Here is a 54,052-nt window from a genome sequence, read left to right as displayed (position 1 = left end):
TCCCCTCAACGGCGATCCGAACACGAGCTGTCCGAGCGAGGTCACACTCCTCGACGAACTCGATAGCGGTGACATCGAGAGCATAGTCCAGGGTCTGCAGCCGCAAGGATCCACCTATCACGACATCGGAATGATCTGGGGAGCCAGGCTGATCTCCGGCGGCGGGGTATTCGGATCCGGAAATCCCTCGACCTACAACGGTCGCCCGGTCAATCGACACATCATCTACATGACCGATGGCGAGATGAGCGCTCCTGTGGATTCATGCGCCCGGGTCTTCTTCGGTTACTGCCTGAACAGCACCGCGAACCACTCGGCCGCCTATTCCGGATACGGTATCGAGGCCTTCGACAGGAGGGTCGGCGGCATCAGCAACAACGACAACAACGCTCGTCATACGAAGCGCTTCATGATGGCATGCAACGCCGTCAAGTCCAAGAACATCAGCGTGTGGACGATCGCCTTCGGAACCGGAAATGTGGATTCGCTGACCAAGTGCGCCAGCAACTCCGACCAGGCCTACACCGTGGACGACTCGTCCGACCTGATCGAGCGATTCGCCGAGATCGGTCGCAATATCGGCGCCCTGCGCCTGTCGCGCTGATCAATCGAGCATAGATGAGAGCAAAGACCATGAGGAAATTCATACGCGATGATCGCGGCATAGCCGCAGTCGAATTCGCCATCCTGGCCATCCCCCTGTTCATGCTGATCATGGGGTCGCTCGAATTCGGACTTAAGATGTACTACAAGGCCCGGGCAGAGGGAGTCCTCAGGGATGCGGCACGGATGTCCGTCACAGGGGATACCACGCGTATCGGCGAGAAGGGGGAGCTGATCGACGCATATGTCGAGAAGGAGCTGAAATTCTCGTCCAGTGCCGAGGTCGACATCGACAAGGTGTTCTACGACGAATTCAGCCAGGTGAGGCAGCCCGAGAAACGTCTCAGCAACGCCACATCCGCACCATACTGCTTCATCGACACCAACGGGAATCAGACCTGGGACGCCGATCCCTCGCAGACAGGGATCGGCGGAGCGGACGACATCATCGACTACCGTGTCGTGGTCACATACGACGCCTACTTCCCGCTCGTCACGAACGTCATCACGGGCGAGAAGAAGATGACCGTCTCCGCGCAGACCACTGTCAGGAACGAGCCGTTCGCCGGGAACAACGACCAGCAGCCGCAGACCTGCTGCGTATCCGCTGCGGCCGGCAATCCGGTCACATGCGAGGGGTGAGCACATGATCAGAAGAATGCGAGAATGCCAGTCCGGCGTGGCCCTGATCGAGTTCGCGATCACGCTGCCCATCTTCCTCTTCGCCGTAATGGGCGGGATGGAGCTGGCCTGGGAGGCGATAACCCGTCAGCGCATACAGAAAATCGCCGCGACCACCGCGGACAACGCCGCACGCGTGAGGGGAGTCATCGACGAGACCGACATCCACGAGATCATGACCGCGGCGCGACTCAACGGCAAGGACCTCAAGTTGGAGGAGCGCGGACGACTGGTGATCTCATCCTTCCAGAGGAATCCTTCCGACAAGGGGGACTGGATACGCTGGCAACGATGCATCGGGCAGGCCGACGGAGGATCATCCTACGGAAGCCAGGGCAAGGGGAAGAACGATTCCTCCCTCCAAGGTCTCAAGGGTGATGCAGACATGCGTCCTCCCCCGGGAGTGGCCCTGATGGTCGCGGAGGTCGTCTACGAACACGAACCCCTCGTCACCGACGCCTACTTCGGGAGACGGACCTTCCGATACGAAACCGCCTTCATCGTCAGGGACAGGAACGATCTGGGCATCGGAAACGTCACGAATCTCCCTTCGGCCAAGATCCTGAACTGTTAGAAAGAAGCAGAAAGGAAAAGGCATGGCCCGACTCACAGCCAAGCTGGTCACACGGGGCGGACGCCCCGACATCACACGCGAATGCGCCACGGATCCCGGATACGGAATGGCAAACCGTCCGGTCATCCGCAAGATACTCGCCGAGATGAAGGACATGCAGGAATACGATCCACGCTTCGACTACCGCGAGACGGGCCAGGACAATCTGGAGCCCTGGCAGAGACGCCGCAATCTGACGGGATAAGAACGATACGGCGAATTGGATGGCGGCAGGCCGCCTCCTCACGAAGGAGCACGAACAAGATGAGCATCAAGAGACGCGGCGTCCTCGTCGATACGTTCGCCGGGTTCGGCGGGCTATCCCTGGGAATGGAGCAGGCCGGCTTCGATGTCCAGGTCGCGGCAGACGTGGAGCCCGTCAATGCGGCCGTGCACCATCATAACTTCAGCTATGGGAAATCGCTCTGCATCGATCTCCACGAGGATCAGAGCGAGGCCATTCGCAGAGCGCTTCCCGGGGGAACAGACGTCGATGCACTCACGATGGGGCGCCCCATCGACGCGATCGTCGGAGGGCCGCCCTGCCAAGGGATATCGGCGATCGGGAAAAAGCGCGGAGACGACAAACGCAATAGGCTCATGGAGAGCTTCATCGATCACGGCGTCAGGCTTGAAGCGAAGTATCTGGTCATGGAACAGGTCCCCACCCTCCTCCAGAAGCAGAACGAGGGCATAATCGACTCGATCAGAGAGAGGCTCCATCGCGCCGGCTATGCCATGGTCGACCCACAGGTTCTGAGAGCCATCGACTTCGGCGTCCCGCAACGGCGAGAAAGGGTGTTCCTCCTCATACATAGAGGGGACATGCCGGCTCCCTCCTATCCATTGCCGACGCATGGCGTTGACGGCGACATGTTCTCGAAAACCACTCCGACCGTCTCTGACGCGTTCGACGGCCTGCCCGATTGCGACGACTACCCTGAATTGTGGGATCGCGACTGGGTCGAGATCGGCGCCACGATCCCGACCGGTCACTACGGCCGGCTGATGCGCGGACTCGAGAACGATGCGGATGACCTCTCCTACAGGCGTGACTGGAATCCGGGTGTCCTGACCTGCTCGCAGAGGACCCGCCACGAGGACAAGTCCATCGAGAGGTTTCTCGCCACGGCGCCGGGGAAGAACGAGCCCGTGAGCCGTCGTCATCGTCTCGATCCCGATGGTCAGAGTCTGACATTGCGGGCAGGCAGCAATGCGGAGCACGGCTCCTTCACCGCAGTCGTCCCGATACACACCAAGGGGACGAGAGTCATCACCGTTCGCGAGGGATGCCGCCTGCATAGCCTGCCGGACTGGGTGCGGCTCAGCACGAGCAAGATCGCAGCGTATCGCCAGTTGGGCAACAGCGTCCCGAGCCGTCTCGGGCAGGCAGTCGGACGACAGATCATGAAGGCCCTGGACCTCGCACCGGAAGCGCCTTCGGAAGTCATTCCATACGGGCCGGACGAACTCCTGTCCAGCACGTCCATCCGGTCCGTATCCCAGGCTGCCTGACGCCACCAATCCATCCAGCAAGAAGGACAATCGCATGACCATCGTAAAGAACATCACGCTCTACTGCACCGAAGGGTCGAGCGACAAGGAATACCAGGCGTCGATCGAGGAGACGAATGGCGGCTTCCTCGTGAACTTCGCCTACGGGCGCCGCGGCAGCGCTCTCAAGACCGGCACCAAGACCAATGCCCCGGTCCCTTTCGAGAAGGCGCAGAAGGTCTACGACAGCCTCGTCAAGTCGAAGACGGCCAAGGGGTACACCGAGGCCGAGAGCGGCGCGCGGTATGTCGGCACCGATCTCGAGGAACGCGACAGCGGCCTCTCCCCGATGCTTCCGAGCCCCATCGACCGTGACCAGCTCGAAGCCCTCATCGAAGACGACAGCTGGGCATTCTCCGAAAAAATGGATGGCGAAAACCGCATCATCATCGTCGACGCAGAAGGCATCCGTGGCGTCAATCGCCGTGGCCTCCTGTGCTCTCTGCGTCAGGAATGGACCGGTGAATTCATGATCCCCGGAGACGAGCGCATGGTCTTCGCCGGCGAAGACATGGGCGACCATTTCGCCGTCTTCGATCTCGTCGAATCCGAGATGACAGACAAGGCCAGCGATCTCGTCGTCCGCCACAAGGCGGCAACCTATCTCGTCGGAACAAGCGACTGGACGCGCATCGTGCCTCTCGCCGTCGGCTCCGAGGAGAAGCGCAAACTCCTCGCGAAGGTCGAAGCAGAAGGCGGCGAAGGCATCGTGGCGAAGCGCATCAGCACTGCATACACTGGTGGGCGCAGCCTCGACCACCTCAAGTTCAAGTTCCAGGAATCCGCAACCTTCGAGGTGATCCGCATCAACGATCAGCGTTCGGTCGGACTGGGCCTCTATGCTGCCGACGGGAGCATAGAGGATCTCGGCAACGTCACGATCCCGGCCAATCACACCATCCCTGCCGCAGGCGATCTGGTCGAGGTCGAATACATGATGCGCTACGAAGGCGGAGCCCTGATGCAACCGAAATACAAGGGCGCGCGGACGGACATCGACGGGAAACCGTCCACCGACCAGATCAGCCGGATCAAGCCCAAGAAGGCAGCATAGCCCGACAGGGCATCGGGAATTCAGGATTACAAGGAGAACGGAAAAATGACGAAGTCACTGTTCCTCGTGCGCGGGCACGAGGTCGACGGCGAAAACCAGGACGTGTTCGTGGTGGCCGACAATCCGGACGAGGCCGTCGCCCTCTGGAACGGCTGGTGCGTGTCCTACGAGTTCCCCAGAAACTACGGCGATGACGACAGCGACCCCAACAAGACATTCGACCCGGAGAACGTGCGCTGCATCGTGAAGGATGTCACAGGCACGGAATACGACGGAAAACCGTCCTACGCAGTCGAATGGGACGAAATGACCGTCGTGGCGTGAGAAAATGCAAAAGGGGGGGTGGATTCCCACCCCCCCTTTTTTTTTAACGTTTCATTCCCGTGAACATCATCTCACGGGCACCGATAGACGCCACCCGAATCGCATCCGAGACCCGATATGGTCGACGCATAGGTCACCGTCCCGTTCTTGCATTCACTCGTGCGCCTCGAAAGATCCCTGGCACCGGCCGTGCACCACTTCATACCGTGCTGACGCTCTTCTCCGCATTCGTCACGGCAGCTATTGGTTCCCGAACCGGTCCCCGACCCGCTGCCGGCATCGCAGCTGGCTGCCGAGGATTCGAACCCACGGACCGCGCAGTTGTCACCCGAGAAGGTGGTGATCCTCGACACGCAGGTTCCTGCGCCCGGATCGCCCTGGGTCGTGCCGGTCGGGCAGGAGGGCATGCCCGCCGCAAAGGCCTGGCAGTCCTGCATGACGTTCTCGGTCGTCAGGATCTTCTCGGTTCCGTAGCACTGATCGTTCGGGCAACCCGAAGTGACGTTGGTCGTCTCCGATGTCGTGGGCTTGGTGTTCGCAGTACAGTGCGTTTCAGGCACCTGAGTCCCGTCGGACCTCAGGCACGTCACGGAACGGGTGCGCGTGCCCACTCCGCAGGTGTTCGACCACGAGCTCCATGCCTCGCTCTGCCACGCATGCGAGCAGCCGCTGAAGTTCGCCTCCTGAATGGTTTCCGATACCGGAATCCCTGCGTCCGTGCAGACCGAGGAGGGGGCGTTCTGACCCTGCACCTGACAGGTCCCCGTGCGGGTCTTCGTGGCGGTCGCCGAACAGGTCCTGTCATAGGACCATGCGCCCCAGCGGACCGTCGGCGTGCTCGCCGGATCGCTACCGGTGCAACCCGAATAGTCAGCCACCGTGCGCAACGTCGTGGGCTTCGCATCCGTGCAGAAGCGGTCTTCCACCGCAACGCCGTCCTGATTCTGACAGCGGACCGAACGCATCTGGGTCTCACTCGTCGTGCATCGTGCCGTTCCCTCGTTCCACGCTCCGACAATCCATGAGAAGGAGCAGGCCGAACCCGCATAGTCCTCCTCGATGGCCCGCGGACGATCGGCCACGCCGCAGTAGCTGTCGCCGACCCGCTGCCCCGTTGCATTGGCGACGCAGATGGAAGTGTTGCGCCTCTGGATCGGACCACAGTAGTTGCTCTCATCGACGGGATTGCCGTTCAGATCGGTAACCGTCGTCGTGGTCTCCCAGCGGAATCCCTGCGTCGTCGTCGTCGGATGCAGCGGCAGGGGGCGACGCATGTAGATGTTCTCCGCATCCTGAGCGGAGGCGGACATCGGCAACGCCATCGCGATCGCCACCAGCGAGAGAGGGAAGATGCGAGTGAGTTTCATGGCTGTCCTCAGGCTATGAATTTCCATGCCCGACACGGCATGCGGATTTTCGTATGGTGCGTCTTTTAGGATGGAATGAACATAACCCGCAACCCACAAGAAGCCGCAAACAGGTTTCCAATGCGGAAACGTATGACGGAGTACTCCAACATGGAACTATGGCACAGCTCGGAGGGCCCCTTGACCAGATCCGACATATACCCGGGGATGCACGCCGGAACACGCGAGCAGGCGGCGATGAGGCGACCGGGAGGCATGCTCCACCGTATCGTCATCGCCAGTCCATTCAGGTCGACGACCATGAGAGACAGGGGATCATGGTCGAAGGACCGCGTGGGCCGCGCGTCTTGGCGAGCGGACATGGCCCGTTACCTGAACCGCTACGAAGGCGTCGCTCTCGAAGATCTAGAGATGGCCACCAAGCACGCCGAGGCACCGGATCGGACATTCTCACGATTCGTCCCCTCCTCGGACTACAGCTGGATCATCCTGAGGCCGGAAATCGTCCTTTCCATCGAAACCGTCTCCTGAAGCCGGGGAGCAAAAGCGCATTCCGTTCATTGTGAGGATGACATCCAACAGAAAGGAAATCCGGACAATGGACAAGGATAAAGAGATCTCGACCCTCAACGAACTCATCGGGCATACCCTCGATAGCGCCGATGGCTATCAGGAAGGCGTCAAGACCCAGGAGGAACATCGCTACGGCACCTATTTCTCCCAGATGGCCGAGGACCGCCGCAAGGTCGTCGACCGTCTCCAGGCCCGGGTCAAGGAACTCGGCGGTGAAGCCGAGGACGACTCCACCATCCTGGGAGGCATGCATCGTCAGTGGACCTTCATCAAGGCCGTCTCGACCAAGGGGGACAAGGCCCTCCTCGATTCCATCGAAGACGGTGAAGCCTACCTGCGAGATCGCTATGACGAGGCGCTGAAGCTGGATCTCGATCCGCAGACCAGGGTAATGGTGGAGGAGGGACGCGCGCATGCCGTTCTCGGGCACGAGAAGGCCACGGCCCTCAAGATCGCCGAATAGAACCGTAATCCACCAGGAATGAAAGGGGGCGGCGCAAGTCGCCCCCCTTTTCGTGCCCGACACCGAGTCCGTGACTGTGATCAGTCAGACAGGGAAAAAAGGAAGAAGGCCATGACCGACTGGAATGACGACGAATACGAATACAAGGACGCCCCCTCATCGCAGTGTGACGGTATCATCGACGAGTCCACCGAAGACGTTCACCATCTCATGGAATGGGGAGAGAATCTCGGTCTGGCCAAGCTAATCACCACAAGGGAGGGCGCCAATTTCGTAAGGATCGGCAATCTCTGGATCGTCCCCTTGATGGGAGGACAACCGATCCACCACGATCGGCACATCCTCGCAGAGGATGGTGGAAGCAGCCACACCTGGAACATCGTCTGCAATGGAGAAGGTGACCAGATGCTGATCACCGAGGTCACTCAGGACATCTTCAACCACATCCCGCTCGAGCGGGGATCGACGATCTACCTGAACACCCTCAACCGTCACCTCGTGAGCAGAAACGACGGCAAGGAGGTCTGCGTCCTCATACAGCACTCATTTCCGGAAAGACCGGATCCCGAGGAAGCTCTTGCAACTATCATCCGCGAGTGGCGAAGGGTCACATCACCCGGATTCGAGCAGTAACCGATCAGTTCCTGATGCAGCAGGGTTCCCTGGACGACAGCTTGCCGCCGGGGGAATCCGAACCGTCACACTGGAGGACATCCTCCGGGCTGGGCATCTTCAGCTGACGGCGGGCCGTGCGGCAGATGTCCATCGCATCCTCGTCGCTCGACGGACCGACGGTCGCACGAATATGGCCTTCGTCGTAATCGACGATCCATTCACCCGTGATGTATTCGGCGCCTCGCGGAGCATGGGTCAGATAGGAGGTGTCCATCAGCTCCTGCATCGGGTTGCCCTCATCCGGGAACTGACCCTTGTTGCGGTAATAGAGCTCAACCGCCGCTTCGATCTGAGCACCCTCGGAAACGAGGCGGCCGGCCTCGGCCTCCTCCTTGTATTTCGAGAAGGCGTCGTTTCCGTAATAGATGGTCATGATCGCCGCAGCACCGGCAATAAGCACACCCATGATGACCAGGAAGATATTGCTCACGAGACTGATTCCTTGAGGACGATTGTGATTCGTTCAGGTCATCATAGAAACATGGAAGCGCATTATGCAAGCCGAAATTCATCCTGAAAACCGTTTCCGTTGGGCAGGATGCAGGATCATCCTAGAAGAGAGCGGCCTATGAACCAGGAAAAACACCTCTCCATGTCCTATGCCGCGGCATCATTCGCCAGCGCGTTCCTCCTGTTCCTGGTGCAGCCCATGATGGCAAAGGCGGTGACCCCGACATACGGCGGGACGGCCTCGGTCTGGAATTCGGCTCTTCTGGTGGGTCAGGTCCTCCTTCTTCTGGGAAGCCTCTACGCCTACCGGATGATCGACAGGAGAGGAAGATACCTCCCCAGGCACGCGAACATGGCCGTCACGATCGGCGCCGTCGCGCTACTGCTACTGCTCCCTGCCTATGCGATCCAGAATCCCCTGCCTGAATTCTTCACGGGCATGATTCCCGAGATCGGAGTCCCCCTCCTGATGCTGGCCACCGTAGGACCAGCCATGCTGCTATTGGGCTCTCAAAGCCCCGTTCTGCAGCGTTCCTACGCGATGACGACCGGAGCAGCCAATCCCTACCCTCTCTATGCCGCGTCCAACGCCGGAAGCCTCATGGGTCTTCTGGCCTACCCCCTCATCCTCGAACCGCTCGCCGGGACGGGTGCACAGGTCGTCTCATGGGAGATCGCAGCGATCGTGGTGCTGCTGGTCAACGCCCATCTGGTGATGCGCGGGAGACCACTGGGACAATCCGCTTCCCTCGTCGAGGAAGCTCCTGCGCCAACAGGTATCCGGATGGAATGGGCAACCCCGGCATTTCTCGCCACTGCGATCATGATGTCGGCCGGCCAGGCCATATCGTCGGACATCATGGCCATGCCCCTCATATGGATCCTGCCGCTCGGGGCGTTCCTGGTCGGATACATGACGGCATTCTCCTCGGCCGAGACGACCGACTTCAAGAGAAGCCTGAAGATCCCGCAGGCGGGGCTTCTGATCCTGGCAGCCTCGACAGCCAATCCACTCGTCGTCGTCAATCCCGTCATAGGCGTCTTCGCCATAGTGTCGATCGGACTCGTCACGCACGGACTGATGAGGGACGCCTATCAACACAGGCCTCCGGCCGGGCGTCTGGGTTCGTTCTACCTCTCCCTCGCCTGCGGAGGCGCGGCTGCGGGTGTCCTCGTGGGAATCGTGTCCCCACTCGTCTTCGACTGGAGATGGGAACTCCCGATATGCCTGATAGTCGGCGCGTATCTGCTGAATCCCACGACTTCGACCGCATTGCGCGGCAGAACCTTCAACGTCATCATCGGACGGGTCATGACGGTCATCGCCATCATGGCGGGTGCGCTGTCCATCCTGTTCCAGGTCCTGGACGTGGACACGGCGAGACAGACGGCCGGAATCCTGCTCGTGTGTCTCGCGATCGCGATCCATTCGACCGCGAGCAGGACGCGTTTCGCGCTCTGGACCCTCTGGCTGATGCTGGCTCTGGGACTCGTCGCTCAAGGCGCCAGGTCCATCCAGGGAGAGCTGAGACGCAGCTATTACGGTGTCATGTCGGTGGAGGAGACCAAGTTTGACGGGAGACCGGCCATGGTCCTCACGCACGGCTCCACCATTCACGGCCTCCAGATGATGGATCACCAGGAGGAGCCGACGACCTACTACACACCCGAAGGCGGTCTCGGCGACGCCATGGAATCCATCTCGCGGAGACCTTCCCCGAGGATGGAGGTCGCCGGTCTCGGAGCAGGCACCATCGCATGCCTCGTGCCCGATGACGCCCGACTGACATTCCACGAGATCGATCCGGAGGTGGTGACCGCCGCGACGCAAGACTTCAGCTTCATCAGGAAGTGCCTGCCATCGACCAGGATCATGATCGGGGACGCACGCATGCTGATAGAGCAAGGTGCCGGCGAGGTCGATGCCATCATACTGGACGCCTTCACCTCTGATGCCATTCCCATGCATCTCATGACGGAAGAGGCGCTCGACTCCTACGTCGCCCGCCTGGCCGATGACGGCTGGCTCATCCTGCATGTGTCGAACAGATACCTCGACGTCTCCTCCCCGGTCGCGGCATGGGGCCGCAAGAGAGGATACCAGGCGATGGTCCTCGATAACGATATCGAGAAAGAGGGAAGGGTCAGCAGGTCCGTATGGATGGCGATACGACCCGACGGATGGAAGGCGGAGGAAAAGGGTTGGAAGGCCGATCCCCGTTGGCGCCCGACCGAAGGAAGAGTCAGCTGGACCGATGACCGGTCGAGCATAATGGACATCATCAAGAGTCTCTAGAAAGGACTGACGACATGATACTGAGTGACAGGTGGATCCGCGACAAGGCCCTCAACGAGGGGATGATCGAACCGTTCGAGGAAGCGCAGCGCCGGGAGGGATGCATCTCCTACGGTCTCTCCTCGTTCGGATACGACGCCCGGGTCGCCGACGAGTTCAAGATCTTCACCAACATCGACAGCACTGTCGTCGATCCCAAGAACTTCGACGATTCCTGCTTCGTCGATCGACAGACGGACTGCGTCGTCATTCCTCCGAACTCCTTCGTCCTGGGGCGGACCGTGGAATACTTCCGCATCCCCCGCGACGTCCTGGTCATCTGCCTCGGCAAGAGCACGTACGCCCGCACCGGGATCGTGGTGAACGTCACGCCGCTGGAGCCGGAATGGGAAGGCCACGTGACGCTCGAGTTCTCGAACACCACGCCCCTGCCCGCGAAGCTCTACGCGAACGAAGGGGCATGCCAGTTCCTGTTCTACCAGGGGAACGAACCCTGCGAGACCAGTTACCGCGACAGGAGCGGCAAGTACATGGGACAACGCGGTGTGACCTTGCCACGCCTCTGACGGCGATGATACCATTCGCGGTCGAACAGGGAACGATGAAATGAGGACAAGCGCAGCACTCTCCATCATGGCGCTCTCGCTGGCGGTCGCCGCATGCCGGAACGAGGCTCCGGCTCACGATGACGCGGCAGGGGACGATCCGCTCACCGCATCCGTTCCCGACTCAATGGAGGCTGATTCCTTGACCATTCCCCCTTCTTCCGGAGGGGATGCCGGTCCCGCACGGAACTCATCGCAGCCGCGTATGGGAAGCAGTCCCGCCGAGGGAGCGCTGAGATATCAGGACAAGGCAAGGGAAGTCACCCGGCAGATGCAGGAACAGACCGCACATACCGAAGAATACCTTGATCGCTGAGGAGGGAAGCAATGCAGCAGGCACTACTCATAATGGCCGCCGGAGTATGCATCATAGGCATCGCCTTCCTCATGCACGTCCTGCGCAAGGAGAGCCAGAGGGAAAGAGGCCATTCGGGGCCGCAACCGCTCGCCAGAATCGAGGCTCGACTGGAATACGATCGGAGCAGCGGTGGCCTCTTCTATGTCATCGAGAACCTCGGACAGACCCTGGCACATGACGTGAGGGTCTATCTGCCCCGGTGCCACGAGATCGCGTCGGGACGGAACGGGCAACAGTCCCACAGGATCGCCGCCGGCATATCCAAGGTGACCCTCCAGACCTACGATCTCATCGGCCCCAACGACTGCGTGGAGATCCCGATCGTCCAGTTACCGCCGGTCGAGGAAAGCGCAAGAGACGTATACGGACTCGGGCTCGACGCCGAACTGCGATGGTCGAACGCGCACGGCGACGTCACCATGCTCGAGCATATCCTTCCCGTGGGAAGCCGCATCTCCAGGCGAGAACGGCTTCCCGTGCACGCCTGATCAGAACCCGTTCGACATGCCCCTCTGACGTTGCGCGAGTTCGGCCTGCTTCTTCGCATAGGCGGTCTGCGGAAATTCCACACCTTCCGGTAGTTCGTGTCTGAGACGATCCGGGGATAGCGGAACGTCTATCTGGAATTCGACGGAGGATCGCCAGTTCTGACGTTGATCCTTCCATCGCCGTGTCTCTTCGTGTCCATGCGCGATGAACTCGTCACCCTCCTTGAGCCCTGCAATGCGAGCGACGAACCCGCGCTCGTCCTCACCCCATACCGGCTTCGTCACGGACGAGTAGGCGGCGCCCTCCCTCTCGGAACGCAGCAACGCGAAAGGCAGCCCGTCACGACCATACCTGATCTCCGGATCATCGGTCATCACGAGCCGTCTCATCTCGGTGGCGGCACCGGCGCGGGCGGTCAGGTCATCCTGCATCGCGCGTCGCTCATATTCACGATTGCGTGCCTCGCGCTCCTCGGGAGACGTCTCCATCAGCTTCTTGAAGTCGACCATGTCAGATTCCCATTCCCTGTTCGGCAGGACCGTTCCGCATGGGGACGGGCTCCCTGCCCGCAGCAGGTGCTTCCATGCCTTCGATCCTCTCGGCGGACAGCCGGATGAAGCGGCCCATGTCCCCGGGAAGGTTGGCCCCTGACTCCATGTCGGAACGAAGCTCGATCATCGATCCCCGCGACATCTCATGGAAGCGTCCCTTCGCCTCGTGAGACAGGTCGTCGGCGATGCGCGGATCTCGGGCGGCCGCCTCGTGGATGCGGAACGCCTCCTCGCTCGTCTCGTCCATGCCGAGGTCACCGGCGAGACGCTCGGCCCGCGCCTGCGCGGCGACGTCAGATGCCATCCGGACCGCAATATCAGGGACAGAGGCTTCCATCGCCGTCCGATCTCCCGCCAGCCTTGCGAGAGCGGACGGCAGTCTTGCCGCGTCGGGCCCAGACACATCAATGTCCAGTGCCTCGATCGCCATCGACGCCTTCATTGCGAGAGGGTCTTCGGAAAGAGAAGCGCGATCCGAAGAAAGCACCTTCGATGCGAACATCTCATCCTCCACGGAGGGAGCGGAAAAGAGAGGATGACCCGACAGGGCGGCAAGACTCTCATCCGGCACGTGGGTCGCGTCGAACACGGAATCCCGAACGGCCTCGGCCCGATCAGCAGGAATGCCACCGGACTGGGCGGCCGTTTTCAGGTCGAACGGTGAACCATCTGACTCCCTGTGGGAAGCCAGGGCGAGGACGTGCCTCGCCAAGAGGGCATCACCGAGATCCTCCCGCTCCTGCGCTTCGGTCCCCGCCAGGACGAACGAGGAAGCATAGACGAGCGACGAATTCGTCACCCCCTCGGGAGCAATGCGCCTGAGAAGGGCAAGGGACCCCCTCATCGACCCCGCGTCATCCGACGCATCCATCTCGTCGCCGCCCGAGGCCACGAAGGTCGCCTTCGCGGCAGCAGCATGCTCGGGCTCCGGCTTGGCCACGGAGATGCGATGGGCTAGTTCATAGGCGGAAAGTTCAGGCATGCGTTACTCCATGAGCGCGAAAAACGCCGCATTATCCTACAAACGTCCTGAACCATCAAGAGACGAGACGCATGGCATTCACAGATACCGCCTCCTGTCAGGCGGAACCAACCCAGTCACCAACCCTTGACACGAAGAAAGGCATGGAATCATGAGCAACGAAAACGAAGGCACGCTGCAGAAGCTAAAGGCGCTCGCGCTCGGAGACAAGCAGCCCCGAACGGACACGCTCGAGCTGGGGCCGGAGATGATCGCCGCCCAGGATCAGGAGGACATCGACGATCTCGACATGCATGAAGAGGGAATCGAGATCACGGCAGAAGCGCAAATCGAGGCCGAAGTCGAGGAAGCCGAAGAGCTTCCCGCTCCACCGCCCCCACCAATCCCGTCGCCGCGTCCGGAGCCCATAGCTGTGGATAAGCCGGAAACGCCCCGGGAGATCGCGGATACCGAAGAGGACGCGGAAAGGGATACCGAAAACGCGGACGAGACCGTGAGCCTCGATCGCCTCATGAAGGGCGATCTCTATCCGCGTCTGAGCATGCCGCTCAGCATGGCGAGCGACTACGATCTCATGAACGCGGCCCTCCGGGACGGACGCCTGCGGATCGACGCCGTGGAAGGACAGCCGACCCTGGTCATGACGGATCAGAGCATCCGGTCGCTCGTCGAGGACGAGAAGAGGGCGGCCAGTGAGGTCATCAGCCGCATCGACAAGGCCGGCGAGGATATCGCCGAACTCGAAAGACGACTCGCTTCCGCCAAGGCTACCAAGGCGCAGGATCTCGAGACCGCCTCACAGCACTCGGAGCGGATCCGTCAGTTGCAGAAGCACATCGAAGGAAAGTGACCATGGACTCCTCCCTCGTCGGCACATCCGCCACGGCGAGGGAGGTCCTGAAGGCCCTCCTGCACTCGGACCACGTTACGGAAACGCTCGTCAGGGACTTCCATTGCCTCATAAGGAAACATGACTTCTCCCAGCCGCTGGCCCGCGGGAGAGCGCATCTGGCAGGAGAGGAGGTTATCCTGGAGGGGAACCATCTCTCCTACGGAGAAAGGGGTGCGAAGGCGAGCCTCCACATCCTCGCGGACGGCTCGATAATCCAAGAGCAGGAGCACGATCTCTCGATATGGAAGAGGCGCCTCGAGGAAAGGGGCTGGAAGGTCGAATACGGCAACGAGATCGGCCTTCATGATCCCGGAGCCGCCCCGGGGCACGAAGAAGGAAGACGCATCCACCTGCGTGAAGTCCAGGTCCACGGAAACATCCGCAGGGTCTTCGCCTGCCTTCAGGGATGGGAACCGGACGGAAGACAGATAACCATTACCGTGAGGACACGCTCACATGCGGACGGAGGTCATGCCGCCGACCGCATGGCCGAGGGGATCATCATGCGGGAGAGAGGAATACCCGGAAGCCCCGATGCCGCCATCGATCTCGCCAAGGAGCGCCTCACCCGTGAGATCGAGGAGATGCGCGACCTCCATGCGCCACTTCCTCCATACGGTTTCAGATTCCCCTCGTGGCGCGAAGGCCTCATCGAGATCGAGACCCTTGATTCCATGCTGGAGCCGTTCTCCGACTGCATCCTGGCCACCATGGAGGTCCATCCTCATCTGGAAGCGCCACAGCCCAACAAGGAAACCTTGAGCGAGATCGAGACCAAGATAAGGCTCCATGCCAAGCGACACGCTCTCGCAAAGGGGCGCGGAACGATCATCACCAGCCTGGGAAAGGCCATCCTCGAGAACAACGGACGCGACCCCAGGAAGATCACGAAATGGCGCACGCATACCAACGGGGACCTCAGGACACGCGAGAAGCTGGTCATCCGGGATGGCGTCATCGGGGGCGAACTCATCGTGGAGAAGGACAAGAGACGCATCCTGCGCCTTCTCAACGCCACCTTCGAATTGCCGAGGGTCGAGATACCACATGCGACCATGGAGGCCATGGTCGGCAAGCGTCTCCGTGAGTTCGTGGAGCACCCGCGCATAACCGACGACATGATAATCAGATCCGTCAAGCGAGCCCGTCAGGGTATCCGTGGATCGCTCAAGGACGAAGGAAGAATCCGATATGAAGCCGCATGAGAAACTGATCGGGAAGAGCCATCGAGAACTGAAGGACCTTGCACCGGAAGCGACGCATCAGCACCGCAAGGGTGGACTCTACAGGGATCTCGGCATTGCGCAGGACGCCGAGACGAAGCAGCCATACGAGGATCCACGCGGACCGTTGCGCGCCTGGCTCCATGTCCATCCCCATGAAAAGAGCCTCCTTCTGAGGCCCGCCAGCGAAGACGACAGGTTCACCGCTCTGGGAAACGAGTGAAGGCGACGACCGAAGCAGGACTTCGGCAGAGAAGGGAAAAAGGATGAGCAGCACAACCACCGGAGCCGCCTTCGCGGCACGTCTCGCTGCGGCCGGTCTCGAGACCACCGACAGGACCGACGAGAACGAGAGGACCGCCGATGCGCTCAGGCGCCTGGCCGGGAAGGCCAAGATGGCACGCAACAATGCAGCCATCAGCGCAGCGGCCGCAGAAGCGAAGCGCGATCCCAACCAGATTAACATGTTCGTCTGAAGATATTTCAAGTGGAGGAAAATTCATGATCCTGTGCATCTCCAGCGGACGTCTCCTCATCGGTGACCCCTGCTACTTCGATCGGAACGAGATCGACGCGATCGCCTCCGGCAATCCGCCCGACGAGGACTACATCGAGCTCCGCGTTCCCAATACCGCGATCGTCGAGCACACCGAGAAGGAAGGAAGGGTCGCCTCCATCAGCCTCGTCTTCTTCCAGGAGGACGACGGACGACCCGAGGTCATAAAGGAGCTCGGAGTCGACAGCGCGCAGCTCGTATTCGCGGATGCCGCCGAGTTCTGCGCGCGATGGGAGGAAGAGGAATACAAGAACATCCGCGTCTACCGTCACAAGACCGATGGCCGGACGCTCCAATACTGTGTCGACTTCCCGCATTACGAAGCTGCCATCCCCTCCGAGGGAGGGCAGACCATGAACCAGCTCAACGCGAGCGGGGAATGGGAGCCGGTGAAGATCGACGAAGACGATCTCAAGGTCAGCTACAACGGGCTGTGCAAGTGCCATGACGACGGCATCGGCATGATCGGCGATCGCATCCTCGTGACGGATACCGGATGGGGCGACGGCGAATACCAGTTGAAGAAGACAATGACTCCCGATGGCCGCATCGCCCGTCTCACGATGGAGTTCATCGGAGACGAGGACGAGGACGATGAAGACTGGGACCAGGAGGAGGAATGATGGAGACCATCCTCGAGAGCTGGCGCGCGGAACACCGCGACGAGTTGGCAATCATCTACGACAGGCTTGGGGAGATCCTCTCCGCACCCGATCGGGCAATCACTTCCGATGAGGTCCAGGAGATCGCAGGCCTCCTCGGCATCGGTCCGAGACAATGCGAACGCTCGGAGACCGGTCACACGGTCATATTCGACATAATCGATGGAAAGCTGGACATCAGCACGGACAGGACGGGCCATGATCACCAGGTGGCACAGCTGAGGGACTGGACCCGTGACCTTGACCTGCCCGCACGATGGGAGCGCTTCCGGGATGTCGATTCCCATGTCATCCACATGCACATGAAGAAGCTTCATGGCGAACGGCTCGCCGAGTTGATCAGGAAGGCCGGGTTCAAGGGCATGATCCCGTGGCACATCGACATAGTGGAGACCGACACCCTCTCCATCCACCTGATATCCGGTTCGTGCGATCGGATCGATGACAACCTGCAGATAGCCGATGACGCAGACGAACGGACGAGGACGGAGGTCATCAGACGTGCGATCACGACAATCGCAGAAACCGGTCTCGAATGGTCGAAGCTCCCGGGCACGGTCCGACGCGGCATCACGATCACCGCCAATCACAGCACTGATCCGCTCACCATCGACGGGGACGAGATCCGGATCAAGGTCGACAGCCTGCCGGAGGTCCTAAAGCAGGAGAACGTCTACATCGGCAGACCGCTGCACGAGATCGTGGACATCGACGGATACCGGGACGAATCGATGGTCATCCGGGGCATGAGCCGCAGGAACACCGATTCAACCATCACCTTCCTGATCAATCGGGGCAGAGCACCCGTCAGGCGCAGGATAGACATTCCCACCGGACCCTGAAACGAAGAAGGCCCGATGCCGAAGCATCGGGCCTTCCGTTGACCTGACCTGCCGCAGCGAGTGCGACGTGAGCCGTGCCTGGCGCGCGGTCCGCGGGGCAAGCCCTCGGGCCGGAACGTCGGCGGCGGCTACCAGCCTGGCCGACACGGTGGACAGCAGGGGGAAGCGAATCCTCCCATGTCACCGTAAGACCTCGGATCGGCGTCTCCCGAAGGAGACGCTGCCGGAACCTCGCAACTCCCGAAGGAGCGGCGGGGCCCTCCCCGAAGGGAGGAAGGAACCTCTTCCCGGAGGAAGGGGCCTTCCGTGGCCTCAGAAGTGTTTTTAGGATGGTCCGAATCATAACGCAACATAAAAATGACATCCATGTGAATTTTTTTCCATGAAGGGAAAACGGACGGGTGACAGCGGCCTCCGCACCGTCCAGAATCCCCCTTGGAATTCATCGTTCGCGAATACGCGATAGAGAAGGAAAATCATGAGCAAGTTCGAACACGACGTGAGTCGCGAGCAGAAGGCCATCCTGCTGTGGATGCCTCACATGGTCGGCCTGGCCTTCATGCTCCAGCACAAGAAGGCAGGCGCACACCGCGCCGCGCAGATCGCGAACGACCCCGGCATGATCGCCTGCACCGATGGCACGACCGTATGGTACGGGAAGAAGTACGAAGAGATCGAGCAGTCCGGTCGCAACTACATATTCCTCCACGAGATGATGCACGGCATCTTCCGTCACCCAACCCGGACGAAACTGCTCCTCCTGCAGAAGGGCGTGATCATCCAGCCGTTGCCGAACTATGCGGCAGATGCCATCATCAACGAGGCCATCAACGAGGAGACGATGGCCAAGACGAACCAGATCGCGATGCCGAAGGACTTCCCCGGCATCACCATGAAGACCATTCACGGCATCATCAAGGAGGCGATCGACTTCACCGGCGAGAAGCCGCCTGAGGGCTACGACAAGGAAGCGCGTCTCAATCTCCAGATGGAGACCGTCTACGACTGGCTCGTGTGGGCCCACAGCGCGGTGCAGCGCAAGCGCGAGGCGGACAAGGCCCAGCAGGCCCAACAGGGTCAGGGCCAGGGCCAGAAGGGCCAGAGCGGCCAGCGCGGTCAGACGCAGGGCGGTTCCGGATCCGGAGAGGGTGACCCGGGCGAACAGGAAGGACAAGGCTCGGGCCAGTCCGACAAGGAGAACGAGGCCACCGAACAGGATGGCAGCGGATCGGGCTCCGGACAGGAGGATCAGAAGGACGAGGACGGCTCCCAGTGCGGCTGCGAGGCCGACGTCCCTTCGGACGAGACACAGATCGAACGCATCGTGCGGACCGAGGAGGCGTGGGATCTGGCCGATTCGCTCGACGAGATCCGCGAACTGCTGGAGAATGGCGCCAACATCAACGACCTGATCGCCAAGGCGAACGGTGAGATCGACGAGGCGCGCGGGAAGATCCAGGCGATCATCCAGGGTCTCAAGATGCAGGGCATCGGCTCCGGCAACATGCTTCTCGCACTCGAGAACGATCTGCCGGAAGCAGTCATTCCGTGGGATCACTTCCTGCGCAAGACCGTCACGCGTGAACTGGGGACGAAGCTCGATGACAGCTATACGCGCTTCGGTGCGTCGACCCGGGCCTCGCTCGCGATGCGCCGCAGGGCACCCTATCAGCCGGGCACGACGATCTTTTCCGAACGTCCGCGTGTCCTCGTGATCCTGGATGTCTCCGGGAGTCATCTCAGCGAGCTGAACCAGTGCTTCGCCGAGGTCTGGTCAATCGCCAAGATGAAGAACGCCGCGGTCGATGTCGTCACCTTCGATCACAACGTGCAGCAGAAGATCGAGATCAAGTCGAAGAGCGACTTCTCGAAGCTGCTCGAAGACGGCATCACGGGTGGCGGCGGCACCGTCATGGGCAACGTCTTCAAGGAGATCAAGGAGATGCGGACGCCCTATCGCGCCTGCATCATCATGACCGACGGATATCTCAGCCCGCCTGAGAACACCGAGGGTCTCAAGCTGATCTGGATGATCACGCAGGGCGGAACCTCGCAGGGACTCGAAGGCACCGGAGAGATCATCAATCTCCCGGACTACATGGGCGGAGGCATCAAGAAGGCCGCCTGAGCGGCCTGCCTCACGAACGAATAGACACGGATTTCCATCAGGAAGGAAAAAAGAATGACGATCAACGCACGCAACATCGTCCCCGGCAAGGCGATCAACCAGATCACCTACATGTTCCTGGGCAACATGCGCCTGCGCAAGGAGGACAAGTCCGTCCACATCCAGTCGCACTATCTCGAGGGCGAGCCGGGCGTCGGCAAGTCCTCCATCGCGAAGCGCATCGCCAAGGCGCTCAACTACTACATGGAAGACATCCGCGCCAACCAGATGAGCCCGGACGACGCCGGCGGCATCCGCATGCCCAACATGGAAACGCACACGACCGACTGGTTCGCGCCCTACTGGCTTCCCAGTCCGGACGGCAAGGTGCTCGATTCCGAGGGCAACGAACGACTGAACGAGGAAGGCAAGCCCTACGACGGAACGATCCTCTTCTTCGACGAGCTCGCCTCGGCCGACGACCGCGTTCGCAAGCCGCTCTTCGGGGTCTTCCTCGATCGCGAACTCAACGGTCGCCAGTTGCCTGACAACTGCCTGGTCATGGCAGGCGGCAACGAGTCCGAGACCGGAACCATGGTGTTCGAGCTCGACAACGCCACCCGGACCCGCTTCAACACCATGCGGATCGTGGCCGACTTCACCAGCTGGATGCACGACTACGCCCCCGGCGCCAACATCACGCCGACGGTCGTCGCCTACCTGAAGAACAACATGGGCCAGTTCTGCATGACCGAGGAGGCCCTGCAGGCCAAGCAGGACCTCTACGGAAATCCGCGCAGCTGGGAGCACGTCTCGGTGCAGGAGCGCTCCATCATGCAGAACCCGGCGGACTACACCGACGACGCCAAGCGCGACGCGCTCGAGACCATGGTCTCCGGCAAGGTCGGCACCGGCATCGCCAAGCAGTTCATGGCCACCTTCGACATCGTGACGAAGATGACCGCACTGTTCGACATCATCGAGGCCGCGAAGAAGGGCAAGGATCTCAGCCAGCTGTGGCCGAAGGACATCTCGCAGCTCTACGCGCTGACCTATTCGATGATGGCCTATCCCAAGGACGTCGAGACGGGCAAGGACATCACCATGCTGATGGACGCCTTCCCGGAGTCGAAGAACAAGCTTCCCTTCCAGGAGATGAAGCCGGCGATCATCGAGGTCATGCTCAAGCGTCTTCGCGAGCACAACGTGCCGGAGAAGGACATCAGCAAGAACTTCTCCAAGCACTCGGCCGAGATCAGCGACGAGGCCATGGACGGCCCGCTGATCAAGATCGATCTGTGAGCATCACGCGGGGGAGCCGATCGGCTCCCCCGCGATCTCGCATCGACAACGGACATCAAGGCGGTCGCAATGAACAAGAACGCGAAATACATCGAGAAACTCGGCGACGAGGCATACAAGGAAGAGTTCCGGCAACGTCTCAACAGCATATCGAACATCCCGCATCTCTCCGAGGAGACGCGCAAGGAGCTGATCGACGACATCATCGTCCGCTTCGATCGGCGAGACGAACAGGCTGACTTCCTGATCGAGGGCATCGTCACCCGGCGGCAGATCGATGCCGCATACCGCTCGTCGAACGACGAAAAATGATACCCGAGACCGCCCTCAGCGCCTACCTGCGGACGATCATCGAGAACACAGGTCGCAGCATGGAAGACGCGAAGGCCGACTTCTTCGCCGATGGTTGGGGGATCCGATATCGGAACAGCACCTTTCGTCGACACATCCGCATGTCACGAGACCGGATGGCCTGGCAGGAGACAATCTCGGCCTTAGGCATCCAATCGAGTGTCACGATAACCGGTCTCACCATGCCCGATACGTTCTTCGTGGAAGGGAATCTGCATGGCAAACGCATAGCGGATGTCATATCGCTTCCCGATGACGTCGCCCCCTTCCTCTCGGATGCCGTCATCCGGGGAAGCAAGGCGACGACCACGAGATACATCCCCATACCCCTCATCGTCCTCGAATACGAGAAGGGATGAGAAACGGAAAAAGGACGGAGCACCCGATGCGCCGATCCATGATACGGATATCCTCAGGCAAGACAGGAGATGAGCATAGCCACCATGCCTCGACTAGGACATGCGGCACGATTGCGTGCCCACATGCGCCAGATCGGGGAATGCGTGACACGCACGCTCGAACTCGCAAACGAGGGTGGCAGCCTGGAAAGGCTAGTCAGCAGGCTGAATCAGGAGGGGAATGCCTGGCACTACGAAGCCGGATACGCCAGTGACATCAGCCCCGATCCGCAGATCCTCTACTACACCTCCACGGAGGCCCTGATCACCACCCACGAGGAGATCGCCAGGATCCTCTCGAAGTGGGAAGAGGGCGAGACCCCCGACGGCGACTTCGAACGCGCCGCCGGTCAGGTGAAGGAACTGGCCATGATGGCCTGGGCGCTGGAGCGCGAGAAGAGGGGACAGGCCCCAGGTACACGATACCTGACCCTCGACGTCGATCCGATCACCTTGCGTCTGCTCGCCTTCATACATGAAGCCAGGGAGGACCGCGAGGACGAGGGACGCAACGTGATACTGGATGACGCCGTCCTCGCCGGTGCCCTCAGGGGAAACGAGGCCGACAACCTCAAGAAGGCCAGAAGGACCCTCCAGCGCATCGTAACGGAACATGGCGATGGTCCGTTGCTGCGAGAGGAATACCAGATCAACGGGAGCGACATCCCGGATCTCCGCAGCATAGCCATAACGATCGAGAACGGTTCCGCCCGTTCGGTCGTGTCATTCTTCGGCGGATCCCAGATTGACTACATCACCGATGGCACGGTCAAGCTCCGCTTCGAGATGACCAAGACCCAGGCGGCGGGATACACCGACAAACCACTCAGGCAGGCCATCCAGCATCCCATGACAGATGGCCTGGGTCTCATGATCGAGCGCGTGGAGACCTATTCGACATCGCAAGGTAATGTGAGCGGCATCCGGACGGACGCCTGCGGACGCGCCAGGCTGACAGCCATGGTGATGAACATGGAGAATTCCGGATGAACGATATCGATCATCTGCTCCCGGCCGGAAGATACGAGAGATATCACCGTGAACTGGACGAAGTGGTTCTCCTGATCAATCGCTTCCTCCACGGATACTGGCACGACTTTCCGAGCATCGCGCGGATCCGTGAGGATCTGACCAAAGCGATGGGAGGGGTCAGTTCGCACTTCAACAACGGAGAGAAGAGCGCCTACCTCCATGTCCACCTTCCCGACAAGGAGGTGTTCACGTTGAGAATGCCCAAGAGCGAAGCAGGCTGCATCCAGATGCAGCACCGGTTCACGAAGGCGGCCGAGGCGATCGGACGAGGTCGTGTTCCCGTGACGCAGTGGGCTGACGAGAGGAGGCAAGCGGCAGCGGCCACGAGCCTGTGTCTGGCACTCCACGGGATCGCACGGCACCATGAAAGGAACGATGTCTTCCTGGCGGACAGGATGGCCGTCCTCGTCCTGGCGCGCGCAACGGGGCGCAGCGTGAGGAACAGAACCATCCAGATCCTCGTCCGCATGGCCGAGGAGAGGCTGTCCCAGCAGAAGGACAGATGGTCAAGGAGGGCTCTTTCTCTCCTGGGAGTTCAGAGGACCATGAACCTTCTCCATGTCGACAGGGACGGAGACGTTCGCGAGGACATCGTCCCGATAGATGCGCGCATCCCCGACAGCATCACGCTGCGCAGGAACGTAGGCCTAGCCGAGCTCCTGGATTTCGAAGGATGCAGATCCCTCGACATCAACGTCACGAGGATGACGCATCACCAGAGTGGCCTGCTCCATCTCCACACCGATGCCTGGCAACCCCGACAGCTGATCGAACTCAGGCCCCCACCATATCCCAACGGAGAACGACCATGATCCCATGGAGCGAACACGGGCCGTCGGGAAAGGTCGGGCGGAGGACTGACCAGATCGAGAGGGTGTGCAGGGCCGTCATATCCCTATGGGGCGCCTACAAGGGCGACAATGACGGGAGACGCTTCAAAGACATCTCCGAGGAGATGTGGAAGGAACTCGGAAGCATACGTGCGGACACCGGGCTCGCCATCGGCGTAGCCGGACACACCATCGAGGTGAGAGACGGGGTGACACCGCTCCTGAAGCAGGAGGCCGGAGGCATCTCGGACAAGGTCAACATGGAAAGACAGTGCCGCGCTTTGATGGAAGCCTCGGAAAGGAAGAGATGGAATCTCGACGTACTGCGAGGGAGCCTTGACGGTGTGACAACCCCCACGTCCCGGCAGCAGATGGAGAGACTGGCGTTCGATATCGCCGACGCGATCGACAGGCACGAAGCCCGGATAAGGCATTGCCTGCCTGCCCTGCGCGACAGTGCGAGCTACGTGATGCTCGTCGACCCACTCGTCATCGGGGCATGCACAATCGACATGGCGAGCAGGGAACCAACGGATAGGTGCACCTCTTTCGCGAAGCTCATGAAGGGGCGGATCCAGTCCGATACACTGCCCTTCGAAGGTGCCAGGCGCATCGGGAACCTGATCCTCAGCGACATGGGCCGATACGGCGAGCACGAGGGACGCATACATCTCAAGCAGCGCATTCCGGACACGATACGGAGCGCCATGGTCGGAAGACCCATCGAGCACCTCATCGAGAACCACCCCGCCACCGGCCTGGGCGTGAAGATCACCTCCATATCAACGGATGAGGATGAGATCACGATAAGGACCACGGCGGAAGACCACAGAAGCCTCGTCGCCGTGGAAGCATACCACTGAAGGAGGGGAACCTCCTTTTTTTGCGACCGCAATCGCCAGCGAACATCATGAAAGGGGAGGAAAATGACTGGATTCCCGGAGCCCTTCGACCTCTCCGAAGACGAATTCCTCGAAGGGGAGGAAGGACGCCTCGATATTGACGACATCTTCGCCAAGAGCCTCTCACAGCTGCTTGAGGATTTCTCCCGATACGCACCGGAGGACATAATCGCCGATGACGGCGATGCGTCGTATCCTTCGCTCTTCGAGCCCGGATACAGCTTCCGGGACGTCCCGGCCGGCGTCCTGCTGATCTGCCCGCGAGGAGACATCGCGGGAGGCTACCTGTCATGCGATCTCGTCGTGGACGAGCCGCATCGAGGAAGGGGGCTGGGTATGGAGCTCGTCATCGAGAGATGCCTGAGGGACGGAATGAACCCGGTCCTCAACCTGGACGAGAGCGCCTACAGCAATGCCGGTCTCGAATGCCATCGTTCCGCTTGGAGCCACGTCAGGACACATCCGGACGAAGCCTTCCGGCGGCTCCATCGATGGAAGGGAGAGCCCCTATGAGGGCAGGAGGCACGTTCGTGATGACGGGCCTCCTCGATACAATCATCATAGAAGCGGGAATCGACGAGGCCTACATGCTCGCCGCTCTTCACCGACGGGCTCTCGACGTGGCCCGGTTCGGAAGGGGCGGGCGGATATCCCTCGATACCGATACGTCCCTTCTCATCCCCGATGGCGTCCGCTTGCCGCTCGAAGGCACAGTGAGCCTCACGGGCAACAGGGTCGGCATGCCCATCGCGACCTTCGGTAGCGCACTGGGCCGGGCCGTGCTCGGCCCATACAACGCGACCCAGGCAATCACGCTGCTCGCGCAGATCCCCGCGTCTCTCGCTCTGGGCATGACGGGAAGAGGAGTCGAAAGGTGTCTCGGACGGACCATCCTCGGAGAAGGGAAAATCAGGGCAGAGACCGTGGAGCACCTGCCGAACGGCACCAGAATCATACTCGAGCCCACACCGCCGACATGGCGGAAATGGCCGGAACCGCTTCCTGAGGGAAGTGGAAACAGCATTCAGATCGAAGAAGGAAAAAGACGATGAGCCAGGCAGTCCGAAAGACGAACCCAGCCACCGCCACGAAGACCTACACCGGCAAGGTGGAGCGCTACATCTCCGGCCCGACCTCGGACGGTTTCGCGATCCTCTCGCTGCGACTCGCCGACGGATCGAAGATGTCAATCAAGGGCCGCGGTGTCCTCGTCGGCTTCGGCATCGGCGACAAGCTCGAGGTGAAGGGGCGCCTGACCAACCACCCCCGCTTCGGCAGCCAGCTCCAGGCGTTCGACGCGCGCGTCATCAGCGCTCCGCTCGATTCGACCGAGGCTCTCGCGAAATGGATCTCCGAGGCGGGCATCGAAGGCATCGGGAAGGCCCGCGCAGCCGCCATCGCGGACAGGCTCGGAGAGAATGCGGTCGAACGCATCGTGCGCGGGGATCCGCTGGCCAAGGAACTCCTCGCCAAGCGCTACGATGCCGTGCGTGCGGCCCTGACCTCGCGCTACGGCGAAGCGAAGTTCGGGCCCAAGCTCACCGAACTGGGCATCGGGCGACAGACACGTGTCAAGATCTACGAGACCTTCGGAACGGAGACGGGGCGCGTGATCGAGAAGGATCCCTACCGTCTGATCATGGAAGTAGAGGGCATCGCCTTCCGGACTGCGGACCAGATCGCCGCCAACGCCGGAATGAACAAGGAAAGCGACCATCGGATCATGGCGGCGGCCCGCGACGTCCTGAGACAGGCGGAGGACGAGGGTCACAGCTGGATGCCTGTCAACGACATCGTCCAGCAGACGAGTTCACTCACGGATCTGCCTGCCTCCCTGATCGCACGCAGTTTCGATCAGGGTGCATGCGGCGGCGCTGTCATCGTCGACGTCAATGGCCAGAAGGGGTGGGCCCTGCAGAAGCTCTCTTGGAAGGAGACGGATGTCGCACGGGCGATCCTGGCCAAGCTCGCCTGCGAAAAGCTCGCCACCCGAGAGGAGGCGGAGGAGATCGTCGATCGCAAGCAACGCGAAGTCGGCATCGAACTCAACGAACTCCAGCGCGAAGCGGCGATCATGGCCGTGATCGAGCCGCTATGCGTGATCACGGGCGGTCCCGGCCGCGGGAAGACCACGGTGCTCGACATCATCGTGCGGTGCTGGAAGGAGCTCGGGCGCAAGATCGACCTCGGATCTCCGACCGGCAAGGCCGCACAACGCATGCGGGAGAAGACCGGCGTCCGGGCGCAGACCATGCACCGGATGCTTGGCAGCAGCGACGGGCGTTTCACGCACAACGACGAGAACCCGATCGAGGCCGACGCCATTGCCATCGACGAGACCTCCATGCTGGACATCTACCTCGCAGGTGCGTTCAGTCGCGCATGGGGCGAGGCACAGATCCTCTTCATCGGTGATGCCCGCCAGATCGCATCGGTCGGTCCTGGCCGGGTGTTCGGTGATCTCGTCGCGGCAGGCAACGTCCCGACCGTGGAGCTGACCGAGAACAGGCGTCAGACGGAGGGCTCCGCTATCGCTGCCGGTGCCGATGCGATCTGCGAGGGGCGCATGCCCGAATGGGGTCACGATCTCATCTTCATCGAGAAGCGCGACAACGAGGACATCGCCAAGGAGGTCGAACGCATCTTCCTGAAGGAGACCTCGCAGGGCAACAAGGTGCAGATCCTGACGCCCGGTCATGCCTCGGAAGCCGGCACCAGCGCCCTCAACGAACGTCTCGCCATCGAGTCGACGGAAAGCGATCCCCTCGTCCGCCTCGCTGGCGGAGCGCCTGCCCATGTCGGTGACGAAGTGATCCAGCTCGAGAACTGCGACGGCCGCGATGTCTTCAACGGCGACGTCGGCAAGATCGTGGCCATCCGGGGCCGGGGCAAGGACCAGGTCGCCACCGTCGAGATCGAGACCCCCTCGGGTCCGCGACGCCTCGACTACACGAGCGGTCAGATGAGCGAACTCGCTCTCGCATGGGCCCTGACCGTCCACAAGGCACAGGGCTCGGAATACGACGTCGTCGTCATGCCCATGACCACATCGCACTGGAAGCTGCTGCGTCGCACCCTGCTGAACACGGGTATCACCCGGGCGAAGCTGCGCTGCTACGTGATCGGCCAGAAGCGCGCCATACGACAGGCTGTCTCCTTCGACGACGGAAATCTGCGCAATACGCGGCTCAAGGAGCTGATCGAACAAGGATGAAGGAAAACACCATGGCAGACATGGACAGACTGCGCACCCTGCTGACGAACATGGATGTCCCGAACGAGAAGGCGAAGATCGCCGACGAAAGGGACATCCAGTGGCTCGGTCGGAATCTCGGACTGCGCAATTCGGATCACCCCGACATCGAGGAGGCACGGGGAATACTCGAGTCCCTCGGCGCGCGTCTCGTCATGTAGAAGGACAACCCATGGAACAACCGCGCGACACCCATGAGATGGACGCCCTGCTCCTTGAGCAGGAGACACGCGCCATCGCCGTCGGGATGATCGCGCGGATGCGGTCCTTCACGCAGCGATGGCAGGACAGGCGTGACAATCGGACGAGCCCGGCCGCATCGTTGACCGCCATCAAGTGGATGCTCGACGCCATAGGCGGGAAGGTAATCGTAATACCCGGCGCCAACGAGGGAACCGCTCAGAAGAGGATTCCACGCTATCTCTTCACGCTCGAATCTCCGCTCGGATGGCAGAGTCTCCGCATGTTGGAGACCAATGAAGCGCTCTATGCGAAGATCCATCTGCGGCTCGACGCGCTGGAAGAGCAGGTGGTCCTCTACCCGGCGCGCATGGACACCGCCCCCTGGGGCGACCTCATCGACGGTTCCGAGATATTAGAGCAGACCGAAGGACTCCTGGAGCACGCCGTCAACACCCGCATCGCACTCGAGTTCGGAGCCGGGAGGGAACGCAGCATCCCCGTGGGATTCTCCCCCGTTTCCGCGCGGGCACTGGTCGCGGTCCTGAGGAACAGGACCCACCATGACTGGAGTGAGGCGACGGCCTTCGATGATTTCTGGGAATGCAGCAGAGAGGAATACGAAAAGGCGTCTCCCGATGATCTCGCCGGAGCTCTTGCCGCATGGGGCATGTGGACGGACGCCGAGACGATCGGATACGTCCTCGACTGGAAACCGACGATAAAGATCACCGGTAAGGGCAACCGGATCGATCTAAACATCAGATCCATAGGACACAGGGTCTTCGCCAATGCCGCAATCATACCCGATGACCAATCCGTCGAGAGGATCCAATGGGACGACCATTCCGTGGTCCTCACCGGACACCGCCTCCCGGAAACCCTACGCACTGCAATGCCGAGAATGGCAGGCCGGCGGCTGGACTCCCTGATGGATCACTGGCTCCTGCGGGGAAGCGAGGCGATTATCGATCGCGCCCATGAGGGCAGTTCCGGATTCGGATGGGGAAGGGAGATAGGATGCGATCTCCGCCCTGGACCGGGACCGGTGCTTTCCGTTCCCCTTCCAGCAGAATCGGAGCGGAGGACGGGGCTTTTGCGGCGTCCCGATGCCCTGCGTCTCATGAAAGATCGCAGTTCATCCTGAAAATATCTTTCATCGAATCGAAAATGCATCCTATAAGGATCGTCTGTATCAAAGGTAGAGGCGAGGCGCTCGATGAAATCCTCCAGGACACAATGGCTCATGAGGGCCTCGGCATTCACGCTCGCGATCGGTCTTCCGTCGCTGGCGCACGCGCAGGCATTGCCGATGCCGACCGACGAGGAGTGCGCCCAGATCATGTCGGACATGGGCATCGACCCTCCGGCGTCGAGCAATCCCGGAACCGATGCTGGTGGCGGGTCAGGAGGCCCTGCACAGCCTGGAACCCCCGGAGAACCGGGAACAGGTGATCCGGATCAGCCGGATCCGGTCTTCACCGGAAATCCCGTGGTGCAGCCCGTCCCGCCCTCTCCCACTCCGAATCCCACTCCCACGCCCACCCCGCCCTCCACCGGAGGAGGCAACGAACTCTCCGCCGGTCAGTATCTACGCAATCCCGATCCGAACAACGTCAGGGTGAGCGGCCGCTTCCACGTGGCGCAGCTGACGCGCGGATACTCGATGCAGAACCTGCGCGAGGTGAAGAGCTACCCACAACCGCGCAATCCGGCCGGCACGAGCATCAGGACGATCGGTGGCCAGAGGATGGCCGTGAAGAACACCGAAGTGAACAAGCTCGGTGGCCTCCATTCCTCGATCGTCATGATAATCGACGAGATCAACATCACCGGAAGGATGATGGGTCTCGATGCGGTCATGACCTCCGGACAGGACGACCGCGGCGGGTCTTCTCTCCACAACAGCGGGCGGGCGATCGATATCCGGTGCAACACCGCCAACGGCTATTCGGTCAACAGCTGTCTCAAGTGGGCGGTCTCGCTGAAGGCCGCACTCGGTGCGAACTATGACGTGATGTGGGAGAACTACGGAACGAACAACCCGTCCAACCACATCCACATCGAATACGACCCGAAGTGATGAGCGGTCCATTATCCCTGCGTTAATGGCCTCCATTGCATAGAAGGGAAGTTGGAAGGAAAATCCCAATGAAGAAGATCATCGTCATCGCCGCCGCAGCCTTCGGGATGATCCCGACCATGGCCGCTGCGCAGAATTCGACCGACATGGGCAACGAGGTCCAGGCGATCTACGCTGCACAGGCCAAGGATCTCGCGAACGAGACGCTCTCCGAGACGCAGGGCGCCTATCTCGGTGACATCGGGACCATCGATCCGGCCAAGGATCCATGGCGCGTCGTCACGCAGGAATACATGCTCGAGAACACCGAAAATCCGAACTACCGTCCGGATCGGTTCTCCATCGCCGTGCAGGTCGACTATGACGGCGACGGAACAATGGACACCGCGCGCATGTACACCAATTCGAAGCAGTCGGCCGTGGTCGTGAAATACGGCGACAGCGGACGCAACGAGGTGGTCTTCAAGCAGGACGGTCTGTTCGGCGAGGGACAGCAGATCTTCGCTGCCGGAAACCGCATCGCGCTCATGACCCCGGACGAGGGCTATGTCCTCATGGCACGGCAGCAGGGCAAGCCGGTCATCTCGCTCGCCGGTCTCTGATCCCGTTTCCCCAGACAACCGAAAGGGCCGGCACCGCCGGCCCTTTTTCTTTGCCCCTCACAGGAGCAAGCAGCATGACCCCGGAACTCCTATTCGACAGGTCCTCGCTGATAAACGAGGTCGGGAAATCCCTCATAGACTGGGCGAACGAGATGATCGTCATCCTCGAGGAGCACCGGAACGATCGGGATTCCATCCGGGTCACGGAGAGGATCCACGACAGATCCATGCAGATGGGCCTCCCGATGACGATGACGACTCATTGCCATAGCGAAAGCGAAGGCGATGTATCCCGGGATCTCGGTCTGAAGCATTGCCCCGGCGAACGGGCCGTATTCCTGTTCGAGGGGGATGGAGCGGGATGTCAGGAGGGCATCGATGCGATGCACAGGCTCATCGAGGATATCGAGAGCCGCACTGCCCCCGACAAATGGACGGGACCGGGCATGAAGATCGCACACGCGATCGGTGAACGAGAACTCATACGGTCAGGATGGAAGGCCTTCGCTGTCGATCCGATAACGATCCGGATACTCGATCACGTCAGCCGCGGCTCTTTCGACTGGTATTGTCAGGAACCGAGCTTCGACGTCAAGCTGCACATGGAAGAGCCACAGGAAGGACGCGGAATGGAATATCTGCGCGACCCCGTCTTCCAGGATAGAATGGACAGCAGGACGCCGGCCATCGGAAACGGACGCAAGGCGGAAGCCACAGCATTCGGATACTTCGATCTCGTGAGGCGCCTCGGGATACTCGGCGCAAACGGCCAGCGTCACGAGAAGGGCACCATTAGAGGGGATATGCTGTTCCTCGACAAGGTCCTTCCAGACACGATCATGCTCGCATCGGTGGGCAGATCACTCGACGATATCGTCGAGACGCCGATGACAAGGGGACTGGGACTGAAGGTGCTTTCCATGGAGCCTTCCAATGGAGTCAAGCCCGGCATCGCCATCCGCACCGACGCAAGGGACCGCCTCACCATCATGAAGCGTCGCGCAGACTGAAAAAAGGGAGAAGGGCATGACCGAACAGCCGATATCCCCGAAACGCGAGAAAAAGCTGAAGCAGCGGGAAGAGGCGACGGCCTACGCGAAGGAGATCGGTCTCGATCTCGATGTCAGCGACAAGGACAGCGTGAGGACGACGCTTCTCCGCGTCATGGAATCGATCGGGATGGAGCCCGAGACCGTGTCAGGGAACAAGAGCATCCGCGGCGTGGCGGTCGATGCCAACGGATACCTCCATGGGAAGACATACCTGAGGCCGGACATAAAGGCCATGAGGGCGGAGTTGGTCCGCCTCGTCAGGATCATCCGTCAGGGAGGACCGTGGACCCCTGGGGATCTCGCGGCCCTGGACATATCCAGCTGCGCCCGTGCGATCCTCGAGGCCCAACTGGGGGAGGAATGGAGGACCACAGTGTCCCGAGAGATAGCCTCCGTCTACGAGAAAAGGATGGGCTACGGGAAAAGCTACGACAAGCTCGACGATGACATAGGGATGAAGATCGCGCAGGGCAGGATCCTCGTGCAGGCATCCCTCGGCAGAACCTACTACCGGAACGGTCACCTGATCATGTCCCAGGTCCGTCTGCCCGCCTCGACGATGGCCGGCATCGTGGGGAGGGATGCAGCATCTCTTATGGAAGGCGACCCATACGGCAGCGCGTTCACGGAAGCGACCGTCCGGCACGTCGAGTGCCCTGAGAGCACGACCATCATACATCTCGAGGAGACATTCGAACCCGCAAGCGGAAGGAGGCACGAAGAATGCTGAAACCGCATCAGATCTTCGACCATCACCTGTTGATCGAGAGCAACATACCGCGCCTGCGGAACTGGATGTCCGGGATCATCGACATCCTTCACGATGATCTTGCGTCAGGAAAGAAATGCTCCGAATCTCTGATATCCCACTCCGCGGCCTGCGGAATAAATCTACGGATGACAGGGTCATGCCAGACGAAGACATTCGCGCTGTGCGAGCACGGCCTCACGAAGGATATCCTCAGCTTTGACCCGTCGTCTTCGAATCAAGGACTCATGATGCTGGGCACCATGAGCGAAAGTCTCAAGATGATGGACGGCGAAGATGCGGTGCAGGATCTCCAGGCATCGGGCTACGCCGAACAGGCGTTCTGCACGGAAATGTCGACATGGCTCGGAGACAGGCCGATTGCCTTCGAAAGACTTGCCCTGAACCATCTGGTCAGGATCACGGACGAGGATCTGAAGAAGGCGATCGAGGAGGGAACGACACCACGTCTCCGGGTCGACCAGGTCCGCGATGCGGAGGAGACGAGGAATGATGATCGTCTCGCCAGATTCCTCGATACACGCGGACTCCTAGTGGAGACGCCAATGGACTGCGATCATCCGAATGGAAAACTGATCATCAAGAAACGAATGGGCATGGTCCACATCGGCCCCTACAACACCGCCGGCCTGATGTTCCTGGGAAATCACGTCTGCCTTCCCGAACGTCTTCCCGAGACGATCCTCGCATCCCTGAGGGGGCAGTCGCTCAGGGATGTCGTCGACATGCCAATGCCTTTCGACGGCATCCATATCGCAAGCGCAGTCAACAAGGGGGCCGGGGTCCAGATCGAGACCGATGGCTATGATGAGGGCATTCGCCTCGCCAGGAGCTTCCCATGCACGAAGGACTGATGAATTCGTCGGCACGGGATCTCTTCGATCCTTTCATCCTGTATGCAGAGCATGGGGATGCCATCCGCGGGTGGGTCATGGAGATGTGGCAGTATGTCCACGATCTCAACGCAGCTCGGACTCCCGGTCTGGGGGATTTCGCACGGATAGAGGAAGACCTGCGAAGGATATGCTCGGACAACGGGTTCGACCTCGTGAGGAACGCGATCACCAGTGACGAGGACAAGGTGTACACGCTGGACATCGCATTCCCGCACGGCCTCCATCAGCTCGTCGAGATGACCACCGACATGGTCGACATGGTCGAGACGGAGATCGAGATCGATGCGATGATCGAGCAACTCGACGAATGCGACATCCACTCCAGCATGCCGCTTCCCTCATCATGGTCGAGACAGGCCGCGCATCAGCTCGCCAAGACAGCCGCCAAGAACGAGGCGATCGATCTCAGGGCGTTCGACCCGTCCGCCATCGCCGCGCTCGACACCAAGAAGCCCGGCTGGCGGAAAGTCGAGAGCATGAATGACATGCTCGACCGGGGGTCGATGAGACTGCCCAACGGTCGCATAGAGACGGAAATCGAGACCAGGGCGGGGATCCGCATGCTCAGGATGAGGGATCACGATCGCAATTGGACATGGTCCAACGGCGAACTGCACCTGCCCAGGGCAATGGTGAATCACAGCCTCCTGACAGGCAGCGTCGGGCGCCCCGTCTCGGCGATCTGTCAAGCACTCGGACTGGTCCCCGAAGGCCCCATCGTGGTCGAGGCGGGATACGATGATGGAACGGCCGTATTCGCGACCGACGCCCTCACGATGGACAGGCTCGAGATCGTCGAACAGGGAGAATGAGAATGGAAGACGCAGACGTGAAGGAGCTCGCAGCAAGGCTCAGGGACGCGAAGCTACGACGCATGGAAGTCAATCCCTCGCGTTTTCCCTATGACCGTTGTCCGGAGCAGGAGAAGCTGGACTGGGAGGCGATCGCACGCGAGGCCATCGAAGCCCTTTCGTCGGCGCCGGATAGGGACCCAGCGCATAGCATCGCCTTCGGATACACGAACTGGCGAGGAGAACACGGCATCCGTCAGGCGATCCCGACCGGCCTGTCATGGGGCAGCACCGAATGGCATCCCGAAGAGGGATGGCTGCTCGAGGCCTGGGACGAGGACAAGCAGGCCGTCAGGCAGTTCGCGCTCGAGGATTGCGACTTCACACACAGGATCCAGTGAGAACATGTCGCCGACGTAGACGACATCAGGAAAGGAAAAAGATGCATCGCATCCATCTGGTGAGGCACGGCCTCTCGGAATCGAACCTCTCGACGGAGGTCAACAAGCGCAAGCCCGATCACGCTATCGAACTGGCACCCGAAGGACACGAACAGGCCAAGAAGGCGGGCCGCTTCCTTGGGGAGCACATCCAGGAGGGCGTCGAAGGCTTCCATCGGCGCCGCGTCCTCATGCTCGTCTCACCCTACCTGCGGACGCGTCAGACCGCGGACGGCGTGGAGGAGGGCATCAGGAAGCAGGGACTCGAATACGTCAGGAAGGAGGCGCTCAGCCTCCGGGAGCAGTCCTTCGGACTTTTCGACGGATATTCGACGGAAGAGCTGGCCGAGGTCTATCCGCGAGAATACGCCCACTACGAGAAGCACGCGCAGTTCGAGGGCATGGACGCCGGCCTGAAGGGCGAGTTCTTCGCCCCGATGCCGATGGGTGAATCACGAGCCCGGGTCTGCGACCGCGTGCGGACCAGCTTCGGCATGATCCACCGCGCCATGGACGACGGATACTCCGATATCGTCGTCGTCAGTCACGGGGTGACGATCCGCTGCTTCGCACGCGAGTGGAAGCATCTCCCTTGGGAATGGTGCGAGAACGAGCCGAACCCGGCGAACTGCTCGATCCTCACCCTCGAGGGCAAGCGGGACTGCAAGTGGAAGATGGAACGCATCTTCGAAGGGTTCGGACATCCCAAGGATCCCGCTCACGAGAAGCAGGAACACCGCGAGGAAGGACACGTCTGATATGAAACGCAGCGGGAGCATCACGGCATTCGCCGATGCTCCCGCCGTGGAAGAGATCATACGGGCAGGAGCCTGGGTCGTCTTTTCGGTGTCCGGCGGCAAGGATTCCTCCGCCGCGATCGCCGCGACGCTGCCTCTGCTGGACAGCATCGGACACCCACCCGAACGCCGTTTCATGCTCCATTCCGATCTGGGTCGGTCAGAATGGAAATCCACCATGCCTCATGTCGAACGACTGGCGGACCACTTCGGGCTGCCTCTCCGGACCGTCAGACACAAGACGCAGGACATGGTGGCGAGATGGGAGCGCAGGGGCGAACTGGGTATCCAGAGATGGTCCAGAGGAGAGACCGTCAATCTCGTAGGGCCCTGGTCGAGCGCCTCGCTCAAATTCTGCACCGCAGAGCAGAAGATCCATGTCATGAGCGCGCACAAGAAGGATCTCGATGGCCCCGTGGTCAGCGTCATGGGGATCAGACGGGACGAAAGCCACGGACGCTCGAGGGCGCCGTTCGAATCCCTCGATACGGGGATGAAGCGTCACAAGCGCTCGGACTGCATGACCTGGAATCCGATCGTCGACTGGACCACGCAGGACGTCTTCGACATCCATGAGGAACAGGGAATACCCCTGCACGAGGCCTACCACCTGGGATCGACCCGTCTGTCGTGCAACTTCTGCGTCCTCGCAAGCATCAACGACCTCGACGTGTCCTCGGGGCAGGATCAGAACCGGGACACCTATCTCACGCTCGTGGAGATGGAGATCCGCTACGCATCCTCGTTCCAGCCGGCACGCTGGCTCGGAGACGTGAGACCGGAGCTTCTCGACGCGGAATCACTCCAGGGCCTGAACGAAGCGAAGCACAGGTCCGAGAGGCGAAAGGCCCTCGAGGCGTCCTATCCAGAGCCATACAGGATGAGGAACCAATCGGATCTGACTTCATCCGATTGGGGCGACATCGCACGGATCAGGAAGGAGATCGCCGGCATCATGGGGTTCTCCGGCTACGTCGCGGATCCACGCGAGGCCACAATGCTTGGATAACGGCGGCTTCCGACCTAAAAGCCGATGGAAACAACACGACAGGAAGAGACATGGCGACCATGATGACCAACGATATACCGCAGGGAACGACCGACAAGGATCCCGGCATCATCGCCAGTCTACTGTGGATCGTCGGTCTGGTCGTCTTCCAGCTGATCGGCATCGTGATCGCGTGGGCGGCACAGGCGGGCATCAGCGGGGAGCCCATGATGGCGATGAGGGAGATCAACGGCGAGACCACCCCGGTCCCGATGATCGCTCCCATCACCATGATGTTCGGTGTGTTCCTGGGAGCCGCCGGCCTCATCGCCGTGAGGGCTCGGTATCTGTGTCGACATCTGCGGCCGGCATGGGACGGCACCTCGCCGCATGCCCTGAGCCGGCGATCGATCATGACGACGATCGCACTCATAATCGCGGTCATGCTCTTCACCATGGCCTACCAGACGGCACTCGGTGAGAAGCCGATACAGCCGGAACTCGTGCTCTTCCTGAATGCCATGAACAGCGGATACGCGGGTCTGGCCGTCGTAGTTCTCGCAGGAGCCGTCGGTGCGCCGGTTCTCGAGGAGATCCTGTTCCGCGGCCAGCTTCAAGGGGCCATCCATCGCAAGCTGAGCGGAAAGACCGAAAGGGCGCCGATCCATGCCATCGCCATCACTTCGGCGGTCTTCGCCCTGATCCACTTCCAGCCTCTCGCGATACCGCCGCTGTTCGTGGCCGGAGCCGTGTTCGGCTGGATCAGGTGGCGCAGCGGATCCCTGGCCCTGCCCATCGCCGCGCACATCCTGATGAACTTCATATCCCTGATCGTTCTCTACTTCACCGGAGAGATCTGACACCGAAGGGAAAAAGATAATGGAAGCACTCCTGCTCATCGGCGCGGGCATCCTGCTCGTGCAGGTCGTCCGAAGTCGCGCCGTCCTCAGCCGCGAGGAAGAGGCTCCACCCGTGCCCTTCCTCGGGCGACGGGAGCTATGGAGCGACAAGGGTCGTGCAGTTCAGGTGTGGGGCCTCGCATGGCTCCCCGTCCGGGCCAAGGCCTTCAACCATTCGACGCTCTGGCTGGACTGAGCCGAACAGAGATCCTCCGCTCGACGGAAGATAAGCCATAAACGGCACCACAACGAAGGAATACCATCATGAAGAAGATCCTGCTCGTAGCCGCAGCCCTCTCGCTCGGCGCAACCCCCATCGCCGCCGCAGCAGTGGAGCGTGCCGCTGCGCCGGCCGAGAATGCCTCGAATCTCGGCGGAGACGGACCCACCATCACCGCTCTCGTCGTTCTTGCGGCCGTCATCGCCGGCGTCATCATCGCGGCCGACGATTCGGACGACACCCCGGTCAGCGCCTGAACCCATCGCCCCCGGAGCGCGAAGACGCTCTGGGGGCGATCCCCTTTTTTTTGCATCCTCAAACGCAGGTGAGAATACTCGGAAAGAGCGGAAAAACGCCTTGCCAGCAAAGCGCCGGTGAGGGACAATTACGGAAGATGAAGAACATGATCCTGCCAGACGCCCCTACGGACGGTCACGCCATCGCCAAGGCCACCATCACGATCCCCATGGGCGATCTCGACGGCAGAATTCTCTCCGAGCTCATGCAGTTCCAGGAGGAGCTCACCGGAAGCCAGGGTCCCGACAGCATGGTGCACACCACCATGGCGGCGCCGGACCACCCCCTCCGGACCCTGCTCGAACTCGAATATCTGGAGGAGGGCTATGAGGACCTGGAGCCGCGCTCCACCATCTCTCACACGGTCGCCAACACGCAGGCGGGCATTCCGGAGCTGATCGTCGTCGGAGCGGATCCCCACAGCGCGGAGCAGTTGGTAAGGGAAGTCGAGGAGGCCATGACCACCGAGGAAGGCCTGGACATAGGCCGACCGGTCCTCGTCAATGGACGACTCCTCCAGATCGTCCCCGTCGAGTTCGGGGCCCTGAGCAAGTTCAACGACGCCTTCGCCAGCTTCGTGGCCACGCAGGTCCTGAGCTGTCAATGGGGGACGCCACCCACGTGGCTGCAGATCGTCTATGCCGATTGCGGGCATCGCTTCCCCTGGGAGCCCGGGGCCGATCCCGACATCTACCAGCCCGTCGCAGCCACTCGCCCACATTACCAGGGCCGCGGCAAAGCCGAGGTCTGATCCATCCGGGCGTCGCAACGCCCGCTTCAACGCTCCATCCCAAAAAGGAGACAGCCATGCGCCCATCAGTCGGCACGCGTGACCAGATAGTCGCGCGCATGGACGTTCTCACGGATCTGGACAGGAAGGCCCGCGCACTCCAGAGATACGTCGAGAAGCACGAGGACATCGAGGATCCCTTCGAGGTCCTCCACCAGAACGGCATCCTCGCGGTCGTCCCCTTCTTCACCATGGACATCGAGAACGGTCATAACGTCCTCAAGCTCGACGACGACATCGTCCATCCTCTGCGAATCGACTACGAGAGACCACGGGAATCCCTATGGGAGATATCCCAGTGCTTCAGGCTTCCCGGCGTGGACGAAGGGTATCACCCATGGCATGACGGTATCGCCGCCCGATACGAGAAGGAACTCCGACGCTGCGTCTGCGGGGAGATCATCGAGACGGACGGATTCACGGCATGGGTCCTCGCGCTCGAGGGGATGAAGGGCAAGGGCGAGGACATGTCCACCGCCGACGCGGTCAGGGACGAGATCGCAGCGGCTCTCGCCGAACGCCGCATGCCCGCAGGAAGTGCCCTTACGTTCATCCGAAAGGGACATGAGCGTCTCTCGGAGCCAGGCCAGGACATGATCTCAGGAACTGCCCACTGGGAATATGACGACAAGCAGACATACTCCGCCATCGCGAAGACCGAGATCGGTTCGAGCAGGTGCTACGAGGGTATCAGGATCACCAGCAACTGCCGCTTCAACTCGCGCTACAGCATCGAGGGGTCGGTCCTGAAGCTCAATATACCGGCCATTCCCGAATCCACCGTCCTCAGTCTCACCGGAAAGAGTCTGGAGCAGGTCGTGAATGACACGCGTCTCCACGGGTGGGGACTCAGGGTGCGCGGGATAATGCGCAACGAGAGAAACAGGGACGGACGTGGAAACGAGATCTCTACGATCTTCCTCGAGACGAACCGGGGTGACGACGAGACCCGTCTCTGCTTCGGCACGCGATATCCCGTATCCTGATTTTCAGGATGGTGCTCCTCGACCAAGACTACTATCATCCAGCCAAGGAGAACAGGAACATGAAACAACTCAAGGATGTCTGCATGATGTCGCTCTGCGCGATCATGCTCGCCTTCATATTCATGATCTTCGCGGTCCTGGCCCTCTTCAGCGAGACCGCGCGATGGGTGATCGACCAGTCCATGCACAAGGTCGGGGAGATAATGTCGGAAGGCGAAGAACGCTCCATCCGCAAGCATCGCGAGGAGCACGCCGCCGGCAACTGAACGAACAGAAGGGAAAAAGGACCATGATCTATCTCGACATAGACGGCGTCCTCATCCTACCGGGAGACGGAAACGACGACCCCGACGTCAGGCGCAGGGCGTCATACGTCGCCGACATATGCAGAGCCACCGGTTGCATGATCGTGGTGAGCTCACAACGGCGCATAAGCGACGACGTCCTCCACCTGCTCTCCGATCTCGGTCTCCAAGGGTTCATCACCCGATCCTGTCCGGACCGGACCCCCTTCATCAGGGGTGACGACCTCGATCCGGACCTTCCCGTCCGCGGACAAGAAATAGACGCCCACATGGCCGCGAATCACATAAGCCGACATGTCGTCATAGACGACGACTTCGCGCTTCCGCATCACGACCGGATAGCCATCGATCCGGATGTCGGCATCACGGCAGACGATGCGGACAGCGCCATCGACATCCTCATGCGGTCCCGCCCAACGGTGGACAATCTTAATCCATCCTGAAAACAGTCTCGACAACCACTTGCTTCTGATGCACAAACATCGCTCCCACAAGGCAAGCAGGAGGGGAACATGAAGGAAGCGGTAATCGAGAGCATCCATCGGCATCTTCGGGAACAAGGCACCCGGTGCCCGCTGGACGGAGCGACCAGGTTCGAGGACATGGATATCGACTCGCTGGGTCTGTATTCGATGGTGGCCGGCGTCGAGGACGAGCATGACGTCATCGTCAACTGCGGCGAGTTCGCCGGTCTCGAAGGCGTAGCGGACCTGTCGGACGTGATTCTCGCCAAGATTCGGATCCCTGTCGCCAAGGCGGCCTGACGCCGAAATGGGCGAGACACGGACCCTCATGATCCAGGCGCGGCAGGATGCCGGTCTCTCCCAGGGAGCGCTCGGTGACAAGGTGGGATTGTCGCGTCAGGCCATAAACACGATAGAACGCGGAGCCGGGCTTCCGAAGCTGCGCAGTGCAATGAGAATATCGAGGGTCCTCGGCCAGAGTGTCGAGGACCTCTTCGATGATTCCTCCCGTGACGGGACAGGAGTATCGACCAAGCATTAGAAGGGAAAAATCCATGACGACCACCACGCCTTGTGAACGATCGGTCGTCATGTCGACACTCCCCGACGGAAACCGCGCAGAGGTCCTGAAGGCAATGTCTCTCTGGGGCGAGCCGGTGATCTACGAATGGGACGCACAGAGACCCGATGAGTCGCTGGTGAAGCTGGGAGAACTCCTGGATTCCAATCCGCGTCTCATGGTCACGATGGCACTGCCATACGAGAAGACCGTCAAGGCGATAGCATCGCGCGCGCGCAAGAAGGGCTTCGTCCCGTATGTCCTGGAAGACAAGTGGGAGGCATGCGCCGAACGGATCGATCTTCCCTGTCGCTTCGCGCCGATGGCTCTCGACAGGCGCAGCGACGAGGGACCTTTCGACCTGATCGGTGACATCCATGGATGCGCGCTGGAATTCGGGGATCTCCTCGAGAGGCTGGGCTACATGGAGAGCGGATGGGAGCAAGGCGGTCCTGACGAGTTCCACACCTCCATCCGCAAGCACGAGAGCGGGCGGAGGACCGTCCTGCTCGGGGACCTGGTCGATCGCGGACCCATGAATCTGGCCGTCATGCGAATGGCTCGCCGCCTGGAGGAGCAAGGAGGTCTGCGTGTCCTCGGCAACCACGACGCCAAGATCGGGAAATGGTTGAACGGCAGGGATGTCAAGGTCGGTCCGGGACAACAGCCGACCATCGACGAGTTCGCTGGCATGACTCATGAGGAGCGTGCGGACTGGGGAGCATGGATGCTCTCTGCAGAAGCACACTATCTTCTGGACGGTGGGCGTCTCGTCGTCGCCCATGCCGGCATCGATGAGGAGTATCAAGGCCGCATGACAGGGGGAGCGCACAGCTTCGCCCTCTACGGAAAGCCATCCGAATGCGGCGGCGTCGATGCGGATGGATACCCGCTCTCGATCGACTGGGCGGAGGAATACACGGGTGAGGCCACCGTCGTGCATGGTCATGTGGTCCACGACGCCCCACGCGAATTGAACAACGTCATCGCCATCGACACCGGATGCGTGTTCGGCGGGGATCTTACAGCGCTTCTCTGGCCCGAGCGGAGATACGAGGCGGTTCCTGCCAGGAAGGAGTGGTGGAAAAGACGATGAAGATCCAGGAAGCAGATCGCCGCACGGGCGACTTCGCCACCGATCTCGACGCCGAGATATCCCGGCGATTCCGTGATGCCGGACTCGAGCATCATGACATCTCAATCGAGAGGACCAACGAATCATCCGTGACACTCGTGCGCAGCGCGCCATCCAACGAATGCCGCAAGAACGTCACGCTAGTCCTTTCGACGCCGACTAACATCGAACCCAAGGAGACCGTCAATCTCAAGGAACTCCTTCGCAGGAGGGCCGACAGGCATAGCGAGATCCAGCAGCCACGTGACGCATTCGAGGGCGAACATCTCTTCAGATCCTATGTCGAGCGGTCCATCCGTGCGACGCGTCGATATCGTGCCATGCTATCGCACCGGGGAACCTGCGAGAGAGACCCCTGGACGCATACGATCCACTCGGTCACGAAGAGATGGCTCGAAAAGGAGGGATGCGATCTCTCGATACAAGGTGAAGCGGCATACATGAATACGCTTCACCCGCCGAAGGGCGTCGATGTCGGCGAATGGTATTTCATAGACGGATACGCGGTGTGCGCCGGGATCCAGAACGCGTCGCGCGATGTGAAGCTGTTCTCGAACCAGACCGATCGCACGGTGAGACTGGAGATCAAGCGGCCACTGCCCGAAGCGGTGACGCTGGCACTTCCGGGAAGGAGGATCGGTGAGGTGGTCGATGCGCCGTTCATCGAGGGAAACGAGGATGTCCTCATCCAGAGTGTCCGACGCATCATCGATCATGATGGAGAGACGGTTCTGAGCATGACCCTGCATCCGAGCGAGGAGGCAATGGCGGAGGCGCCCGACGGCTTCGATGATTCATGGATGACCATGTGACAGGAAAAGAGCAATGAACAACAAGGACGAGCCCGCATACGCCGCGGCCACGTTCGAGCAGCAGTCCGCCCATATCGAACTGGACTACGGATCCGCACGGAGGATCTTCGTGTTCGGAGACGTCCACGGGAACATCGATCCGATCCGGCGTGCCATGAAAAAGGTCGACTACGATCACGAGGCCGGAGATCGCATGATCGGTCTCGGGGACTGGCTGGACCGAGGAGATCACACGACGAAGGTCGCCAAGTTCATCGATCGGCATACGGACAACCTCGTCTTCGTCAAGGGCAATCACGAGCAGATGCTCGAGGATGCCGTGCGTCCCAGGAACGGAGGCATCAGTCCGGTCGATCTCATAAGGAACGGCGGCAGCTGGATCCTCGATCATCTCCCGCAGGACGGAGACGGGGATGATGACGACAGGGATGCGGACGGCAACCTCCTCATGGACCGGCGCGGGCGCAGAATCGTCGCCGCCGTCTGCGGGGCACCCATAGCGCTCACCATCACAACTCCCGCCGGCAACAGGATCGGTATCGTCCATGGTGAGGTGCGACGCATCCACGGCAGGCTCGACTGGAACCCGTTCACCGGCATTCTGCAGGAGCAGGGTCCGGACGGCTTCATCGCCAGCGACGCCATGTGGGAGCGCGATGAGATCCGACGCATCAAGCACGAACACGCAAGCAGGTCACGGCCCCGCCCCTCGGACATCGTGGAGAACATCGATCACGTCTTCCATGGCCACACGATCCTGAAGGAGCCGCTGACATGGGGGAACCGGAGTTGGATCGACATCGCCTCCTATAAACGCGGGGAGGCCGCCTTCATCGACATCGACCGGTGGACGGAAAACGACCGCATAACGAAGGAAAAACGCAAATGAACATCATCCTCGAGCTGATCGCCTTCCTCGGTCTGATCATCCTGGTCTTCGTGCTGCCGGTGATCGTCCTCCCGCTCACCATCGGGAACCTCATCCATCGCCGCAGATATCCCGAGGATACCGAACTGGTGAGGATCTATCTCGAACGAGTCCGTGACAACCCCGATTCCTTCACCGTCGAGTGCGACAGCTCCATCGAGGCGGCAGACGACGTCTTCAAGGCCGCAAGCTACGGCAGCCTGAGGGCGAACGGGCGATCCCTCTCCAAGAGCACCTGGCAGGAGATGAAGATCTCGCGAAGCGTCAAGAAGCTGTGGAAGCGCAACGGACAGACCGACGCGAAGAAGAAGGCCCTCATCGAGAGGCTGACGACGAATGGCTGAGGAGGAGGGGGAGTTCGAGCCTCCCTTCGATCCCTCCTTCGCCGAGGATGCAGTGAGAAAGGCCGCCGATCGGTGCCTCCCTCCGGCCCACATGGGACTCGACGTGGAGACCATCTGGACCCAGTGCTGGGATCACGGTGACCGCATAGCCAAGGGACTCACGATTCGGCTCATCAGGGATCTCTCCCGAATCGACGTCGATCTCGACTTCGGCAACATCCCGTTCGACGGAAATGATGCAGAAAAGGCCTTGGAGTTGGCCATGACCAGCTTCGAGGCGGCAGCAGCCAGCGTCATCGAAGAGCGGAGGAATCTCACCATCCATGCGACTTCGGCCGCACTCATCGCGACCTACAGGGCGGAAGACGGAAGTGCCGGCTGGAAGAGCGTAAGGGATCATCTCGGGTATCCAGTGAGCAGACGCTGTGCCGCAACGATAACTCCACGCGGCTGGAAACACCGGAAGAACGACGAGAAGCTCAGATGGCGGGGGGCCGACAGGCCTCACGAGGAGTTCCGACTTCCGGGGAAGCGCATCCTGATCCCCGAGTTCAGGCTCGGAGATGTCGGTCGGATGACCAACGACCGACTACGGGTGAACAGGCGCATCCCGGAGACGGTCCTCACATCCAAGAAGAACGGTCCCCTGCACCAGCTCATCTCCATTCCGGGATTCGACGAAGTGGAAGCGATCATCACGGGACATGTCCTCTCACGGGAAAGCACGGAACTCAGCATCCGCAGCCCCACCATCGACATGGAGGAGGCGTTCGAACTGATGGCACGCGTCATGACCAGTGCGGGCATCAATACCGACACCGGGTCCTGAGAAGGAAAAACACGAGACCTGCGAGCCGATGTGGCTCGCTTTTTTTTGGTCCGCATCCGGAGGAGCATCGCATGAAGGAAATACAGACGATCCTCGATGCCACGGCAAAAAGGGTCTGCGACGAAGTCGGTCTCGACCCGTCGTTCGCGACGATCGAGAACCGCATAGCGCACGTGAACATCCATGTGGAGACTCCGCGTCTTCCACTGTGGCCTCTCACGATGAGCCCCGGTCCGGAACACCTGGACGAGGACTGCGCGATGGAGATCGATCGGATCGAGCACATCCTCGGCGTTCTGGCACGCGCACACTTGGCACTGCAGCACGCCCATGACCGCTTCCAGGGGCCGCCACCGCTCTGGGCGACAGGCGTCCACCCGCTCGTCGGGTTCGCGATCGACAGGAGTTCCTACAGCCCCGAGGAGATCGTCAAGGAATCCCGGAGCCCGGCATGGAGACCCGAAGAAAGGGAGGAACATCTCCTCGGAGAAAAGACGGGTCTCCATCTCGAGGTAAAGATGCTGCGGTTCGGAAACGGTCTGAAGATCCGTGCGCGCGGAACCTACTCGAGTCTCGATGTCCAGCCCATGACCGACACCACGAGGACCGGGATCGTCGGACGATCTCTCGCCGAGGTGATGGACTGTCCGGCTGACATCGCTGATCTGCTCATCTCCTCCGCAGTCGACCGACCGAACGAAGGAACGACGAGGCTGACCGTCTGGGGTGATCTCGTCCCGATCGAGGAGCCACCCGCCGGCGAGGATCCATGGTGGATAGCGACATGGAGCGACTTCCAGGACCTAGCGATGGAGCGTCATCGCCATGGGTGAGGGCGAATGATCCAGAGGAAGGGAAAATCAGGATGGCAAATCCGGACCGAATGAGGGACAATGCCAGTCTGGCAAGCGGAGGCATCGCCGTGCATCCTGTCAAGCAGGACAACAGATACCAGATCGGGGATCCCGGGCGCTATCTCAAGCCGGGGCTCTTCCAGCGTCTTCTCGCGGCACTGGAGGCAAGAGGAATCGATCCCCACAACGGTTATACGCTCGAACTCGAGGACCCCGAGACAGGCTCATGGGGTCGTGTGACCGGGGTCAAGTCCAGCCATGCGGGTGTATTCCATCCCGATGACGGACATCGTGATCTGGGCGATTTCCTGACCGAGACCGGACACATCGCATTCACCGAGATCGACATCTGCGTCGATGCCGACGCCTGCGACCAGTGCCGCTGGATAGGCATCGACGAACCCGTCGGCGTCATCGCCAGACCGGGAATGCTCGTCGTCACCGGAACGATCGAGCACCTGCGAATCAGTGCCGGCATTCCGGCCACCCTGGCCATCCCGCTTTCGATGGCCGCCTGATCCATCCTCAAATGCATTGACCCCAACAAGGGCAAGGTGCACAATTCGGAACGATCCACACCTTCATATGGCGGACCTTCCGATGAACGACATGGCAGCACCTCCATCAGAGGCCAGACGGGCCCTCGAAGCCGAAAAGGCCGAGGCGCGCAAGCAGCATCCCAGGCACAACCGCGCACTCCTTAATTCCTACGTCGTCGAAAGGGACGAGGAGGGTCTCTACGTCGAGGCGAACGGGACCAGGCATCGGCCGGGCCACGTCGCCAAGGTCGGAAAGTCCCTAGATATGCGCGACGGCGGACTGAAGCCGGGTGACAGAGTCGTCAGCTGGAAGGATTCGACTCTCGACAACGAGGGCAGGATCCACTCCGGTATCCGCTCCTTCGCGAAGCTCGATCGGAACAATCCGCGCCGGGTCAACTGGCATGCGGAAGGACCAGAACGTGATGCAGGTCTCACCGATCATCCTGAAGGCGTCCACTTCGACAAGGAAGGCAGGGCCCACCAGTTCATCAAGTGTGACAAGGAAGGACTCTACGTCGAGGTGCCGGCCTGGAAGGAGAACAACCCCGAGATGAAGTATCCGGCTCCCTCCTACCACCGGAGCATGGATCACATGGTCAAGTATCGCCCAGGAGAGATGAAGGGACTCTACGAGCGCTACGACATGAGCGATCAGGGCATGAAGGAAGGAGACCAGGTCAAGGGTCTCCAGCTGCTCGGATACAACGACACGAACGGGATCATGGGCCCTACCGTTCATCATTCCGGAAGAAACGTCCAGAGCATCGGAAAGGGACACAGGTCTCGCCCCGACATGAGATTCATGGAATTCGAGACCATGGACGGAAAGAAGCTCAGGTGGCATAGCGAGGGCAGAGAACGCGACCTCCTCCTGGAGAGAAACCCTCGTCGAATCGAATACGGAGATGACGGTCTGGCCGTCGAAGGACAGGAGACAGGAGGGGTGATCGCCAAGGCCAGGCTGAAGATGAATCGGGCAGCCTATCAGGTCATGGGACAGCAGCATCACGGATACGGATGAGCCCTCCTCCACACACGACCATCAATCACGAGAAGGCGGCCACGGCCGCCTTCTCCGCATCTGCGACAAGGACATCCAATGAGCATCATGACCATGAAGAACGCCTTCCTGTCGGCGCTGGAGCACCTCTACTCCATCGCCGGCCAGGCCGATGACGGCAGGCCATCCCAGACCATAGTGAAGGGGCCGGACGGCGAGATGCTCCCGGCACGTCGCGAGGAGTTCCTGATGGACGACAACGGAGTCGAGATCGCCGACGAGTTCGTCATCGGATGGAAGGGGATCAGCAGCATCGCCGCAAGGGACGGTATCATCGTGATCGATCTCACGGACGGGAAGCAGGTGGAGATAGAGGCCTGCCCATGATCCCCGTCGAAGAGGCCATAAGGGCCCATGGCTGGACGATCCGGCAGTCGAGAACGGTCCTCGGCTTCGCCTCCGATCTGCCACTCATCGCGGAACCCAAGTTCGCCATGCTGTGGCCGCGTCTCGGAAACGGGATGCGATGGATACTCCTCGATCTCCTGCGCCGATATCTCGAAGGCGTCATGGAGCACACCGACGACCTCTCCCATGCGCCCGGGTGGGCCAGGATCAGGTTCGCGGATCCATGCGGTATCTGCCCGCAGAGCGGCGGGGACTTCACCTTCCGCCTGATGCTCCCGAACAAGGGGCGCAAGACCCCTCCCTTCGTCAAGCTCACCTATGTCAACAACGACAAGGGATTCACCTGCTGGCCGGAATCGCTGAAGCCTCCCGTTTCCGACGCCGAACGCAAGATAAGCCTGCAGGACCTCGCTTCCTGCCCCATCGTCGACGATCCCGGACGACCTGTCCGCGCCTTGGACCCCGTGAAGGCAGATCCGGTCGCGGAGAAGATACTCTCAACGATCCCGGAAGACGTTCGTGAAGATGTGATCGACGCCATCATGCGACATCGTCTGGTCTTCCACAGCACGAACCGGACGGGCGAGGCCGGTTCCATCCACCCACCCGTCCTCGGCATCGAGGGACGCGGGCAATCCCGGATGTCCGCCGTCGGATACCTGAACGAGAGCATCTACTTCCAGAACGGCTGGCTGATGGTCAAGCTCGCCAAGCTGCCGATCGTCCTGCAGCAGGGCATCGACATGGGAGGTGACGCCGAGGAGATGTTCGCCGTCAACATGACGGATGGTCGAGGAGGTCGGATCAGACCCTTCGAAGGTCTGAGGATATCGAAGTGCAATCGCGGCACGACATGGATGGGAAAGCACGTCCAGGTTAAATTCGAAAGATGACACGATTGCAGAACGACCCGACGCTGGTTATCCATAAAGCAAGTGAATCCGGACGGAAAAGAATGAACAGAATAGAAGAAGCCCTGATGCGCAGCAGTGACTGCGTGGAGATCATCGGCATGGACGGGCGGGTCATCGCCACCAACTCCTCCGATGCTAACCCTTGCGGAGACCAGGAGGAGACGGACGAAGGCTGGGTCATGCAATGGCCCGAGACGGCGCGGACCAGTGTCCAGATCGGACTCGAGGAGGCGCTCGACGGGAGGCGGCACCGCTTCGAGGCGTATCGACCGCGCAACGGTCAGGATGCATGGTGGGATGTGACCGTGACCAGCATCGAAGACGAGAAGGGCGTCAGCGGCGCCCTCGCCGTGTCACGCGACATAACGCGCATCCGGAACGAGCAGATGCAGTCCCAGGCCATGCTCGAGGAGGCGAGGAACACCGCGGAGGAGCGGGACCTCATCTCACGGGAGATGCGGCATCGCCTGAAGAACCAGATCACCGCGATCAGATCTCTGGCCGCCATGACCGCCAGAGATCACAATGACACCAAGGGCTTCATGGAATCCTTCAACCGACGGATGATGAGCCTCTCGACCTCACAGGACATCCTCTCGGCACGGGACAACCAGCCGGTGGAATTGAACGAGGCCATCCAGTCCATCCTGGCGGCCACGGGCAGAAGCAGGCAGGTGACTATCTCCGGGATGCCGGAGGCGACCGTAGGGCCACAGGCCCTGGCGACCATGGCCCTCATCTTCGGCGAACTCTCGACCAATGCCCTCAAATACGGAGCCCTCTCCGAGGACCAGGGAACGGTCAGGATCGAATGCCAGGAGAAGGAGGGCATTCTCACCTTCACATGGAGCGAGGATTCGGGTGTGCCGATAGTCCCGGGAGACAGCGGCAGCGGGCATCAGCTGATGAAGCGGATGAGCTCAAACTCCGGAGTCGACTTCATGCTGGAATGGCTGGAGACCGGACTGCTCTGCCAGTTCGGGATCAACTCGCGGGCGATCGGCTGATCAGGCGCAACGAGGAAGGACGAGAGACCTCATTACCACCTGCAGATGGCGTTCCTCGAAGGGCTTGCACATGCGGTGAGCACCAGCGAGATCGGACGGAAAGTCGTCGCGCTCGCAATCGGAACTCAGGAACGTGAAGCCTATCCCCCTGCCCATGAGGGCACGGGCGAACGGCCATACCAGATCGCGACCGAGATTTATATCGAGGATGGCAGCGCAGAAGGAAGTCGATGAGAGCTTCCCGAAGGCCGCGTCAAGCGTGGGGGCGATGCCGACCACATCGTACCCCCAGTCATGCAGAGCGTCCTCGAGACTCATCGAGATGAGGACTTCGTCCTCGACTATCAGGATACCTCGTCCGCTCATGTTACTCGCTTCCCCGTAAGGACCGGAAGAGACCGGTCATTTGTAGAATCAACCATCCATTTCCGAATTCTATCCTGAAATTACGACGAGCTGCAAATCCGCCAGTTTCACGAAGGAGGAAAGGCATCCGTGAAGGAGGAAAAAAATGACGCATCTCGATCCCGATCAGATCGGAACCCAGGCGCTACGCTGCCTCGAGGACGTCAGAAGGGACAGGCCCAGTGGCCCCTATGCGGTCCACGATGACGAGACCGTACTCCTGGAGCTCGAAAGCGAAGGTCTGGTCCTTGAACCCGAACCATCGCGGAACGGATCGGGACACGAGGCCTGGCTCACGGATCAAGGCATCACGATGCTCGGCCTCATCGGGGTGGAAGCATGAGCTACAGGACCTGCAGAAACGCCTACCGCAGATCCTATCACCGAGCCCGATACGGAACGGCCCGTCGAGCCAAGCAGGGTTTCGACGGACTGCTGGCCGGACTGGTGCTCGCCATCATCATGTCGATTGTCATCATCTGAAGGAGAACACAATGAACCGTTTCAAGGCGAATGCGAACGTCATCCTCACCTACGAGGGCGAAGACGCCGACGGAAACTCGCAGGAGTTCTACGACGCCGAGATCGATGCGGCATATCCGGCCGATGAGGCCGATCTCCAGCGCTTCGAGATCGATGTCATCAAGGACGTCCTGGCGCCCAGTTCACGTGACAAGGGCGACCTGGTCAAGATCTCGCTCTGCTATGACGGAAGCAACCCCATGGGAGCGGACGACCGGGAGATCGAGAAACGCGAGACCATGTTCAGCCACCTCTGTCGCAACAACGCCAAATACTACTTCCAGCCCAACCAGCGCGATGACAGCGAACAGGCCATCGTCGACGAACTCGGCGTGGCGGGGAGGACCAAGGACTTCGAATGAATAAGGTCCGATATCGCGCCACCGAGATGGCGTGGAAAGTCCTGACACGCCTGCATCCCGTCGGAGTGCAGATATTTCAGGCTCAGCTCCATGTCGGATTGCAGGACATGTGGCGCGGTGGCTCGTCCCCGGTGAGCGTACGGAACTTCCTGCCCCTCCAGCTCACGGACCTCGACAATGGCGGGTTCGGAGGCGGATGGACCGGAATCGAGCTCCGCAGCAGGGGCATCGATGACGGTTCGCAGACCGTTCTCATCGATCTCGTGATCGAAGGACGCGAATGGGGATACCGCGAAGGCGACATCATCATAGAAGGGCATCTGCCGCAGACGCTCAGGCAGCGCATATCCGACGATCCCGTCGGAACGCTCGGACTACCTCCGTACATCGAGCCTGATCCGGATGATCGGGCTCGAAGAGCGGACGATCATCCGGATCAGGCAATCGGATAGAGATCTGGCCTCGAGCGATCCGGGGAGACTCCTGGAACGTGATGCCGATGAGGAACCCCTGATGCCCCTGGCGCCCATGGGACGCAGGCTGGCCGAGATCGGCGACGCGCTGCAGGAACAGCGCGTTCCATTCGAGAATGCGATGAGAGCATACGCGGACATGATGGACTGGTACCACGAGCGCGGAGGTCCGTGGACGATGGAGCAGTTCACCATATCCCGGGAATGGATGATCGGATCGAGAAGCACGGACTGCGTGCAGAGCATCGACGTCAAGCGCTCGGGCGGATCCCTGAATCCCGAACTCACACCCGCGGAACAGACGCTCCTCGAACTGGACGAATTGAATTCCCCAACTGCCAATCAGGAACAAGGACAGACGCCATGAAGGGTCTCGAGATCTCCGTCATCATCCTTCCGCTGGCGCTCTCGGCCTGCCAGTCCACGCGATGTCTGGAAACCCCGACATACGGCCGCGCATCACAGGAGCCCGATACCGGGGGGTCATCGCAAGAGGGAGATGAACCATGTCCGGAAGACCGGCCAAACATGGCAGAGGACCATGTCCAGCCGGGATTCTTCTACGATGTCGACGAGGACGGTGAGCCGATCGAGGAGGGCGGAGACCAGCGAGACGCTCCTCCGACAGGGAGTCCACGGGATGCCATCTAGCATCCGCGACGGCCTCGACATAGGCGCCGAACCCGTCCGCCCCTTCGACGAGAGCATCTACAGGACCATGCGCGTCGCCTCCGAGATAATGTCACGCATAGCGATCGAGGACAGGGCCACGCTGGTGAGGACGATACGCTTGAAATACGAGGACCTCGCCACTCGGCACTGCTGGCAGACGCTCGAGACGATCGCGCGCGGCTGGCAATCGGGAAGGCGTGTGACGCTTCTCCTCCATGGAGACGAGCCCAGCGGGACATACAGGCTGACGGGAGAGATCGAGGACAAGGACAGGGGATGGGTCATCCACGAGGCGGGACTAACCCTGATGGGAATGCCCCTGACCTGGAGCAATGGTATCGCGATCGGAGGCCTCCTGAAGGAACATGTGGATATCGACATTCTCGGGGAACGGCACATCGAAGGCATCCAGATCGCGGGCGAGATCACCCGTCTGAGACTGAGCACGTCGCCGAGCGTCGCCGGTCTTCCTCATATCGCAGAGCCATTCTGACGAAGAACACCGAAGGAAAAAACGGAACATGGGCATGACCTACGACATCGGCCCTCCCAAGGAACTAGAACCGGACTGGGAGCTGCTCAAGATCGACGCCGTCGCCAGGATGCTCTTCGATCGGATCCCTGATGAGCTCGTGCCAAGCGTGATACGCGGCATCTGCCTCGCCTACGACCGGTGCAACGACCAGTATGGAAACGGCTCGAACGCCCCCATCCGAATCCTTGCCGCAGACGATGGTGAGGGCATGTCGATCGAATGCACCATACGCGACACCGAGGATGAGCACGGGAACCTCGACGGGGCCCTCATCGAGGGAACAGTCGAGATGTATTCGGCCGGCGTTATGATCAGCGCCAACAGCGTGCTGTTCTCCGGTCTTCCGGAGGCTCTCATCGCAAGAGGCATCGAAGGACAGGCCATCACCGAGATAGTCGACTTCCCTCTGTTCGAGGGGCGCGTCATCGAAACGACCAAGATCACGGAGAACAATCTCCTCGCCTCTCTCGGGAGGTGGGAGCCGCTCGTCTGGCAGGATGTCATGGAGGGATGGGAATGATCGCCTACGACATCGGTCTTCCGGAAGGCAACGACAACTACATCCCCATCCTCACCGATCATCTCGCCCGTGCCATCATGAAGGGACTTCCCGTAGAGCACCGCACGAGCCTGGTGCGCGCCATCAACAACGCCAGCGAGCAGATCGCCGAAGCGGACCAGGACTGGGTCAAGCTCCAGGTCCTCCGGGGATCCGGTGAAGACGGATTCACGCTATCACTCTCGCTCACGTTCATGGAACTCGAGGAGGGCGATTTCGAACGCAGAATGATACTCCAGGGACGCGTCTCCTGCAGGAAGATGAGCGCGCAGAGCGAACTCGTGCGCCTGGACGACGTGCCGGAGAGCCTCACGGGTCAGATCACCGATGGCAGGCCGATCCGCGAAGTGGTGGATGTCCCCTACTTCGAAGGCCTTGCGATGTCTCATCACACGATCGCCGGGAACGGCGCCAACAACAGCATCGAGATCATCCTCCAGGAAAGCCCTCGCGAGGAGATCGAGAACATCCTCCACGGATGGGGAAAGCGCCCCTGAGGGGGCGGAGAGACAAGAAATATCCGAGAAGGGAAAAACGCCCTTCCAAGAGACCAATGGGCCTTTCCGATGACGGAAGGGCCAGAGGCGGACGTAGTTCAATGGTAGAGCATCAGCCTTCCAAGCTGAGAATGCCGGTTCGAATCCG

At 60.8% G+C, this 54,052-nt stretch carries 73 protein-coding genes (1 of these 73 cut by a window edge); 68 read left to right on the top strand and 5 right to left on the bottom strand.

Annotation, left to right across the window (positions count from 1 at the left end; all coding sequences use genetic code 11):
* The 7 genes in view from Q0602_RS09745 to Q0602_RS09715 are tightly spaced (at most 59 nt apart) and all read left to right on the top strand, a layout consistent with a single transcriptional unit that may run on beyond the window.
* Positions 1-604 carry the final stretch of a TadE/TadG family protein gene (locus Q0602_RS09745; RefSeq protein ID WP_298842223.1) on the top strand. Its footprint begins 962 nt before the window's first position, so the window shows 604 of its 1,566 coding nt (coding positions 963-1,566); its start codon lies beyond the left edge, outside the window; its stop codon occupies positions 602-604.
* A gap of 29 nt (positions 605-633) precedes the next feature.
* A complete protein-coding gene (locus Q0602_RS09740; protein ID WP_298842220.1) occupies positions 634-1,245 on the top strand; it encodes a TadE/TadG family type IV pilus assembly protein in 612 nt (203 codons plus the stop codon).
* Between the two features lie 4 nt (positions 1,246-1,249).
* Entirely contained in the window at positions 1,250-1,858 is a 609-nt protein-coding gene (locus Q0602_RS09735) for a TadE/TadG family type IV pilus assembly protein (protein WP_298842217.1), read from the top strand.
* A gap of 22 nt (positions 1,859-1,880) precedes the next feature.
* Positions 1,881-2,102, top strand: coding sequence for a hypothetical protein (locus Q0602_RS09730; protein ID WP_298842214.1), 222 nt, complete (start codon positions 1,881-1,883; stop codon positions 2,100-2,102).
* Positions 2,103-2,161: 59 nt separating this feature from the next.
* Positions 2,162-3,412 carry a DNA cytosine methyltransferase gene (locus Q0602_RS09725; RefSeq protein WP_298842209.1) on the top strand — a complete coding sequence of 417 codons (1,251 nt, stop codon included), beginning with the start codon at positions 2,162-2,164 and terminating at the stop codon, positions 3,410-3,412.
* Between the two features lie 34 nt (positions 3,413-3,446).
* The gene (locus Q0602_RS09720; protein WP_298842206.1) at positions 3,447-4,505 is read left to right on the top strand and encodes an RNA ligase family protein; all 1,059 of its coding nucleotides are present in this window, start codon (positions 3,447-3,449) and stop codon (positions 4,503-4,505) included.
* Between the two features lie 45 nt (positions 4,506-4,550).
* Positions 4,551-4,829 carry a hypothetical protein gene (locus tag Q0602_RS09715; protein ID WP_298842204.1) on the top strand — a complete coding sequence of 93 codons (279 nt, stop codon included), beginning with the start codon at positions 4,551-4,553 and terminating at the stop codon, positions 4,827-4,829.
* Between the two features lie 71 nt (positions 4,830-4,900).
* On the opposite strand, the gene Q0602_RS09710 is transcribed toward Q0602_RS09715, so the two are convergent.
* A complete protein-coding gene (locus Q0602_RS09710; RefSeq protein WP_298842201.1) occupies positions 4,901-6,196 on the bottom strand; it encodes a thrombospondin type-1 domain-containing protein in 1,296 nt (431 codons plus the stop codon).
* Positions 6,197-6,556: 360 nt separating this feature from the next.
* Between Q0602_RS09710 and Q0602_RS09705 the strand changes: the two genes are divergently transcribed.
* From Q0602_RS09705 to Q0602_RS09695, 3 genes are all read left to right on the top strand, one after another.
* The gene (locus tag Q0602_RS09705) at positions 6,557-6,727 is read left to right on the top strand and encodes a hypothetical protein (protein WP_298842198.1); all 171 of its coding nucleotides are present in this window, start codon (positions 6,557-6,559) and stop codon (positions 6,725-6,727) included.
* 67 nt (positions 6,728-6,794) lie between these two features.
* Positions 6,795-7,232, top strand: coding sequence for a PA2169 family four-helix-bundle protein (locus Q0602_RS09700; RefSeq protein WP_298842195.1), 438 nt, complete (start codon positions 6,795-6,797; stop codon positions 7,230-7,232).
* 111 nt (positions 7,233-7,343) lie between these two features.
* Positions 7,344-7,865, top strand: a complete 522-nt coding sequence (locus Q0602_RS09695; protein WP_298842191.1) for a hypothetical protein — start codon at positions 7,344-7,346, stop codon at positions 7,863-7,865.
* Between the two features lie 4 nt (positions 7,866-7,869).
* Here the strand turns inward: Q0602_RS09695 and Q0602_RS09690 are convergent, their stop codons facing one another.
* Positions 7,870-8,337 (bottom strand): hypothetical protein, encoded by a 468-nt coding sequence (locus Q0602_RS09690; protein ID WP_298842188.1) that lies wholly within the window; start codon positions 8,335-8,337, stop codon positions 7,870-7,872.
* Between the two features lie 138 nt (positions 8,338-8,475).
* Between Q0602_RS09690 and Q0602_RS09685 the strand changes: the two genes are divergently transcribed.
* From Q0602_RS09685 to Q0602_RS09675, 3 genes are all read left to right on the top strand, one after another.
* Complete coding sequence (locus Q0602_RS09685; RefSeq protein WP_298842185.1) at positions 8,476-10,653, top strand: fused MFS/spermidine synthase; 2,178 nt, start codon at positions 8,476-8,478, stop codon at positions 10,651-10,653.
* Positions 10,654-10,667: 14 nt separating this feature from the next.
* On the top strand, positions 10,668-11,219 hold the full coding sequence (dcd, locus tag Q0602_RS09680) for a dCTP deaminase (protein WP_298842182.1): 552 nt from the start codon (positions 10,668-10,670) through the stop codon (positions 11,217-11,219).
* 366 nt (positions 11,220-11,585) lie between these two features.
* A complete protein-coding gene (locus tag Q0602_RS09675) occupies positions 11,586-12,104 on the top strand; it encodes a hypothetical protein (RefSeq protein ID WP_298842179.1) in 519 nt (172 codons plus the stop codon).
* On the opposite strand, the gene Q0602_RS09670 is transcribed toward Q0602_RS09675, so the two are convergent.
* Positions 12,105-12,614 (bottom strand): hypothetical protein, encoded by a 510-nt coding sequence (locus tag Q0602_RS09670; protein WP_298842176.1) that lies wholly within the window; start codon positions 12,612-12,614, stop codon positions 12,105-12,107.
* Position 12,615: 1 nt separating this feature from the next.
* Positions 12,616-13,638 (bottom strand): hypothetical protein, encoded by a 1,023-nt coding sequence (locus Q0602_RS09665; protein WP_298842173.1) that lies wholly within the window; start codon positions 13,636-13,638, stop codon positions 12,616-12,618.
* A 151-nt stretch (positions 13,639-13,789) separates the two neighbouring features.
* Here Q0602_RS09665 and Q0602_RS09660 point away from each other — a divergent pair, with 151 nt between their 5' ends.
* The 47 genes from Q0602_RS09660 (at position 13,790) to Q0602_RS09430 (ending at position 49,879) form a co-directional block, all read left to right on the top strand.
* Positions 13,790-14,488: a hypothetical protein gene (locus Q0602_RS09660; protein WP_298842170.1), complete on the top strand. Its 699-nt coding sequence runs from the start codon at positions 13,790-13,792 to the stop codon at positions 14,486-14,488.
* 2 nt (positions 14,489-14,490) lie between these two features.
* Positions 14,491-15,735, top strand: coding sequence for a hypothetical protein (locus Q0602_RS09655; protein WP_298842167.1), 1,245 nt, complete (start codon positions 14,491-14,493; stop codon positions 15,733-15,735).
* On the top strand, positions 15,722-15,976 hold the full coding sequence (locus Q0602_RS09650; RefSeq protein ID WP_298842164.1) for a hypothetical protein: 255 nt from the start codon (positions 15,722-15,724) through the stop codon (positions 15,974-15,976). The genes Q0602_RS09655 and Q0602_RS09650 overlap by 14 nt, the downstream gene beginning before the upstream one ends.
* 43 nt (positions 15,977-16,019) lie before the next feature.
* Positions 16,020-16,229, top strand: a complete 210-nt coding sequence (locus Q0602_RS09645; protein ID WP_298842161.1) for a hypothetical protein — start codon at positions 16,020-16,022, stop codon at positions 16,227-16,229.
* 25 nt (positions 16,230-16,254) lie between these two features.
* Positions 16,255-16,932 (top strand): hypothetical protein, encoded by a 678-nt coding sequence (locus tag Q0602_RS09640; protein ID WP_298842158.1) that lies wholly within the window; start codon positions 16,255-16,257, stop codon positions 16,930-16,932.
* Complete coding sequence (locus Q0602_RS09635; protein WP_298842155.1) at positions 16,929-17,813, top strand: hypothetical protein; 885 nt, start codon at positions 16,929-16,931, stop codon at positions 17,811-17,813. The genes Q0602_RS09640 and Q0602_RS09635 overlap by 4 nt, the downstream gene beginning before the upstream one ends.
* Positions 17,814-18,291: 478 nt before the next feature.
* The gene (locus Q0602_RS09630; protein WP_298842150.1) at positions 18,292-19,941 is read left to right on the top strand and encodes a VWA-like domain-containing protein; all 1,650 of its coding nucleotides are present in this window, start codon (positions 18,292-18,294) and stop codon (positions 19,939-19,941) included.
* 54 nt (positions 19,942-19,995) lie between these two features.
* The gene (locus Q0602_RS09625) at positions 19,996-21,222 is read left to right on the top strand and encodes an AAA family ATPase (protein ID WP_298842147.1); all 1,227 of its coding nucleotides are present in this window, start codon (positions 19,996-19,998) and stop codon (positions 21,220-21,222) included.
* Between the two features lie 69 nt (positions 21,223-21,291).
* Complete coding sequence (locus Q0602_RS09620; RefSeq protein ID WP_298842144.1) at positions 21,292-21,534, top strand: hypothetical protein; 243 nt, start codon at positions 21,292-21,294, stop codon at positions 21,532-21,534.
* A 155-nt stretch (positions 21,535-21,689) separates the two neighbouring features.
* Entirely contained in the window at positions 21,690-21,932 is a 243-nt protein-coding gene (locus Q0602_RS09615; RefSeq protein WP_298842141.1) for a hypothetical protein, read from the top strand.
* An 84-nt stretch (positions 21,933-22,016) separates the two neighbouring features.
* Positions 22,017-22,961, top strand: coding sequence for a hypothetical protein (locus tag Q0602_RS09610; protein ID WP_298842138.1), 945 nt, complete (start codon positions 22,017-22,019; stop codon positions 22,959-22,961).
* Positions 22,958-23,815: a hypothetical protein gene (locus Q0602_RS09605; protein ID WP_298842134.1), complete on the top strand. Its 858-nt coding sequence runs from the start codon at positions 22,958-22,960 to the stop codon at positions 23,813-23,815. The genes Q0602_RS09610 and Q0602_RS09605 overlap by 4 nt, the downstream gene beginning before the upstream one ends.
* Positions 23,812-24,696 (top strand): hypothetical protein, encoded by an 885-nt coding sequence (locus tag Q0602_RS09600; protein WP_298842131.1) that lies wholly within the window; start codon positions 23,812-23,814, stop codon positions 24,694-24,696. Before Q0602_RS09605 ends, Q0602_RS09600 begins: the two co-directional genes overlap by 4 nt.
* Before the next feature lie 63 nt (positions 24,697-24,759).
* On the top strand, positions 24,760-25,248 hold the full coding sequence (locus Q0602_RS09595) for a GNAT family N-acetyltransferase (protein ID WP_298842128.1): 489 nt from the start codon (positions 24,760-24,762) through the stop codon (positions 25,246-25,248).
* Positions 25,245-25,787 carry a hypothetical protein gene (locus tag Q0602_RS09590; protein WP_298842125.1) on the top strand — a complete coding sequence of 181 codons (543 nt, stop codon included), beginning with the start codon at positions 25,245-25,247 and terminating at the stop codon, positions 25,785-25,787. Before Q0602_RS09595 ends, Q0602_RS09590 begins: the two co-directional genes overlap by 4 nt.
* Positions 25,784-27,949, top strand: coding sequence for an AAA family ATPase (locus Q0602_RS09585; protein ID WP_298842122.1), 2,166 nt, complete (start codon positions 25,784-25,786; stop codon positions 27,947-27,949). Before Q0602_RS09590 ends, Q0602_RS09585 begins: the two co-directional genes overlap by 4 nt.
* Before the next feature lie 11 nt (positions 27,950-27,960).
* Positions 27,961-28,149 (top strand): hypothetical protein, encoded by a 189-nt coding sequence (locus tag Q0602_RS09580; protein WP_298842119.1) that lies wholly within the window; start codon positions 27,961-27,963, stop codon positions 28,147-28,149.
* Between the two features lie 11 nt (positions 28,150-28,160).
* Positions 28,161-29,315 carry a hypothetical protein gene (locus tag Q0602_RS09575; protein ID WP_298842115.1) on the top strand — a complete coding sequence of 385 codons (1,155 nt, stop codon included), beginning with the start codon at positions 28,161-28,163 and terminating at the stop codon, positions 29,313-29,315.
* A gap of 99 nt (positions 29,316-29,414) precedes the next feature.
* Positions 29,415-30,251, top strand: coding sequence for a hypothetical protein (locus Q0602_RS09570; protein ID WP_298842112.1), 837 nt, complete (start codon positions 29,415-29,417; stop codon positions 30,249-30,251).
* Positions 30,252-30,319: 68 nt separating this feature from the next.
* Positions 30,320-30,853, top strand: a complete 534-nt coding sequence (locus Q0602_RS09565; protein WP_298842109.1) for a hypothetical protein — start codon at positions 30,320-30,322, stop codon at positions 30,851-30,853.
* Between the two features lie 74 nt (positions 30,854-30,927).
* Positions 30,928-31,863 (top strand): hypothetical protein, encoded by a 936-nt coding sequence (locus Q0602_RS09560; RefSeq protein ID WP_298842106.1) that lies wholly within the window; start codon positions 30,928-30,930, stop codon positions 31,861-31,863.
* 16 nt (positions 31,864-31,879) lie between these two features.
* Entirely contained in the window at positions 31,880-32,635 is a 756-nt protein-coding gene (locus Q0602_RS09555) for a hypothetical protein (RefSeq protein WP_298842103.1), read from the top strand.
* Between the two features lie 65 nt (positions 32,636-32,700).
* Positions 32,701-33,528: a hypothetical protein gene (locus Q0602_RS09550; RefSeq protein ID WP_298842100.1), complete on the top strand. Its 828-nt coding sequence runs from the start codon at positions 32,701-32,703 to the stop codon at positions 33,526-33,528.
* Positions 33,513-34,382, top strand: coding sequence for a hypothetical protein (locus tag Q0602_RS09545; protein WP_298842095.1), 870 nt, complete (start codon positions 33,513-33,515; stop codon positions 34,380-34,382). Before Q0602_RS09550 ends, Q0602_RS09545 begins: the two co-directional genes overlap by 16 nt.
* 2 nt (positions 34,383-34,384) lie before the next feature.
* Complete coding sequence (locus Q0602_RS09540; protein ID WP_298842090.1) at positions 34,385-34,762, top strand: hypothetical protein; 378 nt, start codon at positions 34,385-34,387, stop codon at positions 34,760-34,762.
* 41 nt (positions 34,763-34,803) lie between these two features.
* Entirely contained in the window at positions 34,804-35,559 is a 756-nt protein-coding gene (locus Q0602_RS09535) for a phosphoglycerate mutase family protein (protein ID WP_298842088.1), read from the top strand.
* A gap of 1 nt (position 35,560) precedes the next feature.
* Complete coding sequence (locus Q0602_RS09530; protein ID WP_298842086.1) at positions 35,561-36,607, top strand: phosphoadenosine phosphosulfate reductase family protein; 1,047 nt, start codon at positions 35,561-35,563, stop codon at positions 36,605-36,607.
* 50 nt (positions 36,608-36,657) lie between these two features.
* Complete coding sequence (locus Q0602_RS09525; RefSeq protein ID WP_298842083.1) at positions 36,658-37,446, top strand: CPBP family intramembrane glutamic endopeptidase; 789 nt, start codon at positions 36,658-36,660, stop codon at positions 37,444-37,446.
* Between the two features lie 19 nt (positions 37,447-37,465).
* On the top strand, positions 37,466-37,681 hold the full coding sequence (locus Q0602_RS09520; protein WP_298842081.1) for a hypothetical protein: 216 nt from the start codon (positions 37,466-37,468) through the stop codon (positions 37,679-37,681).
* A 68-nt stretch (positions 37,682-37,749) separates the two neighbouring features.
* Positions 37,750-37,962: a hypothetical protein gene (locus Q0602_RS09515; RefSeq protein ID WP_298842079.1), complete on the top strand. Its 213-nt coding sequence runs from the start codon at positions 37,750-37,752 to the stop codon at positions 37,960-37,962.
* Positions 37,963-38,099: 137 nt separating this feature from the next.
* The gene (locus Q0602_RS09510) at positions 38,100-38,753 is read left to right on the top strand and encodes a DUF4262 domain-containing protein (protein WP_298842074.1); all 654 of its coding nucleotides are present in this window, start codon (positions 38,100-38,102) and stop codon (positions 38,751-38,753) included.
* Positions 38,754-38,809: 56 nt separating this feature from the next.
* Positions 38,810-39,778 (top strand): hypothetical protein, encoded by a 969-nt coding sequence (locus Q0602_RS09505; protein WP_298842073.1) that lies wholly within the window; start codon positions 38,810-38,812, stop codon positions 39,776-39,778.
* 59 nt (positions 39,779-39,837) lie between these two features.
* Positions 39,838-40,044 carry a hypothetical protein gene (locus Q0602_RS09500; RefSeq protein WP_298842072.1) on the top strand — a complete coding sequence of 69 codons (207 nt, stop codon included), beginning with the start codon at positions 39,838-39,840 and terminating at the stop codon, positions 40,042-40,044.
* A 23-nt stretch (positions 40,045-40,067) separates the two neighbouring features.
* Positions 40,068-40,526 (top strand): HAD domain-containing protein, encoded by a 459-nt coding sequence (locus Q0602_RS09495; protein WP_298842071.1) that lies wholly within the window; start codon positions 40,068-40,070, stop codon positions 40,524-40,526.
* 69 nt (positions 40,527-40,595) lie between these two features.
* Complete coding sequence (locus Q0602_RS09490; protein WP_298842070.1) at positions 40,596-40,847, top strand: phosphopantetheine-binding protein; 252 nt, start codon at positions 40,596-40,598, stop codon at positions 40,845-40,847.
* 7 nt (positions 40,848-40,854) lie between these two features.
* The gene (locus Q0602_RS09485; protein ID WP_367276954.1) at positions 40,855-41,088 is read left to right on the top strand and encodes a helix-turn-helix transcriptional regulator; all 234 of its coding nucleotides are present in this window, start codon (positions 40,855-40,857) and stop codon (positions 41,086-41,088) included.
* 13 nt (positions 41,089-41,101) lie between these two features.
* On the top strand, positions 41,102-42,202 hold the full coding sequence (locus Q0602_RS09480; RefSeq protein WP_298842069.1) for a metallophosphoesterase: 1,101 nt from the start codon (positions 41,102-41,104) through the stop codon (positions 42,200-42,202).
* Positions 42,199-43,053, top strand: coding sequence for a hypothetical protein (locus tag Q0602_RS09475; RefSeq protein ID WP_298842068.1), 855 nt, complete (start codon positions 42,199-42,201; stop codon positions 43,051-43,053). Before Q0602_RS09480 ends, Q0602_RS09475 begins: the two co-directional genes overlap by 4 nt.
* Before the next feature lie 13 nt (positions 43,054-43,066).
* Positions 43,067-43,942: a metallophosphoesterase gene (locus Q0602_RS09470; protein ID WP_298842067.1), complete on the top strand. Its 876-nt coding sequence runs from the start codon at positions 43,067-43,069 to the stop codon at positions 43,940-43,942.
* Positions 43,939-44,325 carry a hypothetical protein gene (locus Q0602_RS09465; RefSeq protein ID WP_298842066.1) on the top strand — a complete coding sequence of 129 codons (387 nt, stop codon included), beginning with the start codon at positions 43,939-43,941 and terminating at the stop codon, positions 44,323-44,325. The genes Q0602_RS09470 and Q0602_RS09465 overlap by 4 nt, the downstream gene beginning before the upstream one ends.
* Positions 44,318-45,154, top strand: a complete 837-nt coding sequence (locus tag Q0602_RS09460; protein WP_298842065.1) for a hypothetical protein — start codon at positions 44,318-44,320, stop codon at positions 45,152-45,154. Before Q0602_RS09465 ends, Q0602_RS09460 begins: the two co-directional genes overlap by 8 nt.
* A gap of 260 nt (positions 45,155-45,414) precedes the next feature.
* Positions 45,415-45,987, top strand: a complete 573-nt coding sequence (locus tag Q0602_RS09455; protein WP_298842064.1) for a hypothetical protein — start codon at positions 45,415-45,417, stop codon at positions 45,985-45,987.
* Between the two features lie 32 nt (positions 45,988-46,019).
* Positions 46,020-46,526: a hypothetical protein gene (locus Q0602_RS09450; RefSeq protein WP_298842063.1), complete on the top strand. Its 507-nt coding sequence runs from the start codon at positions 46,020-46,022 to the stop codon at positions 46,524-46,526.
* A gap of 82 nt (positions 46,527-46,608) precedes the next feature.
* Complete coding sequence (locus tag Q0602_RS09445; protein ID WP_298842055.1) at positions 46,609-47,571, top strand: hypothetical protein; 963 nt, start codon at positions 46,609-46,611, stop codon at positions 47,569-47,571.
* A gap of 78 nt (positions 47,572-47,649) precedes the next feature.
* Positions 47,650-47,937 (top strand): hypothetical protein, encoded by a 288-nt coding sequence (locus Q0602_RS09440; protein ID WP_298842054.1) that lies wholly within the window; start codon positions 47,650-47,652, stop codon positions 47,935-47,937.
* Positions 47,934-48,851, top strand: a complete 918-nt coding sequence (locus Q0602_RS09435) for a hypothetical protein (RefSeq protein WP_298842053.1) — start codon at positions 47,934-47,936, stop codon at positions 48,849-48,851. Before Q0602_RS09440 ends, Q0602_RS09435 begins: the two co-directional genes overlap by 4 nt.
* A gap of 62 nt (positions 48,852-48,913) precedes the next feature.
* Positions 48,914-49,879, top strand: coding sequence for an HWE histidine kinase domain-containing protein (locus tag Q0602_RS09430; protein ID WP_298842050.1), 966 nt, complete (start codon positions 48,914-48,916; stop codon positions 49,877-49,879).
* Here the strand turns inward: Q0602_RS09430 and Q0602_RS09425 are convergent, their stop codons facing one another.
* On the bottom strand, positions 49,880-50,245 hold the full coding sequence (locus Q0602_RS09425; protein ID WP_298842048.1) for a hypothetical protein: 366 nt from the start codon (positions 50,243-50,245) through the stop codon (positions 49,880-49,882).
* 145 nt (positions 50,246-50,390) lie between these two features.
* On the opposite strand from Q0602_RS09425, the gene Q0602_RS09420 reads away from it, so the two are divergent.
* From Q0602_RS09420 to Q0602_RS09385, 8 genes are all read left to right on the top strand, one after another.
* Positions 50,391-50,627, top strand: coding sequence for a hypothetical protein (locus Q0602_RS09420; RefSeq protein WP_298842046.1), 237 nt, complete (start codon positions 50,391-50,393; stop codon positions 50,625-50,627).
* Positions 50,624-50,767: a hypothetical protein gene (locus Q0602_RS09415; protein WP_298842045.1), complete on the top strand. Its 144-nt coding sequence runs from the start codon at positions 50,624-50,626 to the stop codon at positions 50,765-50,767. The genes Q0602_RS09420 and Q0602_RS09415 overlap by 4 nt, the downstream gene beginning before the upstream one ends.
* 11 nt (positions 50,768-50,778) lie before the next feature.
* Positions 50,779-51,168, top strand: a complete 390-nt coding sequence (locus tag Q0602_RS09410; RefSeq protein WP_298842044.1) for a hypothetical protein — start codon at positions 50,779-50,781, stop codon at positions 51,166-51,168.
* Positions 51,165-51,620, top strand: a complete 456-nt coding sequence (locus tag Q0602_RS09405; protein WP_298842043.1) for a hypothetical protein — start codon at positions 51,165-51,167, stop codon at positions 51,618-51,620. The genes Q0602_RS09410 and Q0602_RS09405 overlap by 4 nt, the downstream gene beginning before the upstream one ends.
* Before the next feature lie 61 nt (positions 51,621-51,681).
* Positions 51,682-52,008: a hypothetical protein gene (locus Q0602_RS09400; RefSeq protein WP_298842042.1), complete on the top strand. Its 327-nt coding sequence runs from the start codon at positions 51,682-51,684 to the stop codon at positions 52,006-52,008.
* A 198-nt stretch (positions 52,009-52,206) separates the two neighbouring features.
* On the top strand, positions 52,207-52,806 hold the full coding sequence (locus Q0602_RS09395; protein ID WP_298842041.1) for a hypothetical protein: 600 nt from the start codon (positions 52,207-52,209) through the stop codon (positions 52,804-52,806).
* Between the two features lie 34 nt (positions 52,807-52,840).
* Positions 52,841-53,368, top strand: coding sequence for a hypothetical protein (locus Q0602_RS09390; protein WP_298842039.1), 528 nt, complete (start codon positions 52,841-52,843; stop codon positions 53,366-53,368).
* Positions 53,365-53,904 (top strand): hypothetical protein, encoded by a 540-nt coding sequence (locus Q0602_RS09385; RefSeq protein ID WP_298842037.1) that lies wholly within the window; start codon positions 53,365-53,367, stop codon positions 53,902-53,904. Before Q0602_RS09390 ends, Q0602_RS09385 begins: the two co-directional genes overlap by 4 nt.
* Positions 53,905-54,052: the final 148 nt, after the last annotated feature.

This window comes from uncultured Salinicola sp. (assembly GCF_937921195.1).
In the GTDB taxonomy this organism is placed as follows: Bacteria; Pseudomonadota; Gammaproteobacteria; order Pseudomonadales; family Halomonadaceae; genus Salinicola.
The sequence above is the reverse complement of the archived record's forward strand: the minus strand, read 5'-3'. Positions and strand labels throughout refer to the sequence as shown.

Bases quoted from the DNA above. Each gene is read 5' to 3' on its own strand.
- Q0602_RS09740 (WP_298842220.1), top strand. From the start codon at position 634: ATGAGGAAATTCATACGCGATGATCGCGGCATAGCCGCAGTCGAATTC.
- Q0602_RS09545 (WP_298842095.1), top strand. From the start codon at position 33,513: ATGCACGAAGGACTGATGAATTCGTCGGCACGGGATCTCTTCGATCCT.
- Q0602_RS09595 (WP_298842128.1), top strand. From the start codon at position 24,760: ATGACTGGATTCCCGGAGCCCTTCGACCTCTCCGAAGACGAATTCCTC.
- Q0602_RS09500 (WP_298842072.1), top strand. From the start codon at position 39,838: ATGAAACAACTCAAGGATGTCTGCATGATGTCGCTCTGCGCGATCATG.
- Q0602_RS09425 (WP_298842048.1), bottom strand. From the start codon at position 50,245: ATGAGCGGACGAGGTATCCTGATAGTCGAGGACGAAGTCCTCATCTCG.
- Q0602_RS09635 (WP_298842155.1), top strand. From the start codon at position 16,929: ATGATGGAGACCATCCTCGAGAGCTGGCGCGCGGAACACCGCGACGAG.
- Q0602_RS09430 (WP_298842050.1), top strand. From the start codon at position 48,914: ATGAACAGAATAGAAGAAGCCCTGATGCGCAGCAGTGACTGCGTGGAG.
- Q0602_RS09720 (WP_298842206.1), top strand. From the start codon at position 3,447: ATGACCATCGTAAAGAACATCACGCTCTACTGCACCGAAGGGTCGAGC.
- Q0602_RS09495 (WP_298842071.1), top strand. From the start codon at position 40,068: ATGATCTATCTCGACATAGACGGCGTCCTCATCCTACCGGGAGACGGA.
- Q0602_RS09445 (WP_298842055.1), top strand. From the start codon at position 46,609: ATGAACGACATGGCAGCACCTCCATCAGAGGCCAGACGGGCCCTCGAA.
- Q0602_RS09725 (WP_298842209.1), top strand. From the start codon at position 2,162: ATGAGCATCAAGAGACGCGGCGTCCTCGTCGATACGTTCGCCGGGTTC.
- Q0602_RS09515 (WP_298842079.1), top strand. From the start codon at position 37,750: ATGAAGAAGATCCTGCTCGTAGCCGCAGCCCTCTCGCTCGGCGCAACC.
- Q0602_RS09450 (WP_298842063.1), top strand. From the start codon at position 46,020: ATGGCAAATCCGGACCGAATGAGGGACAATGCCAGTCTGGCAAGCGGA.
- Q0602_RS09440 (WP_298842054.1), top strand. From the start codon at position 47,650: ATGAGCATCATGACCATGAAGAACGCCTTCCTGTCGGCGCTGGAGCAC.
- Q0602_RS09505 (WP_298842073.1), top strand. From the start codon at position 38,810: ATGCGCCCATCAGTCGGCACGCGTGACCAGATAGTCGCGCGCATGGAC.
- Q0602_RS09660 (WP_298842170.1), top strand. From the start codon at position 13,790: ATGAGCAACGAAAACGAAGGCACGCTGCAGAAGCTAAAGGCGCTCGCG.
- Q0602_RS09385 (WP_298842037.1), top strand. From the start codon at position 53,365: ATGATCGCCTACGACATCGGTCTTCCGGAAGGCAACGACAACTACATC.
- Q0602_RS09415 (WP_298842045.1), top strand. From the start codon at position 50,624: ATGAGCTACAGGACCTGCAGAAACGCCTACCGCAGATCCTATCACCGA.
- Q0602_RS09510 (WP_298842074.1), top strand. From the start codon at position 38,100: ATGAAGAACATGATCCTGCCAGACGCCCCTACGGACGGTCACGCCATC.
- Q0602_RS09695 (WP_298842191.1), top strand. From the start codon at position 7,344: ATGACCGACTGGAATGACGACGAATACGAATACAAGGACGCCCCCTCA.
- Q0602_RS09580 (WP_298842119.1), top strand. From the start codon at position 27,961: ATGGCAGACATGGACAGACTGCGCACCCTGCTGACGAACATGGATGTC.
- Q0602_RS09675 (WP_298842179.1), top strand. From the start codon at position 11,586: ATGCAGCAGGCACTACTCATAATGGCCGCCGGAGTATGCATCATAGGC.
- Q0602_RS09535 (WP_298842088.1), top strand. From the start codon at position 34,804: ATGCATCGCATCCATCTGGTGAGGCACGGCCTCTCGGAATCGAACCTC.
- Q0602_RS09390 (WP_298842039.1), top strand. From the start codon at position 52,841: ATGACCTACGACATCGGCCCTCCCAAGGAACTAGAACCGGACTGGGAG.
- Q0602_RS09550 (WP_298842100.1), top strand. From the start codon at position 32,701: ATGTCCGGGATCATCGACATCCTTCACGATGATCTTGCGTCAGGAAAG.
- Q0602_RS09530 (WP_298842086.1), top strand. From the start codon at position 35,561: ATGAAACGCAGCGGGAGCATCACGGCATTCGCCGATGCTCCCGCCGTG.
- Q0602_RS09585 (WP_298842122.1), top strand. From the start codon at position 25,784: ATGAGCCAGGCAGTCCGAAAGACGAACCCAGCCACCGCCACGAAGACC.
- Q0602_RS09620 (WP_298842144.1), top strand. From the start codon at position 21,292: ATGAACAAGAACGCGAAATACATCGAGAAACTCGGCGACGAGGCATAC.
- Q0602_RS09470 (WP_298842067.1), top strand. From the start codon at position 43,067: ATGAACAACAAGGACGAGCCCGCATACGCCGCGGCCACGTTCGAGCAG.
- Q0602_RS09395 (WP_298842041.1), top strand. From the start codon at position 52,207: ATGTCGACGAGGACGGTGAGCCGATCGAGGAGGGCGGAGACCAGCGAG.
- Q0602_RS09605 (WP_298842134.1), top strand. From the start codon at position 22,958: ATGAACGATATCGATCATCTGCTCCCGGCCGGAAGATACGAGAGATAT.
- Q0602_RS09640 (WP_298842158.1), top strand. From the start codon at position 16,255: ATGATCCTGTGCATCTCCAGCGGACGTCTCCTCATCGGTGACCCCTGC.
- Q0602_RS09525 (WP_298842083.1), top strand. From the start codon at position 36,658: ATGGCGACCATGATGACCAACGATATACCGCAGGGAACGACCGACAAG.
- Q0602_RS09435 (WP_298842053.1), top strand. From the start codon at position 47,934: ATGATCCCCGTCGAAGAGGCCATAAGGGCCCATGGCTGGACGATCCGG.
- Q0602_RS09735 (WP_298842217.1), top strand. From the start codon at position 1,250: ATGATCAGAAGAATGCGAGAATGCCAGTCCGGCGTGGCCCTGATCGAG.
- Q0602_RS09615 (WP_298842141.1), top strand. From the start codon at position 21,690: ATGGCCTGGCAGGAGACAATCTCGGCCTTAGGCATCCAATCGAGTGTC.
- Q0602_RS09455 (WP_298842064.1), top strand. From the start codon at position 45,415: ATGGAGATCGATCGGATCGAGCACATCCTCGGCGTTCTGGCACGCGCA.
- dcd (WP_298842182.1), top strand. From the start codon at position 10,668: ATGATACTGAGTGACAGGTGGATCCGCGACAAGGCCCTCAACGAGGGG.
- Q0602_RS09480 (WP_298842069.1), top strand. From the start codon at position 41,102: ATGACGACCACCACGCCTTGTGAACGATCGGTCGTCATGTCGACACTC.
- Q0602_RS09475 (WP_298842068.1), top strand. From the start codon at position 42,199: ATGAAGATCCAGGAAGCAGATCGCCGCACGGGCGACTTCGCCACCGAT.
- Q0602_RS09570 (WP_298842112.1), top strand. From the start codon at position 29,415: ATGAGGGCCTCGGCATTCACGCTCGCGATCGGTCTTCCGTCGCTGGCG.
- Q0602_RS09485 (WP_367276954.1), top strand. From the start codon at position 40,855: ATGGGCGAGACACGGACCCTCATGATCCAGGCGCGGCAGGATGCCGGT.
- Q0602_RS09730 (WP_298842214.1), top strand. From the start codon at position 1,881: ATGGCCCGACTCACAGCCAAGCTGGTCACACGGGGCGGACGCCCCGAC.
- Q0602_RS09665 (WP_298842173.1), bottom strand. From the start codon at position 13,638: ATGCCTGAACTTTCCGCCTATGAACTAGCCCATCGCATCTCCGTGGCC.
- Q0602_RS09465 (WP_298842066.1), top strand. From the start codon at position 43,939: ATGAACATCATCCTCGAGCTGATCGCCTTCCTCGGTCTGATCATCCTG.
- Q0602_RS09670 (WP_298842176.1), bottom strand. From the start codon at position 12,614: ATGGTCGACTTCAAGAAGCTGATGGAGACGTCTCCCGAGGAGCGCGAG.
- Q0602_RS09650 (WP_298842164.1), top strand. From the start codon at position 15,722: ATGAAGCCGCATGAGAAACTGATCGGGAAGAGCCATCGAGAACTGAAG.
- Q0602_RS09655 (WP_298842167.1), top strand. From the start codon at position 14,491: ATGGACTCCTCCCTCGTCGGCACATCCGCCACGGCGAGGGAGGTCCTG.
- Q0602_RS09600 (WP_298842131.1), top strand. From the start codon at position 23,812: ATGATCCCATGGAGCGAACACGGGCCGTCGGGAAAGGTCGGGCGGAGG.
- Q0602_RS09710 (WP_298842201.1), bottom strand. From the start codon at position 6,196: ATGAAACTCACTCGCATCTTCCCTCTCTCGCTGGTGGCGATCGCGATG.
- Q0602_RS09490 (WP_298842070.1), top strand. From the start codon at position 40,596: ATGAAGGAAGCGGTAATCGAGAGCATCCATCGGCATCTTCGGGAACAA.
- Q0602_RS09700 (WP_298842195.1), top strand. From the start codon at position 6,795: ATGGACAAGGATAAAGAGATCTCGACCCTCAACGAACTCATCGGGCAT.
- Q0602_RS09400 (WP_298842042.1), top strand. From the start codon at position 51,682: ATGCCCCTGGCGCCCATGGGACGCAGGCTGGCCGAGATCGGCGACGCG.
- Q0602_RS09685 (WP_298842185.1), top strand. From the start codon at position 8,476: ATGAACCAGGAAAAACACCTCTCCATGTCCTATGCCGCGGCATCATTC.
- Q0602_RS09610 (WP_298842138.1), top strand. From the start codon at position 22,017: ATGCCTCGACTAGGACATGCGGCACGATTGCGTGCCCACATGCGCCAG.
- Q0602_RS09625 (WP_298842147.1), top strand. From the start codon at position 19,996: ATGACGATCAACGCACGCAACATCGTCCCCGGCAAGGCGATCAACCAG.
- Q0602_RS09630 (WP_298842150.1), top strand. From the start codon at position 18,292: ATGAGCAAGTTCGAACACGACGTGAGTCGCGAGCAGAAGGCCATCCTG.
- Q0602_RS09540 (WP_298842090.1), top strand. From the start codon at position 34,385: ATGGAAGACGCAGACGTGAAGGAGCTCGCAGCAAGGCTCAGGGACGCG.
- Q0602_RS09460 (WP_298842065.1), top strand. From the start codon at position 44,318: ATGGCTGAGGAGGAGGGGGAGTTCGAGCCTCCCTTCGATCCCTCCTTC.
- Q0602_RS09410 (WP_298842044.1), top strand. From the start codon at position 50,779: ATGAACCGTTTCAAGGCGAATGCGAACGTCATCCTCACCTACGAGGGC.
- Q0602_RS09645 (WP_298842161.1), top strand. From the start codon at position 16,020: ATGAGCAGCACAACCACCGGAGCCGCCTTCGCGGCACGTCTCGCTGCG.
- Q0602_RS09560 (WP_298842106.1), top strand. From the start codon at position 30,928: ATGACCCCGGAACTCCTATTCGACAGGTCCTCGCTGATAAACGAGGTC.
- Q0602_RS09420 (WP_298842046.1), top strand. From the start codon at position 50,391: ATGACGCATCTCGATCCCGATCAGATCGGAACCCAGGCGCTACGCTGC.
- Q0602_RS09715 (WP_298842204.1), top strand. From the start codon at position 4,551: ATGACGAAGTCACTGTTCCTCGTGCGCGGGCACGAGGTCGACGGCGAA.
- Q0602_RS09555 (WP_298842103.1), top strand. From the start codon at position 31,880: ATGACCGAACAGCCGATATCCCCGAAACGCGAGAAAAAGCTGAAGCAG.
- Q0602_RS09575 (WP_298842115.1), top strand. From the start codon at position 28,161: ATGGAACAACCGCGCGACACCCATGAGATGGACGCCCTGCTCCTTGAG.
- Q0602_RS09520 (WP_298842081.1), top strand. From the start codon at position 37,466: ATGGAAGCACTCCTGCTCATCGGCGCGGGCATCCTGCTCGTGCAGGTC.
- Q0602_RS09565 (WP_298842109.1), top strand. From the start codon at position 30,320: ATGAAGAAGATCATCGTCATCGCCGCCGCAGCCTTCGGGATGATCCCG.
- Q0602_RS09405 (WP_298842043.1), top strand. From the start codon at position 51,165: ATGAATAAGGTCCGATATCGCGCCACCGAGATGGCGTGGAAAGTCCTG.
- Q0602_RS09590 (WP_298842125.1), top strand. From the start codon at position 25,245: ATGAGGGCAGGAGGCACGTTCGTGATGACGGGCCTCCTCGATACAATC.
- Q0602_RS09705 (WP_298842198.1), top strand. From the start codon at position 6,557: ATGGCCCGTTACCTGAACCGCTACGAAGGCGTCGCTCTCGAAGATCTA.